The organism is Flavobacterium sangjuense (assembly GCF_004797125.1).
In the GTDB taxonomy this organism is placed as follows: Bacteria; Bacteroidota; Bacteroidia; order Flavobacteriales; family Flavobacteriaceae; genus Flavobacterium; species Flavobacterium sangjuense.
Genome location: NZ_CP038810.1, coordinates 2,941,241 through 2,998,911 on the forward strand (window position 1 = coordinate 2,941,241; position 57,671 = coordinate 2,998,911).

Sequence of the window (57,671 nt, forward strand, 5' to 3'; positions counted from 1 at the left end):
AAGCCGTCCATAAATAAGAATATGTTTGCAAGTTTCCTGGTGCAAATCTGTATACCTGACCAGAAGGAATTGCAGCAGTATTGTTTGTAGTAAATGTCGTCGTTGAATTTAAATTCGTAGTTACAACAACATTGTTATAAACAGTAGACGAAGTAGCTATACCTATTGATGCTCCAGAATTAGCAGTATTAACTACCATTCCAGGCCCATAAACATAGTCTATAACATTGGTGCCTTCATATAATTTTGCTTGGAATTTTGCTGCTGCTGTTCCTCCTGTAGCAGTAGATCTAGGAACAACAACAAACCATTCAACAGTTAAAATTCTATTTGGAGCACTTCCTGTTACTACATAATGTACTTTCCCATTAGTACCTGTGGATAAATCATCAAAATAAGGCATGATAGCAGGAGTATTAGTTCCTGCATTTGCTGCTGTATTACTAAACGAAGTAGTTACCGCAGTACTACCTAATCTCAACAATCCGTTAACGTTAGCTGAAAATTGAGTATAATTAGTCCCTGCAAAATTAAACGTAAATCCAATAGGTGTCACAGCCGATGCAGTATCATCTAATGCTGATGCTAATAATTGAGTTGAACCAGTCATTGGGTCTAAAGTTGGAAGAGGACTTGGATTATTTGTAAATGTATACAAATTAGCAGCAGTTGGTGTAGGTTGTACTCCAGCTGCAGTCAATTGAACTGCTGCGCCCGGACAAACTGTTGCAGCACTTGGTGTAGCAGTTGCCACAGTAGCAACAGAAACAGTCACATTAACAGAAGCTGATTTAGTACATCCGGCTGTTGTTCCATTTACTGTATAAAGAGTGTTTACCGTTGGCGCAACAGAAATACTAGCAGCACTTGCAAGAGCAGGCACTGAAGCAGGCACTGAACTCCACGTATACGTAGTAGCACCACTAGCATTTAAAGCCACTAATGCACCTCCACATGAAACGGTACCATCCGGTGTAGCAATAGCCACATTAGGATTATTGATAATTAATTGAGCCTGTGCAGATGGTTGACTATTATCACATGGACTTGCTGATACAGCAATAGCTCTATAATAGTAATTCACTACTGGTGATACATCGCTAGAAACAGCTAATCCAAGTTGATTAGATGTAAACCCACTATATGTTATACCTGTTGGACCTGTTGGATTACCTATGGTTGTCCAATCGGAAGGATTACTACCACCAACTGACGAAAACTGCCATTGGTAACTTACTGCATTGCTTGCAGAAACTGTAAAATTAGCTGAACCACCTATGTAACATACCGTTTGATTAGCTGGTGTACTAGGAATTGTTGCAGGTTGACTAACTGTTAAAGTTGCAGGACTTGAAGTTGCAATATCACCAGTTGATTCGATAACTGCATTAGCTCTGAATTGCCAAGTAGTATTAGTGAGGATTATATCATTAACAACTAAAGTATTTGTAAACACATCACCACCAAAAGATATATTTCCGGCAAGTTGTGATTGATCTTCAATAGTAACCCAACCAGTTCCATCATTATATTCCCAAATAAAGTAGTCAGGTGCTGGACCAGCAGTCGTTACACTAAAACTAGCAGTATTGGCAGTATTACAAATTGATTGAGAAACCGGATTTGTAATTGATAAATTTTGAACAGTTAAAAGTACTGGATCAGAAAATATTGGAGAAGCACATGGGCTACTACCGGTAATAGCACATCTATAATAAGTACCATTCATCGCTAGTGTCGCTCCTGTTATTGTAAGCACATTCGTTCCGGCACCTGAAATAATGGCACTATTTACAACTGGAGTTGTGAAAATAGTATTATTATTAGAAGAATACCATTGGTATTGAACATTTGAACCTGTTGCGGCAACAGTGAATGAAGTATTTGTAGTCGGTAAAATAGTTTGACTTACCGGTTCACTAGTTTTAACAATCGGATTATACACATTTACTACTATCGTATTAGGAGAATACGTTGTACAACCTGTTGAACTGTTGTATATATATGCACCTACTGTAGTTGTCCCTGCTGTTAATGGAGTCAATACACCATCATTATCAATAGTAGCAACTGCTACGTTAGATGAAGTCCATTGAAGTCCCGCAGTAGGAGTTCCAATTCCATCAACAGAATTAAAGTCTATACTAGCAGGAATAGTTGGTGTTCCCAAACAAATTGAAGTAGCACCGCCTGAAAGTGGATTAATTGGATTAGAATTTACTGCAACTGTAACATCTGTATAGTTAGAACAGTTTATTACAGGATCTGTTACGGTAACTCTATAAACAGTAGTTGTTGTAGGTGAAACCGAGAAAGTTTGAGCTGTACTGATTACTGCAGGATTACCAACAACTGACCAACTGTAAGATCTGCTTGTGGTTCCTGTAATAGTAATAGAATAATCTTCTGTTTCTCCATAGGTATAAGTACCGCTTGGAGATGAACTATCAGTTGCTCCTTCCTGAAGCATTACACGCATTCTTGTAGTACCTAATGAAGCTGTAGCTGGAATAAGAACACTTCCTGTTTCAACTTGAGGCGCATTTGAAACAGCAGATGAAGAATAAACTCGTTCTCCGGCATCATTAAAATCACCATCTCTATTATAATCTATAAAAACATTAAGAAATTTATCATAATTACCATCACAAGTTCCAATTGAGACTGATAAAGGAATAGTAGCTCCTTGTGCAACAACAGCCGGAGATAGTGCAGTGTAATCTGAATATAAATTTACTTCTGAAGCTCCGCCACCTGTAGTACCACAATCAGATGTATTATTAATAGAACCGAAAGTCACATTAAAAATTTCAGTATCGGCCGTATTAGTAGCTGTAGAAGCTGCATATGCAATAGCTACAGATGGATCAGCAGTTAGAGTAGCTGAAGTACCAATACAAATCGGACTGGCTGATGTATTAGCAGAAACCACAACTGTGTTTACATTTACACTAAATGGAACTGTAGTAACACATTGCTGACCTGACGATTGTGATGCTGTTAAAACATAATTATTATTAGTCGTTGGAGCTAATGTATAGCTTACACCCGGAGTAACTGTCGATACAGTCAATGGCGATGACCAAGAAAAGGTATTATATGCACCTCCACCAACTAAAGTGATAGCTTGTGAAGTACCTGAACATATTGTAGCCGGACTAGTTTGTGAAATAGTCAAACTTGGAGGTGTTGTCACATTAACTACCAAAGGTACTCTTGCACTAGAACAAGCTGGACCTGTTGTTTCAGCAGCAGCATAGTAAGTAGTAGTCGTATTTAAGGTTGGCGTATAAGGCGAACCTGTAAATAAAGCCGTTCCGCCTGAAGCGCTTGCATACCATTTAACATCACCTGCACTAGCTGTTGCATACAAATCCACAGTTCCAAGTCCACAACGACCAGTAGATGGTGTTACGGTAACAGAATTAGCAAATCCAATACTTACCTCCGATGAAGGTACTGGAATTGCGTTACATGCCGTTACTAAACATTTATATTTAGAAGCGACACTAGGAGTAACTGTAGTAGTAGCACTAGTTGCCCCATCAATATTAGTGTAGTTTGCACCACCATCGGTAGACACTTGCCATTGATAAGCTAATCCATCGGTATTCCCAATACTGTTTACATTACCTGTTAAACTTAAGTTAGAAGAATCACCAAAACAGATAGTAGTAGCACTTGCAACAGCAGTAGTTGATGGTGCCACATTATTGATGATAGTCATCGTTACTCGATTAGAATCTGCAATATTGGTACAACCTGTAGTTGTATTAGTATAGCGAAGATCATAAACAGTAGTCACACCCGGACTAACTGTTAAAGAAAAATTATTTAATGTGTTTGCAGTACCTATCGTAGTCAAAACATTACTAGGACTTACTGTACTCCAAGTTACATAGTAATTAGATGGTGGTGAGAATTTCCAAGTTTGTGGAGTAGTCACCTCAGCAGTTACACCATTCCAGTAGTTTGACGCTAATGTAGAACAGTTTGGCGCTGTAGCACCTATTGTTCTTGTACCATCTTGTAAACCTATGTATTTGGTATTGGTATTGGTAGTACCACCTGTTCCATTAACTGAAGATATCACACGGATATCCACAGTTCCAAGAGTTTCGTAGAAAATTCCTTCAACACTATTATTTCCAGTACCTGTTGTTGCAGTTACATATCCAGGAATACTATTGTATTGAATAACGAATCTACGGTTTGGTGCGTTACCTTCAGTCCAATATTTAATAGAACCGGAAACAGCATTCAAATCTCTTGCAGCAAGTGCTATCATATTTGCCGGATTACCTGTATTAGGGAAACCGCCTGAAAAGTTAAATTGAGTTGAACCTGCCGCACCAAAATTAACCGCTCCGTTTGTAGAAGCATTAACTGTAGTATAAAGAGTTCCAAAGTAATTGAATGAGAAACCTAACGGAATAGCATTCCAGAAACCATCATCTGTACTCTGGGTAGCACTATTTTGCGTAACATTGATAACACCAGCATTAATCAAAGTCACTGCTCCAGCTGGAGGTGTAGACAATGTGGTAACAGGAGTTAAACAAGTTGCCGTAAAATTACCGGCAGACAAACCAGAATTAATGGTAGCGCTAGTACCTGGACAAACCCCAGAAGCCGTAGTGGTTACGGTAGCAACAGGGAGCGGATAAACACTCACTGGGAATAGTTTAACCACTGGGGCGCAAGCGGTATCAGTTGGAATACCTGTTACTATAAAATCGGCTGATTGTGTAACAGTAACATTAAGGTCAGCTGTACCTGCACCGCTGTTGATTACGGCCGTACCCGAAGTAGTAGTCCATGAATATGTCATTCCAGGATCTCCGGAAGCAGCATGCAATACTACATTAAACGAACCTGAACCACAATTTACTTGATTTCCTGTGGTAGTAGTAATAGTAATTGTTGGTGGTGGATTTACTGTTAAAGTAATCGCAGTTCTTGGAGAACTTTCGCAAGTTCCGTTAAATTCTGTTACATAGAAAGTTTTTGTATCAGTAATTGAAGTTGTATAGCTGGTTGATGTACTTGATTGTAAAGCCGTACCTCCGGTTAAATCAGCATACCAACGGAAAATTGGTGATGGCAAACCGGTTGTAGAAGCTACAGTAGCTGAAGGAACCAAACCTGTTCCGCAACGGAATCCATTAGTCGCGTTTGGCGCTGATGGTAAAGCCTGAACTGTTATAGCATTCGTAGTAGCAGTTGCAGAACAACCACCAGCTGTAGACGCAGTAACAGTATAAGTAGTACCTGATGTTGGAGTAATCGTTAACGGGTTCGTTGTTCCAACAACTAAAGAAGTTGTGTTGTCAACCCAAGAATATGTTGTTATTGGTGCAGTAACTTGACCCGCAAATGTAAATTTAGGACGGCTTGTACCTGTAGTAGATGTCCCAAAATCAGAAGATGTTGATAGCGGACAGAAAGCTGGGGGTAAAGTTTGGTCTTTTTGTCCAGAAGCAGTACAAGTAAATGATACCGTATCTACCTTAACAGTAGTACCTGTTGTTGACGAAGCTGCTGGGTTTTTTGCCCAACAAAACTGTACAACGACGTTTGAAACACCATCCCAATTAAAAGGAGAACTGAATGTTAAAGTATTTACACCAATTGTTGTAGCATAAGCACCATTTGTACCTGTACCAGTATATACTTGGTTAAGACCAGTAGTAATCATTGGAATAGCAGCTACAGTAGCTGAGGTATGTCCAATATTCACCGCAAAACCTTCATAACCATTGAAAGCTGTAGTCGCTTCAAAAGCTAAAGAGGTAATGTTTCCAGCTCCTAAACCGATAGCTGTTAACTCAGAAGCTCTAATAATATATTGAGTCTTATGACCTCCCCAAGCTCCTGAGAACATTGAAGCACCTGAAGATGATGAAGTACTGGCTCCTGCTCCTAAAGAACGAGATCCCGGAGCACTAACTATTCCTGTTAGGGTAACTGTACTTCCATTACAAACGATAGCTGGACTTGCCGTAGCTGAAGCCGTTGCACCTAATAATGGCTCATCTTGATAAGTTGCTACTGCTGTATTTCTTATTACAACTGGGTCAATTGCAGTAACGCTCCAAGTAATGGCAGCATTTACTGGTGAAGCCACTGGAATAACAGCCGTCCAATCTGAAGTACCTGTAGTAGAACCTCCAGTCATTGCAATTCCGGTTTGAGCTACACCATTAATAGCATAGTTCAACGTTACCGAAGTGATTGGGCTTCCACCTGCAGTAGTAGTAGCAGTAATGGTTCTTGAAACAGCAGTACACAAACCTGTTGTACTTGGTGAAGCAGAAACCGAATTAATAACAACTACGGATGGCGCAATAGCATTCAAAGCATCGGCACCTATATCTGTTGGTGTCAAGCCTGAACGTGTTTCTCCGTCAAAGTCATCAGTAACTGTTCCTATAGCCAATCCTAAACCTTCAGCCAACGTTGCCGAACCATCTAAGTGAAGGTTTGGTGTAGCTGCAGTAGCTCCTAAGAAAGGAACATTGGTAGATAAAGAATTTGCATCCTGACCGGTTGCTGATCTCCAGTTAGCAATGGTAGCTTGGTCAACAGCGTTGAATAACCCTGTAAAACCACCTGTACCATTGGCAAACAAAATATTATAGTTAGAGGTTAAACCGGCAGGGTTAGCTGCGGTTCCTCCTACTCTTATTGCATAATGTTTTCCTGTTGAACCACTGTTAGAACGAGAGTTCACAAAAATATTGTTTTGAAAGGCACGAGTATTAGTAGTAACAACACTTTGAAAAGCAAATGAGTTTAAAGCACCAGTTGCAGGTGCTCCACCAATATAGACACTATTGTTATACACATTATTGGTACCACCATTTTCATTGATACCGCTGATAGCCATACCTACTGTAGCACTTGTTCCAAAAGTGCCTAAACGCACCATATTGTTTTTATATGTAGCGTTACCTGCATTTGCAAAAATTCCATTTAATAATGATGTAGCAGAAGCTGCATTCAAATCATAAATTAAGTTTTTCTCAACAACGTTAGCTCCTGTTGAACTGGCAAAATAAACACCATTTAAAGTAGCAGCACCGGTTGCAGTACTACTCAAGTTATAAATTGTATTTGAACCTACGGTATGATTCGCTGAAGAGGCATTAACAACAATACCCGCCATACCTGCACTAGTTGTAGTTCCGGTACCTCCGGCAGCATTCATATTGCGAATAGTGTTTCCTGTAATAGTCGCTGCTGAAGCAGTATTTGTAATACCGTTCACAATTGAACCTGTCGCAGTTGAAGTACTGCTCAATGAGTTGGCAACTGTACCTCCAATGGTATTTCCTGTACAAGTCCATGTAGCAGCAGAAGATGTACCACATCGCAATGCATATAAGTTTGCTGCCCCTGTGCTTGAGTTAGACACAGTAATACCACCAATGTTGTTATTATTAGTTGCCCAGTTTGAAGAACCAGAATTGAACATTCCTAAAAAATCACTGGCAGAAGTTGAGTTTGAAGTATAAGTAATAGCACCTGTGGCTGATTGGCTACCAATGGTATTACTGTTACAGGTTGTCAAACCTCCAGTAACCAATATCCCTCTAACTACTGCTGACGTACCTGTTCCACTGCCTCCTCCGGATATAGCAATATTGGTAATAGTATTAGAACTAATTGTAGTAGCATTAGTCGAACCAACTGAAGCAATAATACCAATAAATGATCCTGAGGTCGTTGTTGGAAGTACAAATCCATAAGTTCCTGTTCCGGCACTAGATGAATAACCTATAGTATTTCCTGTAACTGTATAATTATCACCACTTCCATTGTTCAAAGTGATAGCACGATGAGAAATACCTGTCGTGGTTTGAGTTCTGGTTGCAGTTTGATAAAACTTATTATTTGTGATTGTTGCAGTAGCTGTACCACTATTCAAATCGATAGCCGATGAGTTAACGGTTGCACTAAAATAGTCGAAGAAATTATTATTGGTAATAACAATTCCACTGTTAGCTGTACCTGGATGGGTATTTGAAGTACCTGTAAAATAAATACACTTACTTGGTAAATTAACTCCTGCAGGACCAATATTACAATTAGAAATTGTATTGTTATCGTTACCTGTTGTTATGGCTCCGGAAGCAAACCAGATGTTACCACCGTTTGTTCCTATAGCACTGGTTGACGAACCTAGAACACTACAATTCGTTATAGTGTTGGTGGTTGCATCCGCCTGAAATCTAATAGTAGAAGTTCCTGAAATAGCAGAAACTGTTGTATTAGAAATTGTCAGAGCATTTCCGCCGATATTTAATCCATCTATGGTCACATTGTCTGCTCCATTTAAATCTATCAATGGGCTTCCCGCAGCAATAGCTCCCGAAATAGTTCTGGCAACTCCACCCGTTGGCGAAATTCCAATAGTGGTATAATTGGCTAATCCCGCACCACTGGCATTCAATACTGCCGTTGCGGTTTCGGTTGTATTACCCGATATACCGATAGTAATAGTACCTGTGTGTGTACCAGTGTTGATGGCATCAAAAGCGCCTTTCAAAGTGACATAACTAGCAGTTGGAGTTCCTCCACTAGAAGCTACATCAACTTGAGCGTTAACGCTAATGAAACTAAACAACATAAAAAATAGCATAAAGAATAAATTCTTCTGCCCTGCTTTTTTGAACCACGTACTTGTACTTGAATTCAATTTAGTGTAGTTGTTACTCATAATATTAAAAATTGGGTTAAATAAGTTTTGTGAAAGTATGTATATTGTTAATTATTTGTGAAATTTAAAATCGGTTTTTCGATGAAGTACCTGTATCATCGTCAAACATTAATGCGTTTTTCTTTTTTCTTACATTTATTTAAAGTAAAAATGATGAAAAATTCATAATCCGCTGTAAATAAATATTGAAATACACCACATTAAGTGCGTATTTCGGAATGTTTTCTTAATAAATCACTCATTTAGAGCAACTCATAAAAAAACATGTAATAATCCTAAATTTCTCATGTGGCAAAAACAGATTTCGAGAAGTTTTTATTTCTCTTAATCCACATTGCTAAAAAGAAAATAACATGTATTAAAAAGAATTATCAAAAAAATTCATGTCCATACAGCTAACAAAAAAAACATTAAAAAACACCTAACAATTATAAATAAATGTAAGATTGTCAGGTGTTATTTTTGTTTCCTTAATAGACCACTTTTTTAGTGACTATTGAACCATTCTCTGATTGAATTCGAACCAACAGTACCTGATTTGTAGTAGGCAATGTAGTAAATACTGTGGTGGTTCTGTTTACTTGCTTTTGGGTAGCAAGCATTCTTCCTCTAATATCAAATATGCTGACAGTTGCCATATTTATGGCTCCTGAATCTATAAATAAACCTTGGTCATTTTTATAAACAATAACCGAATTTTCATTAAATACCGGATTGGTTATTCCCAAAGCAGTATCTGTATAACGCAATTCAAAGCGATCATTGAAAGTTCCAAGTAATGTTGCAAAAGAATATGGTGACACTCTTAAATCATGAATAATATTTAAAACTTTATCTTCAATATATACATGCTGCGTAGTAAATAATCCATCATAATGAGATAGACTTATTGTAAAAGTTCCATCAATTGTAGACTTATATCCTAATGGAATTGTTTCGTTGACATCAAATGGTAATGGTCTCCCTTGTATACTCAATTTTGCATCTTCAACCATTGTATAAAGTGTAATAGCGTTACCTACATCAACCATATCTCCATCAAATAATCTGTCTATACCATTAGTCGCTGTTTCCACATAACCAACCAATACTTGTTTAAAGGCTCCTTGGGAATTGGCAATATCAACCCAATAACGATGTTTTTCTAGTGAAGTATCATTATTCTGTCTCGTATTTGTTCTATAAAATTGCGTATTGTTACCTGCTCTTCTCATTGAATTGCTAAAAGTAGCTGTACCATTGGATAATCCTTTTACAAAGAACCCTTGACCGGAAGCAATATGACCTAATGGCGCAGTAAGATCCGATGTCCCTGCACCTGTTGTTGGTGCCGGCAAGGTTCCTCCTACCAAATTATATATTGCATAATCGTTTGAAGCATACTGAAGTGTAGTTGGGTTTAATGGAGTATTGTGCGTCCAGAAATAAAGTGTTCCGCTAACATTTGTATTACCATTTATAAAATCCGGAGCATTTAAAGCACTAGCATATGGATTACCTATAAGGTTCATCTGTGCTGCTCCTCCAACAATTGGTGTCGTAAATGTTCCATTATTAGGCACTCCTGAAAAACTTGCTGTGTAATCCAATGGTAGTGCAGGGCTAACCGGGTAATTAAGTGGTGCTCTAATAAGATATCCTTTACCTACTTCCATTGTTGTAGTGCTAGGAGTCACGTATTGCCACGCATTCGTTGTAGGATTATAAGTGAGGAACCATCCTTGAGGTGATGCAGGAGAAACTGCCAGTAAATTTTGAGGACTAACCGGACTTGACCAATAGGTATAATCAAATTTATACATAGGTTCTGCGGTTCTTTTTGAAATAATATTTCCAGAATTACCACCAGAGTATACTCCCGGTGCATTTGTCACAGCTTGTACTTGATATAAACTGGCATTATCTTCAAAAGTAAGGAATCCTGAAGTAACGGTAACCGCATTTTGAACTGTTAAGGTTCCAATGTCAAATAAAACATCGGCACCACTGGAAACAATGACGTTACAAGCTGATAAATTTCCATCTAGTCCGGGTGTATTAACCGAAGAAACATAGTCACCTTGAAATTCAGCAGCTATACTACTATTAGGCTCACCAGCTGACCATGAAGAACCGTCCCAAATAGTTTTGTTAATTGTAATTGCAACAATTGTTGAATTGGCTGTACAACCTCCACTAGTTGTCACCGCTCTATAATATCGATCTGCAGATAAAACTCCCATTTGAGCCGACGTTAAAGTTGCCGAGCTACTTGAAGGTATATCTACTACAGTTCCAATTGGAAGGAAAGTAGCATTAGGACAATACTGCCATTTAGTAACAGTACCTGCATAACCTGCAACGGTTAAATCAGCAGGAATTCCTGAACATATATTTTGATTACTCGAAGCCGTTCCTGCAGTTGGAGCACTATAGGTAATTACCACTGGACTTGAATCTCTAGAACATCCAAAAGAAGAAGTAGAATTGGCAGTATACGTTCTGTTAGTGGTTGGTTTTGTATAAACTGTAGAAGCTGCAGTACCTGTATAAGGTATTGTACCAGCAGCATCAGTATACAGGTCGGTTGTTGGTGACCATGTAACAATTGAGGTACCACTACCATATACTCTTACATTGTCAATGGCCCATTCCCAATCCCAATCAGCATCAACATAACGGAAACGTATTTTAAGATTAGACATACCTACATAAGGCGTCAAATTTAAAATGGCATTAGAAAAATTATTTGGTGAACCTTGATCAGAAGTATAAGTGGCTAAAGGGGTTGCTAACCAAGTAGCTCCATCATTTGTAGAGATTTCTACAACTGCCGGTGAATCTAAATAATCGTATTGTTGCCAAAAACTCAACGAAGCATCAACAAAGCCAACAAGACTGAAAGAAGGAGATATAAGCTCTGTTCTGGTTACTCCTCCATTACCTGTTTCATCACTATCAGACAAATAATATTGCGATGAATCATTACTGGTAAAACTCTGTCCCGAACTATTGACTACGCCCGAAGCATATAGTGTCCAAGCAGCACCAGCAGGATTACTTCCTCCTGTTGTATTATTAACAGTAGTAAAAGTATTGGTTGGATCATTAAAATTTTCTTCAAAAACAGTATTAAAAACTCCGGTAACCACACCACCGGTAGCAACTAGTGCTTGTGGTGCTGCACCATTACAATATGTAGCAGAGGCTGGCGTAACCGTAATTGGCGTTGGTCTTGCATTTACAGTAACAATAAAAGTAGCGGTATTTGATGAAAAATTACCACTAGTCTGAGTAGCTGTTAAAGTATACGTAGTTGTTGCAGTTGGGCTAAAAGTGTAACCAGCACCAATACTTCCGCTTACTCCTGCAGCCGGTGACCAAGTGTAAACCTGAAAGTCAGAAATGGTTGAAGTTATAGTAACAGGTGTTAGTGTAGACAGACCTTCGCAAATAGTATCAGTGGCCGCGCTTAACGTTAAAGCCGGTGGTGCCGTAATAACGTAAAGGGTATAATCTTCAAAAGCTTGATACTGTCCGGTTCTACAAGGGGTCAAAGCACCGCCTGTAAAAGTTGGAGCGTCAATACCTCCTATTCTCATTCTGTGTGGTCCCAAAGTACTGTTACCATCTGAATCTAAAACAGGAACAGGAGCAGTAAAAGTTGCATTTATAGTAGACGGATTAGGCGCAGGCATTACACCTGTATAAACTGTTTCACCTGCATCAGAAAAATCACCATCATTATTCCAGTCAACCCATACCATGGTATCATACGTAAAAGTAGTTCCATTGGTAATGCTTACAACCGGCGTCGAACCTTGTGATACATTGGTTGTTAAACTTGAATAATTTCCATAATTATTGGTCTCTATACCCGTCGTATTGTTAATAGAACCTATGGTTACATTAATAATACCTCTTGGATCCTGGGTATAACCTGCACCACTTGGCAAACAATAAGTAACCAGCGGTTTCGTAGTAAATGTAGCACCAACTGACCATTGGCTGTAATCGCCACCGCCGCAATTGGAACGAACCCAAAAATCATACATGGTCGAAGGTGTCAAACCACTTAAATTGGCTATAGTCATACCTGCAGAAACAGTACCGGTAACATCAACAGAACTTGAGGGAGTTGCCGGCGGTATAATCTGATGCTGTGCAGTTCCAGTTCCTGCTCCGACACCGGTCGCAGTAAAGTATGATCCTACCAAATTAGAAGCAGCACCAATTAACGTATAATTTGTAGTACCGATTGTTTTAATTAAATAGGTTTGCCCGGGTATAAAAGAACCTGCGGTTAGTATCGCACCTACAGCAGGTGTTACATAATATTCATAACCTGTTGAGGCTGATGCGTTTGCAGTCCATGCGATTACTGCAGTCGATGAAGCAAGTTGACCGGATGTCAGAGCTGTAGGAGCAAAACAAGTAGTGACATTCAAAGCAATATCGTCCAGCTGAACGCTTCCTTGTGCTGCATCACCATAGGCATTAAATCCTATATAGTAGGTACCTGCTGCACCAACAGTAAAATTAATAACATTGGTTAAAGGAGAATCTTTAATATCATCGTGATCTACTAACACAGTAGTCATTCCGGCAACAGAAGCTGTAGTACCATAAGCTACTTTCATTTTTTGCTTAAAGAAATCCTGCTCTCTTGTTCCTCCATACTTATAAGATAATCTATAACTTCCTGCACTAGGGATAGGAATCCCTTTTGTAAAAAACCAAACATCGGCAGCATTATTACCAGAGGTAATTAAATTCTTATTGGTGAAACCATAATTAGGCGTTACAAGTGAACCGTCACGAGTAACAAAATCAACATTACTCGAATTGATAATTCTGGTAGTACAATTAGGCAAAGTCGTTGTGTTACAAGTTGATGTTAAAGGCGTGACTGCGCTTTCAAAATTTTCAGTGTAAGGAAAAGTTCCTAACGAACAAGCCGGTGTTATTGTTAGCGATGATGGATGCGTATTTGTTGGCAGCCACGTACTGGAACAATTTGATTTGACATAAAAATAATAGGTAATATTTGGCACCAAATTTAAAACAGAAACCGATGTTGAAGCTGTTGTTCCTGAAGCACATGGAGATGCACTTCCCGGGTTTCCACTGGTTCGGACTTCCCAATCATAACCTCCGGAAGGCGGCTGTGATGGAGCGGTCCAACTTATAATAGCAGTGGTGTTATCGGGTTGCAAAGTGGCTGTTATTGCAGTAGGCGCCGCACAAGGAACCCATCTGAATCGCGTACCGGCTAAATTACCCTTAACTATACCACCTCCGGGATTAATACCCTGAGTATTTAATACATCCGTATTCACAGTACCCGCAGCTGTAGCTGGCCAAATAAGGTCCGTACCGTTCATTTTTCTATTATTAAAATCGGTATTAGCAGCTCCTCTTAAACCAACCTGCGCACCTACATCAGAAGCACTTGTTGACGTAAATTGATCTTTATACACCACCTCTATATTATTACTGGTTTCATATAAAAGAATTTGCATATTCATAAGACCAGCTTGAGTAGACAAGGGTCTTCTTTGTACATTTTTATACTGAATCGTAACAACCCGGTTGGGAGCACTACCGGTAAAACCATACCTTATCTCACAACCACTTGCTGCTACACCGGCCAAATTCATACCATAACAAGCAACAGCACCGGTGTATCCGCCTGCGTTGGAAATAGGAAGTGTTGTCGTACTGGCAGGAACGGCAGTATTCCCTAAAACAATAAAGCCATTTTCAAATATGGTAATATCAGTAATCGCAGTACTGTTATAGCTAAAAGTAAATGGTAAGGTATAACTGGTATTTGCTAAAGCTGTAAAATCTGCGGTTGAACCAGTTACGACAGCACCCCCAGTAAAATCGTTATAAGTGACACCGCTGGCTTCTGAAAAAATATAGGTTGAAGCGACCTGGGCATACGAAGCGGTTGTTAAACCAAAACTAAAGAGAGCTAATAGTAAAGCCCTTTGGCAAAAACTAGATAATTTACTCGAGGCAGCAAGTAATATTTTTTTCATAGTTATATTTTTTTGTTGTGTGTCATTAATAAAAAGCTGGTAACTCAATGTTATTCAACTCTAAAGACTATAAAATTACGTCTTATAAAATTCTAATTTTTAATCTGATCATCAAAAAAAAAATGCTTTTCGATAAACTGTTAACTATCATAGACCAATATTACCTATTTCAGTAAAAATTGGTTTATCCACATTTACATACATAAAAAAAGTAGTACATTTTGAGGTAAACAAATGATAATTTACTGCTCAAAAGTAGTTATTTGTGGCGAATTTGGATGCGCTAAATTAACAAATTGTCAACACAATGCAATAATTGTTAATAAAATATCACGTAATAGGGCAAAAAAATTAAATTTTTAATAAATTACCTATACTAATTGTATTGTTAAATTAATAAACAAAATCAAATCATTAACGAATAACCCGTTTAGTAACTACTACTCCATCGGTTGTTGTAATTTGAACTAATAACACTTCATTAACCATACCTCCGTCAAAGGTTGTTTGTGAAGCATTAATATCTTTTTTCTTAAAGAGTAATCGACCTCTTACATCATAAACTTTTATCGATTCCATCGTGGTTGTTCCGGTACTAACAACAAAATCATTAGCCCCATTTTTATAAATCACTACTTGACTTGCATTAAAAACAGGAATATTGATACCTAAAGCAGTATTTGTAAATCGGATACTAAAGCGATTCTCAAAAGTCCCAATTACAGTAGCAAACTGATAATCACTTGTTCTCAAATCATGAATAACATTTAAAAGTCTGTCTTCAATATAGATAGTTTGTGATTCAAACAAACCATCAAAATTGGATAATTTAATTAGATAGGTTCCGGCAATAGTCGATTTGTATCCTATAGGAATTATATCAGCTTCATTAAATGGTAACGCACGTCCTTGAATACTAAGTTTTTTATCTTCCTGCATCGTATAGAGTGTAATCACATTCCCGACATCTATCATCTCTCCGTCAAAACCTCTATCAATACCTGAATTTGTAGCATCTTCTATATAACCAACTAAAAGTTGTTTGAATGCGCCTTCTGGGTTATAGATATCCAGCCAAAAACGATGGCGTTCCAAATCATCCACTATTGATGTTTCACTTGGTGGATTTGACATTTTAAAAAATTGATTGTTATTACCAACCAATCTCATAGAGTTCTTAAAAGTAGCATTTCCAACAGCTAATCCTTTAACAAAGAATCCTTGTCCTGCCGCAATTTTCCCATTCGGAACACTTGTATTCACGCCCGGACTTGTCGTAGCTGTTCCGGTACCAACTCCTCCAGTGTAATTGTATACAGCGTAGTCATTAGCCGAATAGTTATTGCCGGATATTGCTGTGTTATGTGTCCATAAATAAATTGTTGCTCCAATAACTGGTACATTCAATGGATCAGATAAAAACGAATTAGCGCTCAATGCACATGGATATGGATTTCCGATTAAATTAACCTGATTGCTTCCACCCACAATTGGAATAGTTATATTCCCTGTATTTGGTACTCCAATAAACGAACCTGTAAATACATTAGCGGTAATCGTATTAAATGGAGCGACATCGGGTGTTCTTATTAGATATCCTTTGGCGGCCACCATAACATCAGTTCCAAAAGCATTATTATAATAACCCGTAGATGAATTAAAACTATAGAATAAATTTGTTCCGGGAGAAAAACCTATTAATGTTTGCGGACTTACCGGCGAAGACCAATATGTATAGTCGAATTTACGAACCGGAGTACTATTTCTTCTATAGGTAATATTTCCTGTGTTTGTAAACTGGACACCTAAATTATTCAAAGTATTTACCTGAACCAAGCTGGCTGTATTTTGAAAAATTAATGAACCTCCTGTTATTTTTACATCATTTTCTACTGTTAAAGTGTGGCCCGAAAGAAAGTTAACAGCACCCGAAAGCACCTCAACTGAACATGCTTGAAGATCGCCTCCTGAGGTATAGTTCCCATTAAAAATTGCTTTAGTTGTAGATGTTGGAGCACCATTACTCCACGTCGATCCATCCCAAGTTGTTGATAAGAATCCTACATATACCGAATTAGAATATACTACCGGACAGGTTCCGTTTTGAAGCACAACTCTGTAATAGCGTGTCCCCGCATAAGTTCCTATTTGAGCTGTTGTTAAAGTTGTTGTGGTATTGGCAATAGTGGTTAAACCGACAGTAAAAGCAGCATCAGTCGCATACTCCCACCTAACAATTGTACCAACTGAACCCACTAAATTTAAACTAGTTGGTAACCAATTTGCACACATGGATTGGTTGCTTGATAAAACGCCTAATGTTGGTGCTGGTTGAACCGTTATAACACTTGAACTAAAAGTGGAGCATCCATTAGCTCCAAGAGCTGTTCCTGTGTATGTTGTAGTCACACTAGGTTTGGCATAGACAGTTGAAGTAGGTGTTCCGGCAATATAAGGAGTTGTTGCAGCTGCATTAAAATAAAGTGCCGTTGCTGGTGACCAACTTACTTCAAGTGCCAGTGCCCCTGTAATATTTATATTGTCTACTGCCCATCCATAATCCCAAGTAGCATCATAATAAAATCGAATCTTAACGGATAAACCAACATAAGCTGTTAAATCTGCTGTTGCGTTAACAAAAGCAGAAGCGGTACCTTTAGAAGCAGTAAAGGCAGTTATAAGACCCCAAGTAGCACCACCATCAGTTGATATCTCAACTCTGGCTTTGTTTCCCGGAATGTATCTTAAATAATGATAAAAGCTAAGTGAAGCGCTACTATAACCCGCTAAATTAATTGCAGGTGATACTAAATAGGTTATCGTTCTATTGGTTCCGGGACTGCCTTGAGCATCTGAGTTAGTAAAATAAAAACGTGACGCATCATTACTGCTCATATTGACACTCCAATATGCACTAGTATATGTATAAGGGCTAGTTCTCAAAGTCCAGGAAGCATTGGCAGGGACTCCTCCGGTAGAGCTATTAACTGTTGTCCAATTAGTAGCACCATTAAAGTTTTCACTGTAAATTACCGCTGCGCTTGCAGCTGCTAAAGTAGCATTTAATGTCTGAACAGCGCCTTCACAAATTGTAGCTGATGCAGGTAGTATGCTAATAGCAGGAGGCTGTGGTTTTACGGTTACCGTTATACTTAATAATGACGAGCATAAACTTCCTGATGTTTGTGAAGCTGTTAAAGAATAGGTTGTAGTAGCAGTAGGTTGAAAAGTAAAACCAGCAGCTACAGAGCCTACAATATTTGTATTAGGTGACCATACAAAATTATTATAAGCAGCAGCACCGGTAAGGGTCACCAATGGCGTAATTTCTCCATAACAAATAGTAGCAGTTGTTTGGCTCAAAGAAATACTTGGTGCGGTAGTTACTGTAGCGTTTACGGGTGTTAGAAGTGAACGACAAATATTTGAGAATTTCCAATTATAAGCATACATATAAAATGTATTATCATAACCATTCCCTGTTATGCTGGCAACAGAAGAATTATAGGGATACGCGGCATTATCAATATTAATTAATAAACCTGCCGCTGGCAAGGTATCCATGTATAGAAAAAAATTACCCACTGGTAAATTAATTCCAAATGTAATAGTTTGCACTGTATTTCCTCCAGCTGCATTGGTAGTATAAGGATATGTCGCTAGTACTCCATTAGACGAATTTCGAATAGTAAATATCCCACTTTGCCCGGAAACTAAAGGATAAATATCTATTGATTGCAAGGTGGTCGATGTTGAAACCGAAAAACTTATAAAAGTTTGGGTAAGTCCTGTACTTAAAGACCCTCCTTCACCTATTGGCGAAATTGGACCAACAGTTACCTGACCTCCCGGTGCTCTTGATTGAGCATAATAAGTACTAGTTGCAAAAAGTGTAGGAGTAACATAATTATTTCCAGTTGCTATCAAGTTTGTTCCACCTGAGTCAGAAAACCATTCTATAGTAGAGCCAGGAGCAGAAGTGGCTTGCAGAGTTGTTGATCCACCACCGCATAGCGTCCCATTAACAACAGTTAGCAAAGTTGGTGTTGTACAATCAGTACTAAAAGATTGAATTAAACTCCACACACTTTTATCTGTAGAACTACAATTACCTCTAACCCAAACATAATATAAAGTTGCAGGTGTCAATCCTGTAATGGTTGCTGTTAAGATTCCAGCACCTACTGAACCCGATGGTGTTACAGATCCACTAGGTTGTGCATTAGAAGTGCTAACATAATATTGATATCCATTGGCTGGTGCCGGGACAGGTGCGGTCCACGAAATAGTTGCCGTGGTAACATCTGCAGAATTGACTGTGACATCTGTCGGTTCAAAACAAGTAGGTGAAACAATAACACTAATATCGTCTACAACAATTTTACTTTGATTGGCAAAACTATAGCCCTGAAATCCTAAATAATAAACATCATTAGTAACTGGTGTAAAGTCAATTGTAGCCGTTTGATATACCGTATTTACAAGATTGGGTAAATCCAATATAGTAATATTCATGCTAGATTCAGAAGGACCATTACCTAAACGAACTCTGAGATTTTCAGTATATGTTCCAACACTAGTGGTATTGTACTTAAATTTTAATCGATAAGAAACTCCGGCTGTTAAACTTAATCCGGGAGTAAAAAACCAATCGTCTGAATCAATAGGATTATTTGTAGCCAAATGAATAGCATTTGGTGTAGATGACGCTATAGAATTTTGAACTTGCCAAAGTACACTATCTGAATTATTATTAGTAATAGTAAAACAAGTTGGAACCGTCGCTACTGGTGTTGTGTCAAAATTTTGAAAATAAGGAATTGGATAAGATCCACAAGTTGTAGTAACAGTGGCAGTTGCACTATTAGTATTACAACCTAAACCGACAGCTCTAACTCGAAAATAATAAGTAGTAAAAGGAGTTAGTCCGTTAACTGCCAAACTAGTAAGTGCACTAGATGAAATGTTATTGTAGCTAGGAAGAATAGCACTAAAACTACTGTTGGTAGAAACGTCGATACGATAGTCTGTAGCCCCAGTTACTGCACTCCAGGTAGCTGTAAAAGAATTCCCTTCGATTGTTGATGTTGTCAAACCTACCGGTGCTGGTATACAAGTGGATTTTGATTCTGAAATCATACCTCCAAAATAATAGTATGGACCACCCATACAACCCGAATTATAAGGTATAACCCAATAATAATAATTTGTATTTGGAGTTAAAGACGTTTGTGTAAAAGTGGTTGCATTAGTATTACTAATCACCGTATAAGTTCCTGATATAACATCATTTATAGCCCAATAAACTCTATTTGGAATATTTAAACTAGTAGGTGGTGTAGCAACGACACTACTTAATATTAAATAATTGGTTGGTGCAGGGGTAGCTGCTGTAAAACTATTACCAACAAAACTTGTTGTGCTGACACTTGTCCCTCCTATTATAAGATTAGACGGTGCGGCTGCAGGCAAAACACAATTAGCTGATGGAGTAAATGAATATTTAAGTCCATTATTAGGATATTCTGTCACACTGGTTCTAACAGTATTTGAATTAGCAGTCCCTTCGATAGTTTTTCCAAACCATGTACTATTAACATTTGCACCTGTTTGCAAACGGTTTTTAACATCTCCTTGAAAAAAATCATTTGTCACACCACGTATACCAACTTGAGTATTTAAAACAGTGGTATCATCAGGAGCACAAACACCATAAGACAACTCAACAACATTTGTCGTTTCAACTAATCGTATCTGAAAATTAAAATTACCTGTCATGATTTTTCTTCGCGCATTAGTCCATTGTACTACAAAAACTCTATTTGGTGATGAACCTATTGTTGTGTAAACAACATCATCTGTAGTACTGGAACTTGAAGAAGTTAAATTCATTCCTAAGGCGCTAATACTTCCACCATTTGTATAGGAAGTAGCATCACTAAGAGGTATATAATTTGTAGTTGTTGGAGCAATCCCAAAAGAAATAAATCCGTTTGAACTAATATAACACTGCGTTTGATTTACCCCATTAAAGGTAAAGGTAAAACCTAAATTAACAGCAGCAGTTACATTGTCATCCCAAGGAGCAGCAATAGCGGTTGTCGGTGTTGTTAAGGCGGTGTATGCTGAATTTGATTCAGTAAACCCATAGGTATTTACTTGACAATATGCAAACTGACTGAATACTAAAAGTAACGCCATAGGCAAAAACCCACAAAAAACATTTTTTTGTCTCGAGCTTTTATTTGAGTTAAAATTATTATTCATTTGTTTTTACTTAATAAACACACAAAAGTATATGATTAGACCGATTTTATTTCTAAATTCAGACTAACCTACTGTTTTCAAACCGATTATAACATCTAGTCTACAACCAGCAAAGGTCACAAATATATATGAAATCTTTAAAAAAAAAAGCTTAATTATTGATATATGGATTAAAATCGATAAATGCCAAGTATAATCGATGTACAACCTCTTTTAAATTAATATATTTCTCATATAAAACCTATTAATTTTAAATTTGTGAAAACTAACACTTTGCATATCTTTGAAAAAAAAATGTAATGAGTCAAAATATAATTCTTAATCATCTGGAAATAGATCATAAAATCAAAAGAATTGCCTATCAAATTTACGAGACCTTTGCCGAAGAAAATGAAGTGATTATAGCTGGTATCGCAAATAATGGCTATGTTTTTGCAGAAAAAATAGGTGCCGTTTTAAAAACTATCTCCGATTTAAAAGTTACTTTATGTGAGGTTAAGATTGACAAACAAAATCCTTCATCCAAAATCACCACTTCAATTCCAAAGGAAATATACATAAACAAAAGCATCGTCTTGGTTGATGACGTACTAAACTCAGGCACCACACTGATATATGGTGTCAAACATTTTTTAGAAATCCCGGTAAAAAAAATCAAAACAGCTGTTTTGGTTGACCGAAATCACAAAAAATTTCCGGTTAAAGCTGACTTCAAAGGAATCTCACTATCCACTTCCTTAAAAGAACATGTACATGTTGTATTTGAAGGCAAAAACAATCACGCCTATTTAGTCTAAAAACTGAAGTATTTCTTGAACTATTGAATCCGGTGTTTTATTGTCTATGTTTACTTTAAAAGTGGCTTGATTATAAAAATAACTTCTCTCAAATAAGTGCTTGGAGACAAATTCTTTTAATTCTTCTTCAGATTGACTGGCAACCAGCGGCCTTGTTTTCTTTTCTGAGATAAGTCTTTCCAAGATAACTGGTAATGAAGCATTTAAATAAATCGAAATATTATTTTTACCATTAAGAAGTAAATGATTATCAGCATAACAAGGTGTTCCTCCTCCGGTACTGATAATTAAATTTTCTCCATTCTCAGTAATTTCTTTGAAAATTTCATGTTCAATTCTTCTAAAGTAAATTTCACCCTTTTGCTTAAAGAGTTCACTAATGGTTAAATTAGTTTTTTCTTCGATTAAATTATCTAAATCAACATATTTAACTCCTGTTTTTTCTGAAAGTAACTGAGCGATTGTGGTCTTACCAACAGCCATATAACCTACCAAAATAACTTTCTTCATTACAATAAAACCTTATAAATTAAGCCGTTAACACCCTTTGTTAAAAAAAGGCAAATTTATAATAAAATTGCTTTGAAATATAAATAATAAGGCCTTATATTTGCACCCGCATTCAAGAAAAGAAAAAGACTCGATAGCTCAGTCGGTAGAGCACATCACTTTTAATGATGGGGTCCTGGGTTCGAGCCCCAGTCGGGTCACATTTTTTTTCTTCGATACGCTAAAGACTCGATAGCTCAGTCGGTAGAGCACATCACTTTTAATGATGGGGTCCTGGGTTCGAGCCCCAGTCGGGTCACAAAAAGTCGAACAAGTTTTGTTTGGCTTTTTTTGTTATAGGCCACGTGGAGAAACGGTAGACTTGCCATCTTGAGGGGGTGGTGCTCGTAAGGGCGTGTGGGTTCAAATCCCACCGTGGTCACAATTTAAAGAGTAAATTCAAATTGAGTTTGCTCTTTTTTTTATGCTTTTTACTCACCGTAAAGATATTATATTACTTTTGTTTATTATTTTTACAGAAAAGATGAACAATGTTAAGAGTGTCTTTAGTATAAAAGACTTAGAAAATCTCACCGGTATTAAAGCCCATACGATACGAATTTGGGAGAAACGATACAATGTTTTGGAACCTATGCGTACCGAAACCAATATTCGTTTGTATGACTTGACCAGTCTTCAGAAACTATTAAATATAACCTTACTTCATAAACATGGTTATAAAATTTCGAACATTTCAAAACTCCCTAAAGAAAGAATTCCACAACTCGTCAATGAAATCATCTCCGATAAAAGTGCCAAGCACCATGCTATAAATGCATTTAAAATGGCAATGATGAATTTTGATCAGACATTGTTTTTTAATACTTATAACGACTTACTTTCGGAGAAATCATTCAGGGATGTTTTTTACGAAGTTCTAATACCGTTAATCAATGATATCGGATTGTTATGGCAAACCGATACCATAACCCCGGCTCACGAGCATTTTATCTCCTATTTGATCAAGCAAAAGGTACTGTCCAATACGGAAAAAGTTCAGCTTCAATCACCAACAAGACACGATAAAATATTTGTGCTTTATTTACCTATGAATGAAGTACACGAGTTAGGTCTGATGTTTTTAAACTATGAGATATTGAGTCAAGGATACAAAACCATTTTTCTTGGCGAAAGTATTCCCACAGAAAGCTTAAAAGATTTAAAAAAATACTTTGATAACATCACTTACATCTGTTATATGACAGTTGAACCTAATAAATCAGAAGTAAATGACTACATTAAAAAGTTGAGAAAAGAAATTTTGGATGAATCATCCAACCTATGGGTAATTGGTAGAGCCACTGAACATATAACATCCAACCAATCTGACAAAAAAATCACTATCTTTAATTCGATTGAAAGGTTAGTCAATTTTTTATAATTGCATAAAAGATTTTTTATTGTTTAACTTTTTTATACTTTTGTTAAACAAAATGAAAAAAGAAATCAAAATAATCGGCTCCGGATTTTCGTCTCTTGCTGCTTCCTGTTATTTGGCGCAACAAGGGCATAGCGTTACCATTTACGAAAAAAACACAACCATTGGTGGCAGAGCTCGTCAGTTAAAAAAAGACGGATTTACTTTTGATATTGGCCCAACTTGGTATTGGATGCCCGATGTTTTTGAACGTTTCTTTGCTGATTTTAGCAAAAAACCTTCCGATTATTATGAACTGATAAAGCTCTCACCTGCTTATCAGGTTTATTTTGGAGTAAAAGAATTTGTAACAATCGCAGACAACCTTCCTGAAATCATTTCCACTTTTGATTCTATAGAAAAAGGAAGCGGTGAAAAGCTGGCGGCTTTCATGAAGGAAGCCCAAAGCAATTATGATATTGCCATTAAAGATTTGGTTTATCGTCCGGGAATTTCTCCTTTAGAGCTGGTTACTTTGGAAACAGCCAAAAAAGTAAATCAGTTTTTCGGAAACATTTCAAAAGACATCCGAAGAAAATTTAATAATCCGAAACTAATCCAAATCCTTGAATTTCCCGTACTTTTTCTTGGAGCAAAACCATCTGACACTCCGTCATTTTATAGCTTTATGAATTTTGCAGATTTTGGTTTGGGAACCTGGCATCCAAAAAATGGCATGTACAGCGTGATTTTGGCAATGGAAAAGTTGGCCAAAGAACTCGGCGTGACTATACATACCAACTCCAATATCGAAAAAATAAATGTTGATAACGGTAAAGCCAATGCTATAATAGTAAATGGTGAAATTGTGAATGGAGACATAATTTTAAGCGGTGCCGATTATCATCACAGCGAAAGTTTGTTGGATAAAAAATATCGTGCTTATTCCGAAAATTATTGGGAAAACAGAACATTTGCGCCATCTTCGCTCCTATTCTATGTTGGTTTTGACAAAAAAATAGAAAATGTAGAACATCATACCTTGTTTTTTGATGTAGATTTTGATGTTCACGCACGTGATATTTACGACACTCCAAAATGGCCGGAGGAGCCATTATTTTACGCTAGTTTTCCATCAAAAACAGATACCAACGCAGCGCCTTCAGGAAAAGAAGCCGGTATATTTTTAATTCCTTTAGCGCCCGGATTACAAGATGTTCCTGAGCTGAGAGAAGAATATTTTGAAAAAATTATTAGCCGATTTGAAAAACTGACACAACAAACCGTAAAAGACAGTATTATTTTCAAAGAATCGTTTTGTGTAAACGATTTTATAAAAGAGTACAATTCGTATAAAGGGAATGCATACGGCTTAGCCAATACCTTAATGCAAACCGCTTTTTTAAGACCCAAATTGAAAAGTAAGAAAGTAAAGAATCTATTTTTTACCGGACAATTAACGGTTCCCGGACCAGGCGTTCCTCCAGCTTTGATCTCCGGAAAACTAGTAGCAGAACTGATTCAAAAAAATCTTTAATTACCAAACATTATGAAATCTCTTTTTGATAAAATATCATTCGATTGCAGTAAGAACGTAACCAATTCCTATAGCACATCGTTTTCTGCCGCAGTAAAAATGTTGGCGCCAAGCATTCGTCAGGACATTTATAATGTATACGGATTTGTGCGCTTTGCTGATGAAATTGTGGACACATTTCATGATTATAACAAAGAACTCCTTTTCGAAATGTTTGAAAAAGATTTGGAAAGTGCGCTGCAAAACAAAATAAGTTTGAATCCGGTGCTGAATTCATTTCAGCATACTGTCCATAAATATGCAATTCCACGAAGTATGATTACCGCTTTTATGAACAGTATGAAATTGGATTTATATAAAAAAGAATACACAACAATCAATGAATTTAATGATTATATTTATGGTTCGGCTGATGTTGTTGGATTAATGTGCCTGAAGGTTTTTGTAAATGGTGATGAAAAGAAGTTTGGCGAACTGGAATACGCTGCAATGCGTTTGGGTTCGGCTTTTCAGAAGGTTAATTTCTTAAGAGATTTGAAAACCGATTATGAAGATTTAAACCGGACTTATTTTCCAAATACCGATTTATCCCGCTTGGACGAATGCTCAAAAGATGCCATCATCAAAGAAATTGAAGCCGATTTTGAAGCAGGATTTCAAGGGATTTTAAAACTGCCTTTGGAAGCAAAATTCGGAGTTTACACTGCTTATATCTATTACAAAAAGTTATTGTCGAAGTTAAAAAAAACGCCATCTTTGGAAATCAAAAACACCCGAATCCGCGTTCCAGATTATCAAAAATTTGGGCTTTTGGCAAAGTGTTATGTTAATTATCGTTTGAATTTATTATAGAAATCATGTTAGTAGATATTCTGGTTTTCGTCCTTACGTTCTGCATCATGGAATTCATGGCATGGTTTAGTCATAAGTATGTCATGCATGGTTTTCTTTGGGAATTGCACGCTGATCATCACAAAAAAGACCATGATTCCTGGTTTGAAAGAAATGATGCGTTTTTTATTTTTTATGCTGTAGTGAGCATTGGTTTCTTTTTGCTTTGGCATTATGATATACTCGAAATTGGTTTAGCAATTGGACTTGGAATCTTTGCCTATGGTTTGGCATATTTTACCGTTCATGATATTTTTATCCATCAGCGATTTAAATTGTTTAGAAATGCTGACAATCGTTATGCTAGAGCGGTCAGAAGAGCGCACAAAATGCATCACAAACACCTTGGCAAAGAAGATGGCGAATGTTTCGGAATGTTGATTGTTCCGTTTAAATATTTTAAAAAATAGAAAGTCCCGAAATATTCGGGACTTTCTGTTTAAATAACTAACCTCATATAAATTATTTAATCAAACCTTGTAGTGGTTTCAATTGCTCTATATCAATATTGGAACTTTTTATTAAGGATATCATGTTTAAGATATTATTTGGATTCATATCGTTACCCAAAATCCTAACCACGGCAAAACCGTTTTCTTTCTTTTTGGCAAAAAGGATAAACTCATTAATATGATTCTCATCGCCAACAAAACTTACTGAAGCAGCATCTTTACCTGAACCCACTTTCATCAACTCCTGATACTTTTCGTTCTTAAGGATTTGAGTCACTTTTTGACTTTCAGCATCATATTGCGTTTTGTTTTTTTCATCCAATTTAAAAGCTAAAATATTCATTTTATCAAATGATCCTAAAGCTGTTTTTTGTTCAGCTGTTAGTTTCGTTTTATCAATATTTATAATACTTGGAGAAACATCCAGCGCAATAAAATCTTTCTTTTCAGAGCTTTCTACAAAATATTTTTGAAGCGTTGGTTCACTATTACAACTTGAAAATAATATTGAAGCTAATAATAGTGCGAGATAAAATACAGTTCTCATGGCTGATTATTTTTTCCCTTTTGGACCTTTTGATGCTTTTTTCAAATCATCGCCACCAGGCAAATTCATTTTGTCTGTCAAAACCGAAAGTTCATTCAAATCGAAATCACCAATCAACGACATCAAAACGGTTTCTTCTTTTCCTGAACCTTCAACAAACATCATTAACTCTTTAATTTGTGATTCAGAAGCTCCTGATTTTACATATATTTTGACACTTTTACCTTTGTCAGTTATTTTCATTAACTCTTCAAGAGTTGATGATTTTATATATTTATCTGAAACCGATTTCATCTCGTCAGCTTTCTTGTCGCTTTGTGTTACGAAAACTCTCAGGTTGTCTAACTTTTTTATCAAATTCACATACTGTTGTGACTCTTTGTCTTTTACTTCCATTTTACTCAAAAGCGCAAACATTTTTTTGTTAACCACTACTGAAGTTATTCCTTCCTGATCTTCAAACTTATCAAAGACGCTTTGTGCAAAAAATGTACTTGTGCTTAAAACTAATACTAAACTTAAAATTAATTTTCTCATGATTTCTGATTGTTTATTTTTTAAAAATTCTGTTTTTTGATTGTTCATATTCATTTAAATATTGCATACTCCCAATGCCTTTATTTACACTTTCCGAAATCATAGCCAACGCTTTCTGCGTTTCTCTGAAAGCTACTTCCGGATCATCATAAGTTCCAAATTCTCCCGATTTTGGTTGATTATAATTGTTGAATGTAAATAAACCTACGCCAAGTAAAACTGCCACAGATGCAGCAACTGATAACCAAACTACGCGTTTGCGTTTAATAGTGTTTAACGGAATCGTTGCGGTAAATTGTTCCTGTTTTGCCTGAACAGCATAACCAAATATTGGCTTGTATTGTTCCAAATGCTGCGCAACATCTGAAGAAGCAAAGTAATCTTTCAATTCTTTTTCTTCTGCAATACTGGTTTCTGCCTCGAAGTATTTTTCTAGTAAATTTTCTATTCTATCCAATGCCATAATGATGTGTTTTTATCATTTTTTCTCTTATAACTTTTCGTGCTCTTGATAATGCGGTGCGAATGGCCTGCTCATTCATTTCTAAAACCTTGCCTATTTCTTCAAATTCCATTTCTTCAATGTCCCGCATTTGAACAATTAGTTTTTGCTGTTCGGGCAGGTTGTTCATTATTTTTTCAACCCATTTCCAAGTGTCAGTGTCTTCAACTTTTTGTTGTAAAGTCGCTTCTCTGTCGGTGAAATTATTGTGAACAATTCTCATATTGCCCGCACGCTTGGATTTTAATTGATCCAAACAATAATTTTTTGTCATCGTCATTGCCAGAGCTTCAACACTTTTATATTCGTCCAGACTCTCATTCTTATTCCACAATTTTACCAAAACTTCCTGAGTGGCATCTTCCGCTTCTTCGGTACTAACGAGTAATCGTTTCGCCACTCGAAAGAGTTTGTCCTTAAAAGGATTAACAAGTTGCATAAACTCATTTTGGTTCATCAAAACTGATTTTGGTTATTGGTTGTTAGGTCAAGACGACGCATATTTTCATTTGTTACAAACAAAATAAATTTATTAATCTAAACTTCGTAAATTTACGTTTATTAAAACCAAAAGCTGCTATGAAAAAATATGTAATATCACTATTAATGGTGTTTGCATTTGTCATTCCGTTCGGTTGTTCCGATATGGATGACAATGCAGTTCCGACCAGTCTTGAAATAAAAGACTTTGTTTGGAAAGGCATGAATTTATACTATCTGTGGCAAGCCGATGTTCCTGATTTGGCCGATAACCGATTTGCTAATCAATCACAATTGAATTCTTTTTTGGAACCTTATTCCAGTCCGGAAGAATTATTCAATCATCTTCGTGTACCTTCACCAACAGATAGATTTAGTGTGATTTATAGTGACTATAGAGTTTTGGAAGGCTTACTTTCAGGAACTACTTTAAACAACGGAATGGATTTTGGGTTAAAACATATAAACGCAACTACCGATGTATTTGGTTGGGTAAGATATGTCATTCCAAATTCCGATGCTGCTACCAAAGACATCCATCGCGGCGATATTTTTTATGCTATTGATGGAATTCCGTTAAACGATGACAATTATCGCTCACTTTTATTTAGCAATAATGAAACCTACACTGTTAACTTAGCCGACTATAGTAGTGACAGCAGCGGTTTTGTTACTATTACGCCTAACGGGCAATCAATTACATTAACCAAAACGGCTTTGGCAGAAAATCCAATTTTTTTTAATACTGTAATCAATCAAGGTACACACAACATTGGCTATTTAATGTACAACGGATTTTATCCGAATTATGACAGCCAATTAAACACCGTTTTTGGTTCTTTTGTTTCGCAAAATGTAACTCATTTAGTTTTGGATTTGCGTTATAATTCTGGTGGTGCAGTAAATTCAGCTACTAAACTGGCAAGTATGATTACAGGACAATTCTCCGGACAATTATTTGCCAAAGAACAATGGAACGCCAAAGCGCAAGCCTATTTTTTATCCAGTAGTCCATCTTCGTTAGAAAATAAATTTGTTTCCGGGTTAAACAGTTTGCATCTCAACAAAGTATATATACTAACCTCGAAAGCAAGTGCTTCAGCAAGTGAATTGGTTATAAACTGCTTAAAACCCTATATCAATGTTGTTCAAATTGGTGATGTAACTACGGGAAAAAATGTTGGTTCAATAACGCTGTACGACTCGCCTACTTTTGCGAAATCCAATGTGAATAAAAACCATAAATATGCGATGCAGCCTATAGTGTTGAAAATAGTAAATAAAGATAATTTTGGTGATTATACTGCCGGAATTACCCCAACAACTCCTTTACCCGAAAACTTAAGTGACCTTGGTATTTTGGGCGATGTTGACGAACCTTTATTGAATGTCGCAATCAACCAAATAATTGCCAGCGGAAAAATGTTACCACAAGTTCCAAACGTAATTCAACGTGATTTTGCAGATTCCAAATCACTAGAGCCATTGCGAAGCGAGATGTATCTGGATAATAAATAAGCCTAACAAAATACCTCAATCTGTATTTTGTTATTACCCTCTTGGTACCTTTCCGTTTCCGTTTGTAGCACCGTTGGTTCCTGTTCTGTCAGAGGCTGTTCCATGATTTGCATAGTGACATGCGCATGAAAGCAATACTGAAGCCATGAGTATCAATAAGCCTGTTCTGATGTTGAGTAAACTTTTCATAATCAATTATTTAAACTCCTATAAAGATACTTCCATCTAAACTCATATTCCTTATAAACTTATAGTGCAAATGTTATACAATTTCAACTAATGGCTATAAAAAAAGCACCCTTTCGGGTGCTTTCTGCTTACTAATTACAACAAAATGTTTAACCCAATTTTGAAATTCCTTCCTCGAGTAGAATAACCCACATTCTCAACATACTCTTCGTTTAAAATATTAGTCGCTGCTCCAAAAATGGTCAAACGACTTTTAATCAATTCGTATTTCACTAAAGCATTTACCAATTGATACGAACCTAATTTAGCAGGCTGCACACTAAAAATATTGGCATCATAAAACGCATCATTACGTGCATCAAAATACTGGTAGTTCACATTAAACAGTGTTCTGGTTGTTGGTTGAAAATCCAAACCGGCATTTACTTTATGTCTCGGAATTAATCTATCTAATGCTTCATCAACTTGTGTGAAAGTATAATTTCCGTTTAATTGTAGTTTAGAAGTTAACGCAATATTCAAAGACGTTTCCACACCTTTTGCTTTTGTTTCTCCATTTACATTAACATAGTATGCCTCAAAAGTCGAAGAATCGAAATAGAAATCAATTGCATTAGTTTGGCTACGGAAGAACCCAACAGCATTCAGCTTTACTTTTTTATTAAACAATTCCGTTTCAAAACCAGCTTCAACGGTTGCATTTTTTTCCGGAGTTAAATCTTCATTTCCATATTCTGAATACAATTGGTATAAACTTGGCGTAATGTAAGCTGTGCTATACGAAGCCAACACTTTCAAAGGAAACGAAGTTTTGAAATTGTATGACGGATTAAAATTGCACACATTATTTTCGCCATAAGCGCTATGTCTGTTGAGTCTTCCTCCGGCATTAATGTTCAGACCAAAATCAGAATTATATACCAAAACGGTGTAACCATCAAGTATGTTGAACTTGGTGCTTTCGTTTTCAATACTGCTGAAAGGTGTTTGGCTTTTCATATCATTGAACTGATACGTAACGCCCAAAATCACAAACAATTGCTTGTTGAAATTGTATTTGTTAAATCCATCCACAACAACACTTCTTGAATCGTAAACCGAATAATCCGTTGTACTTGTGAAGGCATTAAACTCGTTATAATCACGGGTAATTTTGGTAAAACCGGAGTTCAGTACAAATTCACCTTTGTTGTATTTGTATTTTGGCGAAACTCCAAAACGAATTTGTTCCGAAGTCGTCACATTGGCATCAGTATCGTTGAAGCCTGTGTTGTCAAAGGTAAAATCGAAATCATTTTTGATTCTATCATAATTCCCAAAGAAATCCAAACTCAGTTTTTGTGTAGCTTTAAAACCAAGTTTTGCCAAAAGATTTTGTCTCGAAAAACTATCCGGTTCATAATTCTCTCCGGCTATTTGCGACATTCCTTTGGTTTCAGTACTGTTGAATCCGGCAAAATAATTTACCTTCTTGAAATCACCATTTACCGAAAGTCCTTGGTTAAAATCATGCCCTTTGTATTTGTAATTATCAGATGTATTATTTGATCCAATCGATACATATGCATTCCCTTGAATTTCTTTTTTAGCCGATTTTTTCAACGTAATATTAATTACTCCCGTTGCTGCTCCGGTTCCGTATAACGTACTTGCCGCGCCTTTCATGATTTCAATTCGTTCTACTTGCTCAACAGGCAACAAACGCAAATCATACTCAAAACTAATTCCCGATGCATCCGTTACCGGAATCCCATCAATCAAAATCAAAACCTGACGATTTTTACCACCACGAATGTAATAACCAAGGTTTTTTCCATTAGCCGATTGGTTTCCGTTAATTTCAACTCCGGCAACCTGACTTAAAACCGTAGCAAGACTTTGCCCTGATTTTTTGTTTAAATCTTCAGCCGTAATTACTTCAATGACTTTTCCTGATTTTTCTTTGCTTTGCGCAAATTTGGTGTCTGAAAGCACCACTTCCTTCAATGGATTCACTTTGACAGAATCCTGTTGTGCATAGGCACAAGTGTTTAGCAAAGCTAAAATAGCTACTGCTTTTACTGTTTTTTTCATTTTTTAATTCAACAATAATTTAATAATCTTGGGAGAAAAGCATAGAATTTACCCATACCCAAACCTCTTTTCCCGAAAGTTTGTTACTCAGTCGAATTAGGCAGGTCTCCTGGCTTGCGTCTTGTTGTTGACCTTCTCATTCTGATATTTCAGAACAATGGTATGTAGATAACAACAAGCTTAATAGCTTACAGTTGCGGGAACAGCTTTGGATTTAAACCAAATTCCCTTTTAATGCGATTTTGAAAAACAGAAATCGCAACCTTAATTCGGGTGCAAATATAACACAGAAAATTGATTTAAATTGAAAATATTTTCCTAGCTTTACGAACAGTTTAAACGACAGATTATGAAAAAGTTATTACTTATTTTATTCGTTTCAAATTTTGCATTTTCACAACCAAGTGTAGAGATTAGATTGGTTGATTATAATATTGGAAGCCCAATTTATGTATGGGATGAATTTTATATTCATAGCCTTAACACATCAAACGATGCTGGTTTGAATGCCATTTTCACTACCTATGGCATTACTAATTATGAAAATAACGAGGTTCATCCTTATGGACCCTACGCTGGCAGAATTAAAAATATCCGAGGCAATGTTTCGCAACAATTTATAGATGCATTAACTGCGTATTCATCGGTAATAGAATCAGTACACATTACTAATGGTATGGAATTTACCGACGCATTAAGATTACAATTAGCTGATTTAACTATTGGTTCTCCTGTTGGCACTTCAGGTGGTGTGATTGTCACCAATGATCCTGGTTTGAATGCTATTTTTCAAACTTACAATGTTTTCTTTTATACACAGAGTTATCCTTCATCAACAGTCAACAATATTTTAAGATATTATACGGTAGTTTGTAATTGTGATAAAAACCTTTTAAATGCCGCTTTGTCAAGTTATTCAACTGTTGTTTCAACTACGGAACTGTACAATGGAGGTGTTATGCTTTCAAATCCACAATTTGAAAAATCAAAAGCTATCATTTCTCCCAATCCGTTTTCAGATATTTTCGATATCGAAACAAAGCAAACAATTATCAACTATTCAATAACTGACATCACTGGGAAAACAATAGCTTCAACTTCATCAAAATCAGATTTAGATAATCAATCTTCACAATTAAGCGCCGGAATGTATATCCTGAATCTTAGTTTTGATAACGGGCAGACAGCCAATTATAAATTGATTAAAAAATAAAAAAGATTTTTTAAGGGTTTCCTTTTACCTTTGCATCACTTGCAAAATATCCTTATGAAATCAATGATATCAAGAATTTTATTTTCGTTTGCTCTATTATTTCTTTTCAGTTGCAAAAACGAATCAAAATCAGAAACTACTATTTCTTCAAAAAATGAAGTACGATACGCAACGGGCTTTTCAATTCAAAACTATTTTGGTTATTCGGTAGTGACAGTTAAAAATCCATGGCCAAAAGCGACCAAAACCTATACTTACATACTAAAAGAAAAAAACGGTCTTGTTCCCGATAGTTTGAAACAAAACACCATCATTTCTGTTCCGATAAAAACAATAGTCGTAACCTCAACAACGCATATCCCGTCATTGGAAATGCTTGATGAAGTGAATACTTTAGTGGGTTTTCCGCATTGCGATTATATCTCATCCGAAAAAGTAAGAGCTCGAATTGATGCCGGAAAAATAAAAGAACTCGGCAATAATCAGGATTTAAACACCGAAGTTATACTCGATTTACAACCCAATGTCATCATTGGCTATGGCATTGACAACAAAAATCCAACGCTGGATAATCTGCAAAAAAGCGGCTTAAAAGTGATGCTCAACGGCGATTGGAACGAGGAAACCGCTTTAGGAAAAGCCGAATGGATAAAGTTTTTCGGAGCTTTATATGGCAAACAAAAACAAGCAGATGAAATCTTTACCAAGATTGAAAAAGATTATTTAAAAACCATAACCATTGCAAAAATGGCTAAGACGACGCCAACCATTTTGGCCGGCGATATGTTTGAAGACCGATGGTATTTACCAAAAGGAACCAGCTGGGGAAGTTTGCTTTTGAAACAAGCCAACAGCAATTACCTTTGGCAGGAAACAAGTGGGACCGGTAGTTTATCCTTATCCTTTGAAACCGTTTTTGAAAAGGCTAAAAATGCTGATATTTGGATTACTTCCGGACAATTTTCTTCGCTTAAGGAGATGACCGATTTGAATCCGCATTATGCTAAATTTGATGCTTTCAGGAATAAAAATGTATATTCGTTCAGTGGAAAAAAAGGAAAAACTGGTGGCATTCTTTATTATGAATTGGCACCAAACCGACCAGATTTGGTATTGAAAGATTTAGTAAAAATCCTGCATCCGGAATTGTTGCCTGGCTACCAACCTTTTTTCTTTGAGAAATTACAATAGATTGAAAAACAGAAACACCATATTATTTTCAGGATTATCGCTGCTATTGCTATTGACATTGTTATTGAACATTTCAATGGGGCAAGTTGCCATTCCGATTAAAGAAGTTTTCAGGAGTTTGTTTGGATGTCATGCATCCAAAGAAACATGGGAATATATTATTGTTAATTTTCGTTTACCAAAAGCCATAACCGCTATTCTTGTTGGTATCGGGCTTTCAATTTCGGGTTTGTTGATGCAGACCTTATTCAGAAATCCGCTAGCCGGACCTTATGTGCTCGGATTGAGTTCGGGTTCGAGTTTAGGCGTTGCTTTTGTGATTCTTGGATCTGGTTTTTTACCTGCTGTTTTTTCGCAATTCCTGCTTTCTTCCTATGGAATTATTTTGGCTTCCTGTATTGGAAGTTCTTTAGTCTTAGTGATGATTTTAATAGTTTCCCAACGCTTGCGCGACACGATGTCGATATTGATTGTGGGTTTGATGTTTAGCAGTTTTACGAGTGCGATAGTGAGTGTATTTACCTATTTCAGTTCGGCGGAACAATTGCAGAAATATACGTTTTGGTCAATGGGAAGCATTGGCAATTTATCGTGGCAGAACATTTCGATTTTAGCGGTTTGTACAGTTGTTGGATTATTGTTCAGTCTGCTTTCTTTAAAACCTTTGGACGCATTGCTGCTTGGAGAAAACTATGCCAAAAGCATGGGGTTGAATATCAGAAAAGCGCGTTATATCATCATATTTGCAACGAGTATTTTGGCTGGAAGCATTACTGCTTTTGCCGGACCAATTGCTTTTATCGGATTGGCGGTTCCACATTTGGGGAAACTATTATTTCAAACGAGTAATCATAAAGTGTTGTTTTTTGCAACATTGCTTATCGGTTCTATTATAATGTTGTTTTGTGATACGATTTCACAAATGCCGGGTTTTGATTTTACCTTACCAATAAATGCGATTACGTCTATTATTGGAGCGCCTATAGTGATTTGGTTAATTGTCAGAAAGAAAAGTATACAGTAATGAGTTCGAATAAAATCATACTTTCCACTTCAAATTTATCCATTGGATACCAATCCAAAAAGGGGAAAAACACTATAGCTGAAAACCTCAATCTGACTTTTAAAGAAGGCAGATTAATTTCATTGGTTGGTGGAAATGGTATTGGAAAATCGACTTTATTACGAACGGTAACCGGAATTCAAAAACCGTTGACCGGAACGGTTACGCTAAACGAAAAAGATATTCATCACTACGAAGCGTTGGCGTTGGCACAAAATCTTAGTTTGGTATTAACCGAAAAACTACCGCCAAGTAATTTGACTGTTTTTGAATTGATTGCGTTAGGAAGACAGCCTTATACGAATTGGCTTGGCAAACTCTCCGCAGAAGATTTAGAGAAAATAAATCAGGCGATTGCACTCACACATATTGAACATTTGCTTGACAAAAAGCATCATGAGATTAGCGATGGACAATTGCAGATTGTTTTAATTGCAAGAGCATTGGCACAAGATACGCCTTTGATAATTTTGGATGAACCAACCACACATTTGGATTTGTTTCACAAAGTTTCGGTTTTTAAACTCTTGAAAAAGTTATCACAGGAGACCAATAAATGCATATTATTTTCGACTCACGATATTGATTTGGCTATACAACTTTCGGACGAAATGATTGTAATGACTGAAAGTTCAGTAGAGCAAGATCAACCTTGCAATTTGATTACGAAAGGAATTTTTAATTCGCTTTTTAAAGATTCGTCCATCACTTTTGATGGCGAAAGAGGGAAGTTTGTTATTTCAAACTAATCTGCCTTTTAGCTTCACCAACTACAAACGCCACCGAATTGGCAATATTATAACTCCGGATTAAACTCGACATTGGAATTGTCAAATGATTTTCGAATAATGCCAAAAACTCTTTAGATAAACCAACACTTTCTTTACCAAAAACCAACCAATCTCCATCCTGAAATTCAGCTTCATAAATCGATTTTGCAGCGTGTGAACTCATCAGAAAAACTCTGGATTTATCTTTAATCTGTTCCATCCATTCAGCTACGTTTTGATATTCTGTAACATCTAAATGCACCCAATAATCCAAACCGGAACGCTTTAGGTTTTTGTCATTGATTACAAATCCAAACGGATGAATTAAGTGCAACCGACTTTCAGTTCCAACAGACAATCGTCCAATGTTTCCAGTGTTGTTTGGGATTTCGGGTTCTACTAAAACGATGTTGAGCATTTGGTTATTCGGTTATTGGGTTATTCGGGAAAAAACTTTCTACTTCAAGAACTTCTCCTGCTTTTAGGTTTTGCAAATGTAGGTGACCTACGCGGATTCTGACCAATCGAAGTGTTGGAAATCCAACTGCCGCAGTCATTTTTCGCACCTGGCGGAATTTACCTTCGGTCAACGTTATCGAAACCCAACTCGTTGGGCCATGACGTTCATCCCGAATTCTTCTTCCTTCGCCAATGCTATCCGGAAGTTGTGTTATGATTTTAGCATCACATTCTTTGGTGGTGTATCGAATGCCTTTGAAACCAATTTCGACACCTCTTTTAATTTGGGCAACAGCTTCTTTATTTATAATTCCGTCAACTTGTGCGTAATATTCTTTTTCGACGGTTTTGCTTCGCACGATTTCGCTCATCATTCCGTCAGTGGTTAGCAAAAGTAATCCTTCGGAATCCTCATCCAATCGGCCAATTGCCATGGTTCCTTCGGGGAAATTATACAATTCGCCAAGCAACCTTTTAGGGCGTTTTTTTTCATAAATGAATTGACTTAAATAGCCGTGAGGTTTATGAATTAGGAAATGACGATGCATGGTTTTTATTTGCAACAAAAATACATTTTTGAAATAGTCAATTTCAATTTAATGCTTATTTTTACAAAAAACATAATCTTATAATGTCAGCTTCTTTATATATCATCTTCGCCTTTGTCATTGCCTTATTCATCGGAATTTATATCGGAAAAACACTTTTAGCAGCCAATTCAAAATTGGACAAAGCGTCTTTGGAAGAAAAATTAAACGGTTTGCTGCAGCAAATTGAACAATTCAAATTACAATTAAATCAAACGGTTCAGGAACGGGAAACTATTCGGGCAGAAAAAGAATCATTGGCGATTCAGTTATCCAAAAAAGAAACTGATTTTGAAAATCTTTGGGAACGCAACAAAGAACAAAAGGAAGAAGTAGAAAAACTTCAGGAGAAATTTACCAAAGAATTCGAAAATCTAGCCAATAAAATCCTTGAAGAAAAAACCAATAAATTCACCGAACAAAACAAAGAAAACCTCAAAAACATCCTGACACCGTTGCAGGATAAAATTCAGCTTTTTGAAAAGAAAGTCGAAGACACACACAAAGAAAGCATTGATTATCATGCTGCATTACGTCAACAAATATTAGGCTTGCGCGAAATGAACGAGCAGATGAGCAAAGAGACTTTAAACCTAACCAAAGCATTGAAAGGTGATAGCAAAATGCAGGGCAATTGGGGCGAATTGATTTTGGAACGTGTATTAGAAAAATCAGGTTTGGAAAAAGGGCGCGAATATGAAGTACAGCAAAGTTTTGTAACCGATGACGGCAATCGTGTTTTTCCTGATGTGGTGATTAATTTACCAGACGGCAAGAAAATGGTAGTCGATTCGAAAGTTACATTGACAGCTTATGAACGTTATATCAACGAAGAAGACGATGCTGAAAAAGCGCAGCATTTAAAAGAGCATGTGATAGCAATCAAACGTCATGTTGACCAATTGAGCGAGAAGAATTATCAGGATTTATATCAAATGGAAAGCCCTGATTTTGTGTTGCTTTTTATTCCAATCGAATCCGCTTTTGCTTTGGCACTGAATGAAGACACTTCGCTTTACAACAAAGCTTTTGAAAAAAATATTGTGATTGTTACGCCATCAACTTTATTGGCAACATTGCGAACTATTGACAGCATGTGGACGAATCAAAAGCAACAGGAAAACGCGTTGGAAATTGCGCGACAAGCCGGAGCTTTGTACGACAAATTTGAAGGTTTTGTAGCTGACCTGGTTAAGGTTGGGAATAAAATAAAAGACTCCAAAACAGAATATGACAATGCCATGAGTAAGCTTGTTGATGGTAGCGGAAATCTAATCAATCGAGTTGAAAACCTAAAGAAAATGGGGGCAAAAGCCAAAAAAGCGTTACCCGAAAATATTTTACAAAGAGCCAATAAGGAAGAAGAATTGTAGAAAATTGAGATGCGCAATTTTTATCAAATTGTGAATAAACCGATTTCATTTTTTAGAATTTTTGTTAATTTTCAGAAGGTTGTTAAATAATTATTATATTTGGTCTGCATTTTAAAAATCTATGAAAAAATATTACTTTCTATCCATTGCGGTACTTTTAACGTTTATCATTTTTATTTCTTGTTCTGACAATGATGACGAGTACATTCCGGTTTCCCCAGTTACAGTTGACTTAACTTTAGTTCCTTATCCAAAACTGTCCGATTATAAGTTTTTTGAAGGTGAAATGAAGGATCAAATCCCTTCGTTGAATGTGGTTGCGTATGAACCAGCCAGTGCACTTTTTACGGATTACGCTTCAAAAAAGAGATTTATATGGATGCCGAAAGGTGTTACCGCGACTTATGTTGCTGACAATAAAATTCTGAATTTTCCGGTTGGAACTGTTTTGATAAAGACTTTTTATTACACTACAATTCAACCAGGAAACCTTACAAAAATAATCGAAACCCGATTAATGATCAGAAAAGCCGATGGCTGGAAATTTTATGAATATTTATGGAATGATGAGCAGACCGATGCCGATTTAGTAGCAGGTATAGATTTTACTAATGGAAGCACCAAGAATATAACTTTTGCAAAACCTAGCGGTGAAATAGTTACAACAGACTACAGAATACCATCGGATTCTGAGTGTTTTGCCTGTCATAAAATTAACGAAATCGAAACACCAATTGGCGTTAAACCACAAAATTTAAATCACAATCACATCTACGGTAATAGAAGTAAGAAGATTTTACAAAAATTAGTTGAAGAAGGTTATTTAGACAGCTATCCTTCTTCTATTGTTTCTGCTGTAGATTATCATGATACAACGCAACCATTAGATTTAAGACTGCGCTCTTATTTAGATGCAAACTGCGCACATTGCCATCAGGATGAAGCTCGTTGCTATTATAGACCTATTCGATTGCCTTTTGGTCAAACAAATGTTGATTCTAATATTGGTATTTGTTTAGTAGCTGATGAAGAGATAAGTCCGACTTTACAAAAAGTAATTACTCCCGGAAACTTTAGCAAATCGATTATGCATTATCGATTAAGTTCAAATGATGAAAGTGAAAGAATGCCTTTGTTAGGAAGAACTATTGTTCATGATGAAGGTGTTGCCCTTTTAGAACAATATATTTCATCACTAACCCAAAGATGTAACTAATATTTAGAATAAAAATTATTTAACAAAAAGCATATTATGAAAAAAATTACCTCTGTTATTGTTTTGTTTTTTAGCTTATCATTCGCTGTAGCTCAGACAAGTTGTGCAACTGCGCTAAACGTTGATTTAAACTCTACTACAACAGCACCAGCATTTACAAGTGAAAACGGTGTTGCGCCTACTATGTTGTGCGGTTTAGGAAATGGAACCGCGGCTAAAGGTAAATGGTACAAGTTTACTGCTACACAAAACATGTATGTAGTTGTTTCTACTTTTTTACCTCAAAACAACAACAAGGATACCCGTTTAATAATATATTCAGGAGATTGTAGCGCATTAGTTTGTGTTGGCTCAAATGATGACTATAATGGGACTAACTCTTCGCAAATAACTTTTCAGGCAACAACAGGAACAACCTATACCATTGCTTTTGACAATAAATACAGTTCGTCTACTTTTGATTTTTCAGTTATGGAAGGATCAGCTCCCGGTCCTGATAGATTATCATTTACAACTCAGGCTGTTTCAGGTATAGCCGGCAACTCTTACAATTGCATTGCGGATATGAATGGAGATTATCTGGATGATATTGTTTCTCCTGTTTCTACAACGCAATTAGTAATTAGCTATCAGCAAACTGGTGGTACTTTTACTTCAACGACTTATACTGTTCCTAATACAACTGTTTTACCGACATGGAGTATTGCCGCTGGCGATTATGATAATAATGGATTCAACGATTTAGTTTATGGTTCCGGAAGTGGTGTTGCATTTTTAAAAGCTAATAGCGATGGGACAGCATATACCACAGACAGAAAAACACAAAATTATTTGGTACAAAGAACAAACTTTGTAGATATAAATAATGACGGAAAACTAGATGCTTTTGCCTGTGATGATAATGCTCCAAACCGATATTATATTAACGACGGAACTAATTTGAATCATATTCAGGGTGGAATTGGTGACTTTGCCACTGGTGGAAATTATGCTTCCAATTGGTTTGATTATGATAATGATGGTGATATCGATATGTATTTAGCAAAATGTGGTCAAGGTGGTTCCGGCGTTGGAGGGAATATTGATCAATTGCATAGAAACAATGGTGATGGAACCTATACCAATGTAGCTACAGCAGCAAACATGGCAAACCCTGAACAAACATGGTCTGGAGCTTGTGGCGATTTTAATAATGATGGCTGGGTCGATGTTCTTGTTGGTGTAAACTCATCATCAAATGGATATTCCAACGTAAAAAGAAATAATGGAGACGGAACATTTACAAGCGTAACTGCCGGTTCCGGTTATGATACATTCTATTTTTTAGGAAGAGAACATGTAGCTCAGGATTTTGATAATGATGGGAATTTAGATGTATTGGGATCTGGTAATAACATTATGTTTGGCGATGGTAATTTTCACTTTACACCAAATCCAAATGCATACAATTTATCTTCCTACGACAGACCAATTGGTGATTTAAATAATGATGGATTTTTAGACATTCAAAACGGTACTAATGTATTATTTAACAATGGTAATACTAATAAATGGCTAAATGTTAATTTACAGGGAATTCAAAGTAACAGAAACGGAATTGGAGCCAGAGTTGAAATTTATGGTTCATGGGGACAACAAATCAGATATGTACAAAGTGGTACTGGTTTCCAAAACATGAGTACCATAGTTGCTCATTTTGGAATTGGACAAGCTACAACTATTGATCAGGTAGTTATAAAATGGCCTTCCGGAATTATTGATACTATCAACAGTGTAAATCCAAATCAAAGTCTTTTGGTAGTTGAAGGTTCGACATTGGCAGTTAATTCTTTCAACAATGGTGTATTCTCAATTTATCCAAATCCTGCAAAAAATGTGGTGAATATTCACTTGCAGGACAATTCAAATGTGACACTTAAATCAGCTTTAGTTTATGATTTAACCGGAAAAGTAGTGCTTTCAACTAATGATGTAAATCAACCAATTAATGTTGAGAAATTAGCAACCGGAACTTATATTTTATCTATTTCAGATACAGCCGGCAGAAGTTATCCTCAAAAATTCATTAAGGAATAACACGCTTCAATTATAGTTTTAAAAAAATGCGTTCCAATTTTAGGACGCATTTTTTTATGATTACTTTTCATATTTAATCAAAAAAATAGCGATTTAGCCAGCATATAATCTATTAATTTTTAGCAAATTATGAAATAATTATTATATTTGGCTTGCATTTAAAAATCTATGAGAAAATATTACATTTTATCAATTACACTATTTTTATTGATTATTGTTCTTAGTGCATGTTCTGATAAAGAAGACGTTTATACGCCGGTTTCTCCTGTTGTAGTTGATTTGACATTAGTCCCTTATCCAAAATTATCGGACTATAAGTTTTTTGAAGGCGAAATGAAAAATCAAATCCCTTCATTGAATGTTATACCATATGAACCTGCAAGTTCTCTTTTCTCAGATTATGCTCATAAAAAAAGATTTGTTTGGATGCCTCAAGGAACAAAAGCAACTTTTGTATCCGACAACAAAGTTTTAGAGTTACCGGTTGGTGCCGCTTTAATAAAAACATTTTATTACGATAATGTGCAACCCGATAACACAACACGAATTATTGAAACACGTGTCATGATTAGAAAAGCAACAGGATGGATTTTTGCGGATTACGTTTGGAATGCCGACCAGACTGAAGCCTATTTTGATTTAGCCGGTAGTTACACCGACATCTCCTGGAAAGATGAAAATAATATAATCAGAAACACTAATTACAGAATCCCAACTCAGGTACAATGCATGATTTGTCACAAAAACAAAGAAGTTATAGGAACTACTGTGATAGACACTTATATCCCTATTGGCATCAAACCTCAAAACCTTAATTTTAATTATACTTACAATACCGAAACAAAAAATCAACTTACCAAATGGATTGAGAGTGGGTTTCTTGAAAATAACTTTACATTCCCAAACTCAGCTAATACGGTAATCAACTACAATGACAGTTCAAAACCCCTGGAATCAAGAGTCCGCTCTTATTTTGACAGTAATTGTTCTCATTGTCATGCTATTGACAGACACTGTGATTATAGACCAATGCGTTTCCCTTACAGCGAAACTGGTGGCGCAAATGGTTTAACAAATATGGGAGTTTGTGTTGACACAGAAGATTATAGTTTTGCGCCTGCTTTAACCAAAATTGTAGCGCCAGGAAATATAAACAGATCTATGCTCTATTATAGAATAAACACCACTGATGAATCTTTTAGAATGCCTTTACATGGAAGAACGATTATACACGAAGAAGCAGTGTCATTTATAGAACAGTGGATTAATTCACTATCACCTTGTCCATAAACTAAAAAAAATAATAAAACTAAAAATCAAAAAAATGAAGAAAATTACCTTAATCATTGCATTCCTCTTTCTTGCGCAATTATCAAACGCACAAGATACTTGTGCCACTGCAGTTACGATTACTGCAGGTACTTATGTTGTGAGCGCTGTAAATGGAACTCAGGTTCCAAGCCCAATTTGTGCTGATAATGGCACCGGAGCTACAGCCGGAGAATGGTATGTGTACACACCAACCCAAGATCGCACAACTACAATTACTACAGATATAGCTATTAATTCCGGTGGTGATACCAGGTTTCATGTTTACACCGGAACATGTGCTGCTTTAGTTTGTTTCTCAGGAGATGATGACGGTGGTATAATTGGAAATGGATTTTTATCTACAGCAACATTTAACGTAACTGCAGGCACAACTTATTACATTGCCTTTGATAACAAATGGAATTCAGGTGGTTTTACTTTTCAGCTGACAGAAACTCCTGTTATTGTGCTACCTACACCACCAATAACTTATACATCACAAAATATTGCTACAATAAATAGCGGATTCAATTTGTGTGTAGTTGATATGAATGGCGATTATCTGGATGATATCGTTGGTGTGAGTAATAATAATTTAAGAGTACACACTCAAGGTGCTGGGGGTACATTTACAGTTACTGATTATCCAATCACCGGAACAAGCTTTATGCCCGGATGGAGTATGGCTGCCGGCGACTTTAATAAAGACGGTAAAAATGATGTGATTTTAGGTAGCGGGAATGGACTTTCGCTATGGAAATCAAATGGATCGGGTTATACAAATGTAACTCCTGGTGATTATATTTTCTGTCAAAGAACAAATTTTGCCGATTTAAATAACGATGGTAATCTTGATATTTTTTCATGCCATGATATTGCACCAAATTGTTATTATTTAAATGGCGGTGGATTAACAAATAGTTTGACTTTTTATCAATCTAACACGACACCTGGTGCTATGAACTTTGGTACTATCGGTGGTAATTATGCAACTTTATTTACTGATTTTGACAACGACGGAGATACAGATGTTTTTGTTTCAAAATGTTCAGGACCACCTTGCGAATTACACAGAAATGATGGTGGCGGAGTTTATACTGATGTTTCTGCATTTGCACAAATAAATGTTACTCCTATTCAAACCTGGTCGTCAGCTATTGGTGACTTTGATAACGATGGTGATATGGATGTAATTATAACTGCAAGTTCAGGTTCACATAAATATTTCAGAAATAATGTTGACGCAACAAATACTCTTCAACCATTTACTAATATAACTGCCGGTTCAGGTTGGGACACCAATGCATCGACGAATATTGATAATATCGCTTATGATTTTGACAATGATGGTTTTCTTGATGTTTTAGGTGGCGGAAATAAAATTATGTTTAATCAGCATAACAGCACTTTTGTAGGTTTTACTTATTCAGGAATTGGTGTTGGTGCCATTGGCGATCTAAACAATGATGGTTTTCTTGATATTCAAAACGGAAACACTATTCGTTATGCAGTTCCAAATACAAATAAATGGATAAAAGTGTCTCTGCAAGGAATTCAAACTAATAAAAACGGAATTGGAGCCCGAGTTGAAATATATGGCGCGTGGGGCAAACAAGTCAGAGACATTAGAAGTGGAGAAGGATTTAAATATATGAGTTCATTAAATGCTCATTTTGGTATTGGCCAGGCTACAACTATTAGTCAGGTAATCGTAAGATGGCCTAACGGACTTGTTGATACTTACAACAACGTATCTCCAAACCAAACTTTACATGTAGTAGAAGGAGCAACCTTAGGTGTTAATTCATTTAACAATACTGTTTTCTCTGTTTTCCCAAATCCTGCAAAAAATGTGGTTAACATCCAATTAAAAGCCAATCAAAGCGTTACTCTTAAATCTGCATCAGTGTTTGATTTAAGCGGTAAAGAAGTGCTGAAAATTGATGATTTAGGTCAACCTGTAAATGTTGAGAAATTAGCAACAGGTACTTACATCTTATCCATTTCTGACACAGATAACAGAAGCTATGCTCAAAAATTTATTAAAGAGTAATAATATGATTAAATAAAAAAGTCCCGAATTCGGGACTTTTTTTATGGCTAAAATGTACTTTTTTAAAAAACTCTCAAGAGATTAAACCCAAAGAAAATATCTCCTTTTCCCCAATCTCCTGTTGTATTACCCAAAAATCCTGCTTCATGCATTCCTTGTGAACTACTGAAATGCATTTGAAAAACGTGACCGCCTGTATCTAAATCAACTCCAATAGAAAGCGGATCTTTAAATGGTGAAGTACTTGATCGGTTTAAATGAGCCGCATAATCAACATTAACAGACCAGCGTTTTGCAAATTTATATCTTCCTCCTACTCCAATGGCATATTGGCTATTATCCTGGTTATCATCAATCACAAAATTTTCATGAAAGAAAGTTGGAGCCAATTCTAACGATAAATTTTTATTGATTTTTCTGGAAACCAATAGTTGTGCCACGTAAATCAGTCTGTTTTCAAATTTCATTTCCGGATAATTGTTTTCTTTCAATGTATTGTTAAATCCCAAACTGGTAAAACCTACAATAGCAACCGGGAAACCATTTGTCTCCTGAGATTGCAACAAAAATTTACCTGAAAAATCATAAGCCAATTCACTTCTTGCACCACTAACCGTAAACCAATCGGTAACTCCATAAAGAAATTTCAATTGAGTCACCGCACTATCGAGTCCGTATGCACCTTCAAATCCATCTTTTAAAGAGCCAAATCTATGTGCCACAATAAAATAAAAATCGCCTTTGGCGGCTAGTTTTGTTGACTCAATATTTACAATTTTTAATGCTTTAAAGGCTGCTTCAACTTTTACTTTTTGAGTTCTCGTCGAGTCTACACCACTAAGTAAATCTTCCTGTGCAACCATGGTAATTGGCAATAATAGCAATAAAATAATCTTTTTCATAGAATGTTTTTTTTTGTATTTTGTTATAAATAATTTATTCAATAGTGCATTGATCCATTTGTATTTCTTCTAATAAATCGTCAAAACCTATTAATCTTCCTTTTAAAGTTATCGAATCCTGCAGCTTTATATTATCCGGAATCTTATCTGAAAATCGGGCTGAAAGCTTTTCGTCAACCGTAATAATTTTATTGGTTAAATCAATATTAGTTATTTTACCTTTTACAGAAATTGTCTTATCTAAATAAGTTTTGTTTGCCAAACTATCATTAGCAGTAAATGCCTGAAAGACTTCGGACACGGTTTTAGTAAAGATCGCATCTTCTGACGCTATGTCTCTGTGACTCTTATAAACGTATTTATAGACTCCAAAAATCACTACAATTAATAAGAGTGAAATATAAAATAACTTTTTTCTCATAATCGAAAATTAATTTAAACTGCTTAACAGATAATTACGTAAATTTACTTAAAAATACTACTTAAAAAAAACTAGAATGAAAAAGATATTATATTTTCCACTGCTACTTTGCTTTGGTATTGTTTTTGTCGTAGGCTGCACGAACGATTCAAGTTCCGATTTAATTGACATAAACCAATTTGACGAAGTGACCTATACCAATACCGTAAAATCAATTATTGACAACAACTGTATTCCATGTCACGCCACTGTTCCCGTAAATGGTGCGCCTATGTCTTTAACTACATACGAATTTGTTAAGAATGCGGTTCAAACAAGAGGTTTATTAGATAGAATATCAAGACCGCAAGGTTCGACGGGAATGATGCCAAATGGCGGTACAAGATTACCACAGGCAAAAATTGATCAAATTTTCGAATGGGCAGAAAACGGATTGCCAGAATAAAATATAAAATATGAAAAAGAAATTAGCATGCCTTCTTATGGCAATCAGTTTGAGCAGTTTTGCACAAACCAAGATGATTACAAAAACAGCTAAAGTAACCTTTGAAGCTTCTGTTCCGGCTTTTGAAGAAGTAAAAGCAAAAAATGAATCTGCAACTTTGGTGTTAAATCCAAGTAGCGGAGAAATTGCCAGCCTTGTATTAATAAAAGGGTTTCGCTTCAAAGTAGCATTGATGGAAGAACACTTCAACGAAAATTATATGGAAAGCGATTCGTATCCAAAAGCGACTTTCAAAGGTAAAATTGACAACTTTGATGTTTCAAAACTTACCGAAACTGCGAAAGCCTATTCCATAAAAGGAAAAATGGAAATGCACGGAAAATCAAAAGACATTACCATTACGGCAAACATAAAAAAATCAAGCAATGGTATTGAGATTGATTCTGATTTTAGCCTGAATACTGATGACTACGGTATTGAAATCCCAAGTGTTGTCAGCAAGAAAGTCTCCAAGAAAGTAGCAGTAAAATTAGATGCTACTCTAAAATAAAAAAAGAAGCTGTAAATTATTTTACAGCTTTATTTTTTCATACAAGTTGAGCTTATCTATATGAAGAACCGTTTTGTTCTGATTATCGCTTCGTGAAAACATCGGTAAAAATTTGGCACCAAAAACAATCTCATCAAACGAATAAGACGCTCGTTTTACTACTGTCGTACTAAACATATCATCAAAAACCTTAAGGAACACGAGAAATTCACCGGCAATGTTTTCGTAATCTTCTTTGGTCAAATTATATAACGGACTGTTTTCTGTTATTGGGTGCACCAATGTCCAACTCAAATTCAGGGCATTTATTTTTGATAATTCTAAATCCAAAGTATAGAACTTATTTACCAAAACACCTTTTTCATCCAGTTTCATTCCAAGTGTTACTTTGGCTTCAGCATCAGTCAAATTAGTGTTTTTAAATGGTGATAACCTAAGCATCAAAGCCGTTCCGTCTTTATAAGGTGCAATCAAAGCGTTTTCTGAAAATTTAATATGTGCTTTAGGTTTGCTAAATCTCCCGTAAAACAAACCTGTAGCGATAGCAAAACTCAACAATCCAAATAAAGCTTCAACGGCTGCTACAAAACTGGTTGTAAAACCAATTGGACTAACATGTCCATAACCAACTGTTGTAAAAGTTTGGATACTAAAGAAAAAAGCCTGGCCAAATTTATCCAAAGCGGTGGTGGCTGTAACTCCGTTTAAATGTTCAACACCAACCGCATAATACAAACTGGCAAAAATAAAATTGACAAAAAAATAAAATATAACAATAATGAACAAGAACTTCCATCTTGGAAGATTAAGCATTGTGTGATACCAACTGATACTTTCAAAAAGACCAATCCCCGATTTTTTCACATTGGCATTACCATTTTTAGTGATAAATCGGCCACCATAACTGGAAGCATTTGTTCCAAAACCTGTATTGGCATCGGATTTTGCTTTGCTGTTTATTTTTTTTAGAAACTTCATTGATTGCTTTTAAATTGATTTTTCCATCACATAATCGTCCATTACATAACCACTGCCAATGTCTATGACTTCTTCTTTGGTAATGGAAAAACCAATCCTTTCGTAAAACCGAATGGCAACATTATTCTTATTCACATTCAAAATCAGTGCTTTTTGATGACGTTCTTTGGCTTTATTCACAATAAAATCTATGAGTTCTTTTCCAATGCCTTTCCCTTGCTGATTGGACAAAACATAGATTTTATGAATTTTTGTTTCAGGTTTTTTATTGTAATTGAATTCATAGCCAGCAAAACCAACAGGAATGTTATTCTCTGTTGCCAATATAAAACGATTTCCATTTTCGTTGACTTGCTTTTGTAATGATGAAATGCTGTACATCATTTCCATCATATAATCCAACTGTTCCTGACTTAAAATTGCGCCATAAGCTATTGGCCAAACTTCAGCTGCAATAGCTCTAATATCGGCAAAATTTTCGTCGGTATTATTTTTAATTTCAATCATTTATCTTTTCAATGCTTTTTCATAAGTTGCAATCCAGTCTTCTACTGACATCTTCGTGGCCAACTCACCAATAAATTCAAAAGGAATATCATCAACTTTTTTAAATCGGAGACAACTCTTTCCCATATCGAGTTTTGTTTTAGCATGTTTTGGATATTCGGCAACAAACCAATCCAACAAATTTTTGTCGCTATAAATTCCCATGTGATATACTGCAATAAAGTTCTTCTGTGAAGCCACGCTAATAAAAGGTAGCGGTAAATTTGGTGAACAATGATAACCGTTGGGATAAATACTGTGTGGCACCGAATAGCAAAGCATACCATAACCCATACCTTCTTTAAAGCCCTCAGGCAAATTGTCCTTAATAGCAGAGCGAAGTTTTAGCATCGCTTCTTTTCTGTCTTCCGGTAATTCAGCTAAATATTGTTCAGGAGTTGTAGCTTTTGATTGCATGGTTTTATGTTTTGTGTCTCAAAAATAGAAATAATTTTAATAGATTTACATTTTGATTTATAACTATTTCCTATGTCCAAAAGTCCATTAAGAAAAGACAAAACCTGCCTCAATTGTAATTATGTTGTAGAAAATAGATTTTGTCCCAATTGCGGACAGGAGAACACCGATACACGAAAAACTTTTCATCATTTATTTGTCCATTTTTTTGAAGATTTAACGCATTATGAAAATGCTTTTTGGAAAACCATAAAAAACTTATTGCTTAAACCTGCTTCGCTTACCAAAGAATATCTTTCGGGCAAACGTCTTTCCTATTTGGCACCAGTTAGATTGTATATTTTCATCAGTTTTGTGACCTTCTTTCTGATTGCAATATTTCCAACTAATCCTGATAATTTGGTCAACTCAGATCAAACGACAACTGTACCCATAAAAGACAAAAACGGTGTTGTTAGAGACAGTGTTATTACAGCCAAAAAAGTAAAACTTTCCGATATTTTAAAAGCCGACGAAGAAGCTCAAAAAAATAATCATCTTACGAATGAGCAACAAAACCAAGGGATTCTGAATTTTGGTTACAAAAACGTCAGAGAGTTGGATTCATTACAAAAGTATGGTCCGGCCGAAGATAAACTAACGGATTTCGAATATTCTATTGTCAAGAAATCATTGATGGTATTAGCCAAAAACACCAAACAAGAAATGATAGAGAAATTTTTGGAAGAATCACAACGCAACATTCCAAAAGTGTTATTTATCTATATGCCACTATTTGCATTGTTACTTTGGCTTTTTCATGGTAAAAAACGTTGGTATTATTTTGATCATGGCATTTTCACGCTGCATTATTTTTCGTTTCTGTTGCTTACTATATTGCTGATATTCTTCTTCAATAAAATAATGAACTGCTTTGTCGAAAATGCGTTGACCAGTTTCATTTCCGGTTTTGGACAAGCTGTTGCTTTTATCTGGTTATTCTATTATTTCTTCCCGGCACATCATCGTTTTTATGGCGAAACCAGAGTGATTTCATTCCTTAAAAGCATTGCTTTGTTGTTCATCAATGTTATTTTAATCATCATCTTACTTTTAGTATTTATCGTATATACTTTTATCAATATCCATTAAAAACCAACATGAAAAAACCAATCCTATTATTACTTTTTATATTTCTATTTATAAATTGTTCAAGCCAGAAAGATGTTGCTGCGGTAAAGCCCGTTAACCATTCCAAAAATAATTATCTTGATGTTATTTCCAGAGAAAGCTTAAAGCAAAATCTCGAAATCATAGCTTCCGATGAAATGGAAGGCCGCGATACGGGTAGCGAAGGCCAGAAAAAAGCGGGTCGTTATATCATTGATTTCTACAAAAAAAATGGCGTTGGTTTCCCAAAAGGAACCACCGATTATTACCAACATATTCCGGCAGCTTTTTTAAATGCAAGACGCAACAAAAATCTTCCTGATTCAGAAAATATTTGGGCTTATATTGAAGGTTCAGAAAAGCCCGAAGAAATTGTGGTTGTTTCTGCGCATTATGACCATATTGGAATAAAAGATGGTCAAATTAATAACGGAGCAGATGATGATGGTTCGGGAACGGTTGCCATTATGGAAATTGCGGCTGCTTTTCAAAAAGCTAAAAATGAAGGCCACGGACCAAAACGCTCCATCTTAATTTTACACGTTACGGGTGAAGAACACGGTTTGCACGGTTCGCGTTATTATACCCAAAATCCAATATTCCCTTTAGTCAATACTGTTGCCGATGTTAATATTGATATGATTGGACGACGCGATCCGTTTCATGAAAACAGTAGCAATTATGTCTATTTGATTGGTTCTGATTATCTGTCAACAGATTTATACAATGTATGTGAAGAGATGAATAAGAAAAACAACTTCTTAACCATTGATTATAAATACAATGATAAAAGCGACCCAAACCGCTATTATTACCGTTCGGACCATTATAATTTTGCCAAAAACGGAATTCCGGTAGTTTTTCTTTATAGCGGAGAACATGCTGATTACCACAAACCTACTGACGACGTAAGCAAAATAGAATTTGATGCCTTAACTACAAGAACCAAATATGCTTTTGCGATTGCTTGGGAAATTGCTAATCGAAAAGATAAATTAATAGTAGATAAAGCGGAAAGCAAATAATACAAAACAAAAAAAAGTCCTGAATCATCAGGACTTTTTACTTAAGGGTGGCTGACCGGGTTCGAACCGGCGACCCTCGGCACCACAAACCAATACTCTAACCAGCTGAGCTACAACCACCATTTTTAACGAGTGCAAATATATATAATTCTTTTCTTTTGTCAAGAAAAAAAATTAAAAAGTTACTTTAAATCGCTTAAGCTATTGACAGCCAAATATCTTTCAACCGTGAAACCTTCAGCGTGTTCTACGCCCACTAATCGTCCAAAATCCTGCGAGCGATAATGGATGCTTTCCAGGAAGTTTTTAGTGGCAATTGGCGTTACAGGTTCATTCGAATTTTCAGAATAAAACTGTGAGGCATACGCCAAAATCGAAGCTTCCTTTTTATCTGTAAATCCAGTAATATCAACCACAAAATCAGGTTTTAAGTTTTCCCATTGAATATAGTGATAGATCACTTTTGGCCGCCAGGCTTCCTGTTTTTTTCCATCAAGAGTTGTTTCAATTCGTCGCAAACCCGAAAGAAAACAGGCATCCGAAACAAGTTTACTTCCTTTACCATGATCTATATGTCGGTCGTGAATAGCGTTGCAAAGCACAATTTCCGGCTGATATTTCCGAATCATTTTTATGATTTGAAGTTGATGCGCTTCATCGTTTACAAAAAAACCATCACGCATATTCAGGTTTTCGCGAACAGCAATTCCTAAAATATCAGCAGCAAGCGCCGATTCGGAATCCCTAATTTCAACCGAACCGCGTGTGCCCAATTCGCCACGGGTTAAATCGATAATGCCGACCTTTTTTCCCAACGAAATTTCTTTGGCTATTGTTCCGCTGCAACCCAATTCCACATCATCCGGATGCGCGCCAAATGCCAATATATCTAGTTTCATTTTAGTATAATTTAGTTTTAAAAATACGATTTATTGAATAATCTTTTTCATCGTCATTGACTTATTGACTGTCTCAATATATTCATCCACAGGAATACTATGTTTGGTAATCCCACAGCCAATGAATAGCTGCGCTTTGTTTTTTATTATTTTCATACATCTCAAATTGACAAACAAATCGGTTTGCAGCGTTCTGAACGTAACGAAATCAATATTCAACTCACCCAAAAATCCCGAATAATATTCCCGATTATAACCTTCATTTTCAAGTATGAATTCCTTTGCCGCTTGTTTTGGCAATCCGCAAACCGCCGAAGTTGGATGCAATGCCAATATGATTTTTTTTAATGATTTCTTCGATTTTAATCTGGCTAAAATATCCGTTTTGATATGCCACAAATTTCCGGCTTTAACTGAATAAGGGCTTGAAATTGTAACTTCTTTCGCCAAATCTTCCAAACTGTCTACGATGAAATCTGTTACCAACTGCTGCTCTTTTTTTTCTTTGTCCTTCCAAATGATATTTTTAGAACTTGTTGCCAACTGAGTTCCGGCAAGTGCCACTGTTTTTAAAGCATTGCCATTGGTATTCAGAAACTGTTCCGGAGTTGCGCCAAGCCACGTACCAATTTTTGGATGTGAAAAACAGTATTTAAATGCACCAGGATACTGATAAATCATTTTACGCAAGGTTGCCTGGATGTCAAAATCAGGAACAGCTACTTCTTCTTTTCTCGATAGGACGACTTTAACAAATTGTTTGTTATTTATGGCTTCTACACCTTTTGCAACCAACTCCTCAAAGAAATCCTTTCCGACATTACTGCCTGCATTCTGTATTTTAGGCTCAAAATAATAATTCTTGCTATGCACTGTTTCAACATACACATCTGAATGTTCCAATGGAATAAATGGCACATCTTCAGCATCAAACGAAGCAAAAGCAAAGCCTTTTTCCTCGAAAGTGTCCAAAAAGTAAATATGGTCGTTCTTCTGAAACACACCGACAACCTTATCAGAATCCGGTTTGCAGAACAATACAAACGGTAGATTCTGCCCTTGGTGAGTTTTGACTTTTATGAATAAATCCGTCATTATCTTCGTGATAAAATCATGTTAGACAGTTTGCAAAGCGAAATCAATTTCCCTTCTTCATCGGTTATTTTTATTTCCCAGAGATGAATGCTTCTTCCCTGATGAATAATTTTTGCCGTACAAAAAACAGTTCCTTCCCGTTTACTTTTTAAATGATTTGCTGAAATTTCAATGCCGCGGGCTTCTTGTTTTTCAGGATTGATAAACAGCATCGAAGCAGCGCTTCCAACACTTTCTGCTAAAGCCACTGTTGCGCCACCATGAAGCAATCCCATTGGTTGGTGCACTCTGGAATTGACAGGCATTTTTGCGGTTAAGAAATCTTCTCCGGCATCGATATACTCTATTTCTAAAGTTTCCATCAAAGTGTTTTTGGACCAATCGTTACAAAGCTGGAGGATTTTATCTTTATCGAATGACATAGCTTTTTTTTGTAAAAATAATACTTATTTACAAGAATCTAAAAACCAAACGATGCTGAATTGCTTACAATGACAATAAAACTGAATTTTTGACGTTATAAATGATATGATTTTTAAATTTTCAAATTAATACTTACATTTACCAAAATTCATATTGCAGATGCGTAAACTCATTATACTTTTCTTTGTTGGTTTAGCTGTTACCGTTAGTTCATGTCGTCAGGACTTTGTTTTTGAACCAAGTACAGGCGATTTGGTTTTTTCAAGAGACACTATTTATTTAGACACTGTTTTTACCAATATTGGTTCAAGTACTTACACTTTGAAAGTCTATAACAAAAGTAGCAAAGACATCAAAATCCCAACAATCAGGTTAGCCAAAGGCGTTGGAACAAAATACAGAATTACGGTTGACGGAATGACCGGCGATGAAAACAGGGTTTTCCATGATGTCGAATTGTTGGCAAAAGACAGCATGTATATTTTCATAGAAACTACAGCGGGAATTGGCGATGCCAACCCTTCTGATTTCCTTTATACAGACCAGATAGAATTTGACAGCGGTGCTAATTTGCAGAAAGTAGAATTGGTTACACTAATTCAGGACGCTTATTTTATTTTTCCGAATAAACAAAACGGGATAACTGAATCCATTCCGATTGGTTTTAATGAAGACGGAACTGTATTGGAAACCAATGGAAGAAATCTAAACCACAATCATCCGGATAATGGTGACGAATATACTTTTCGTACTGATAAACCCTATGTCGTCTACGGTTATGCCAGTGTGCCCAGCGGGGAAACATTAACGATACCTGGTGGCGCCAGAGTCCATTTCCATGCTGATTCCGGTTTGGTTGTTCAGGATGGCGGAACTTTACACATTACGGGTTCAACATCAACAACTGAGGCTTTGGAAAACGAAGTTATTTTTGAAGGCGATCGTTTAGAGCCTATTTTTTCAGATGTTCCCGGACAATGGGGAACTGTTTATCTCAGAGAAGGAAGCACCAATCACAGCATCAAAAATTTAACAATCAAAAATGCTATCATAGGTTTATTGGTGGAAAACAATTTTGGCACACCAATGACCATTGAAAACACGCAAATATATGATTGTTCTAATATAGGCTTGCTGGGAAGAGCGGCAACCATCGAAGGAAAAAATATAGTTATCAATACAGCTGGAGTAGCTTCATTAGCTTGTACCTTGGGTGGAAGCTATGAATTCAAACACTGTACGTTTAACAACAATTGGTCAAGTTCAAAACAAGTTGCCGTAACGGTTGATAATTATTACACTGACCCAACAACTGACCAACAAGTGGCGTTTGATTTGACAAAAGCAGATTTCAAAAACTGTATTATTTTTGGCTCCAATCAAGTGGAATTGCTCGTTAATAAAAGTACAGACACCAGTAAACAATTCAACAAATTGTTCAGTAAATGTCAAATCAGATTTAACAACAGTAACAATCAATTCACTAATAATCCGGATTATGCCTTTATCAATGATACTTCCGAAATTATTAAAAACGGAATTGTAGATTTTCAGGATATTAGTAAAAACAAACTGTTTATTGGAGAAGATTCAGATGCCAAAGGATTTGGAGTAGATGTTGGAGTTCCTTTAGATATTTTAGGAAATCCAAGAAATGCTGTTTTTGATTTGGGTGCATATAATTCGATTATTTTTCCATCAAATTAATTCAAAAAGCAATTTTAGGTTTCATTTATTTAGCCTAAATTTGCACCAACAACAACTTACAACTACAACACAATGATTCATTTCTTCGGAAACGAAAGTAACACTGTTTTTGCCGTACAATCGCAAAACGAACTTTCGGCAGAAACTATCTCAAAACTTAATTGGTTATTCGCTAACGCACATAAAATAGAAAAATCCGTCCTGACGGATTTTTTTATTGGTCCACGTGCCGCTATGATTACACCTTGGAGCACCAATGCAGTAGAAATTACGCAAAACATGGGAATCGAAGGTATCATCAGAATTGAAGAATTCCAAAAAGTTTCGGATGATTTTACCGATTTTGATCCAATGCTTTCGCAAAAGTATAGCGAGTTGAATCAGGATATTTTTACTATCAATGTCAAACCCGAACCAATTCTTGAAATTGATGATATTGGAGCTTACAACAAACAGGAAGGTTTGGCTTTAAGTGATGAAGAAGTGCAATACTTGGAAAATCTTTCCGGAAAATTAAAAAGAAAATTAACTGATTCGGAAGTGTTTGGTTTCTCTCAAGCCAACTCAGAGCACTGCCGCCACAAAATTTTCAATGGAACTTTTGTGATTGACGGACAGGAAAAGGAAACTTCTCTTTTCAAATTAATTAAAAAAACATCAGCCGAAAATCCAAATGATATTGTTTCGGCTTATAAAGATAATGTGGCTTTTGTCAAAGGTCCAAGGGTTACCCAATTTGCACCAAAAAGTGCCGACAAACCTGATTTTTACGAAACCAAAGAATTTGATTCGGTTATTTCGCTAAAAGCGGAAACACATAACTTCCCAACAACCGTAGAGCCTTTTAACGGTGCCGCAACCGGTTCAGGTGGAGAAATCCGTGACCGTTTGGCTGGCGGACAAGGTTCGTTACCGTTAGCCGGAACTGCCGTTTATATGACTGCTTATTCTCGCTTGAAGGCTGACCGTTCGTATGAAACCAACGGAATGCCGGAACGAAAATGGTTGTACCAAACTCCGATGGATATTTTAATCAAAGCATCTAATGGTGCTTCTGATTTCGGAAATAAATTTGGACAACCACTAATTACCGGTTCAGTTTTAACCTTTGAACACCAGGAAGAATCCGAATTTGAGGATGAGCCAAATACAAACAGAAAGCTAGGCTACGATAAAGTGATTATGCAGGCTGGTGGCATTGGCTACGGAAAATTAGACCAATCCATCAAAAAGAAACCAACAGCCGGAGATAAAATCGTTATCCTTGGCGGAGAAAATTATAGAATCGGAATGGGCGGTGCTGCAGTTTCTTCAGCAGATACCGGTGCTTTTGGTTCCGGAATTGAGTTAAATGCCAT

41 protein-coding genes, 4 tRNA genes and 1 riboswitch (2 of these 46 running past the window's edge) are annotated in these 57,671 nt (G+C 36.2%); of the genes, 24 read left to right on the forward strand and 21 right to left on the reverse strand.

The annotated features are described in order from the left end of the window. The 3 genes from GS03_RS12510 to GS03_RS12520 form a co-directional block, all read right to left on the reverse strand. Positions 1 to 8,722 carry the 5' portion of an Ig-like domain-containing protein gene (locus GS03_RS12510; RefSeq protein ID WP_136152878.1) on the reverse strand. It extends 3,473 nt beyond the left edge of the window, so only the first 8,722 of its 12,195 coding nucleotides appear in the window; it begins with the start codon at positions 8,720 to 8,722; its stop codon lies beyond the left edge, outside the window. Between the two features lie 470 nt (positions 8,723 to 9,192). Beyond that, a complete protein-coding gene (locus GS03_RS12515; RefSeq protein ID WP_136152879.1) occupies positions 9,193 to 14,748 on the reverse strand; it encodes a T9SS sorting signal type C domain-containing protein in 5,556 nt (1,851 codons plus the stop codon). Positions 14,749 to 15,162: 414 nt separating this feature from the next. Continuing rightward, positions 15,163 to 21,015 (reverse strand): fibronectin type III domain-containing protein, encoded by a 5,853-nt coding sequence (locus GS03_RS12520; protein WP_136152880.1) that lies wholly within the window; start codon positions 21,013 to 21,015, stop codon positions 15,163 to 15,165. A 299-nt stretch (positions 21,016 to 21,314) separates the two neighbouring features. On the opposite strand from GS03_RS12520, the gene GS03_RS12525 reads away from it, so the two are divergent. Continuing rightward, positions 21,315 to 21,812, forward strand: coding sequence for a phosphoribosyltransferase family protein (locus GS03_RS12525; RefSeq protein WP_136152881.1), 498 nt, complete (start codon positions 21,315 to 21,317; stop codon positions 21,810 to 21,812). On the opposite strand, the gene GS03_RS12530 is transcribed toward GS03_RS12525, so the two are convergent. Beyond that, the gene (locus tag GS03_RS12530; protein ID WP_136152882.1) at positions 21,804 to 22,322 is read right to left on the reverse strand and encodes a shikimate kinase; all 519 of its coding nucleotides are present in this window, start codon (positions 22,320 to 22,322) and stop codon (positions 21,804 to 21,806) included. The genes GS03_RS12525 and GS03_RS12530 overlap by 9 nt on opposite strands. Positions 22,323 to 22,449: 127 nt before the next feature. On the opposite strand from GS03_RS12530, the gene GS03_RS12535 reads away from it, so the two are divergent. From GS03_RS12535 to GS03_RS12565, 7 genes are all read left to right on the forward strand, one after another. Continuing rightward, a tRNA-Lys gene (locus GS03_RS12535) sits at positions 22,450 to 22,522 on the forward strand. 25 nt (positions 22,523 to 22,547) lie between these two features. Then, positions 22,548 to 22,620, forward strand: a tRNA-Lys gene (locus GS03_RS12540). A 40-nt stretch (positions 22,621 to 22,660) separates the two neighbouring features. Further along, positions 22,661 to 22,743 (forward strand) — tRNA-Leu (locus tag GS03_RS12545). Positions 22,744 to 22,845: 102 nt separating this feature from the next. Then, positions 22,846 to 23,742, forward strand: a complete 897-nt coding sequence (locus tag GS03_RS12550) for a MerR family transcriptional regulator (RefSeq protein ID WP_136152883.1) — start codon at positions 22,846 to 22,848, stop codon at positions 23,740 to 23,742. Positions 23,743 to 23,794: 52 nt separating this feature from the next. Then, entirely contained in the window at positions 23,795 to 25,255 is a 1,461-nt protein-coding gene (locus tag GS03_RS12555) for a phytoene desaturase family protein (RefSeq protein WP_136152884.1), read from the forward strand. A 12-nt stretch (positions 25,256 to 25,267) separates the two neighbouring features. Next, on the forward strand, positions 25,268 to 26,107 hold the full coding sequence (locus tag GS03_RS12560) for a phytoene/squalene synthase family protein (RefSeq protein WP_136152885.1): 840 nt from the start codon (positions 25,268 to 25,270) through the stop codon (positions 26,105 to 26,107). A gap of 5 nt (positions 26,108 to 26,112) precedes the next feature. Next, on the forward strand, positions 26,113 to 26,556 hold the full coding sequence (locus tag GS03_RS12565; protein WP_136152886.1) for a sterol desaturase family protein: 444 nt from the start codon (positions 26,113 to 26,115) through the stop codon (positions 26,554 to 26,556). 52 nt (positions 26,557 to 26,608) lie between these two features. Here the strand turns inward: GS03_RS12565 and GS03_RS12570 are convergent, their stop codons facing one another. Genes GS03_RS12570 through GS03_RS12585 form a run of 4 tightly spaced genes read right to left on the reverse strand, consistent with a single transcriptional unit; the run spans position 26,609 to position 28,641 of the window. After that, positions 26,609 to 27,145 carry a DUF4252 domain-containing protein gene (locus GS03_RS12570; protein ID WP_136152887.1) on the reverse strand — a complete coding sequence of 179 codons (537 nt, stop codon included), beginning with the start codon at positions 27,143 to 27,145 and terminating at the stop codon, positions 26,609 to 26,611. A 6-nt stretch (positions 27,146 to 27,151) separates the two neighbouring features. Then, positions 27,152 to 27,682 (reverse strand): DUF4252 domain-containing protein, encoded by a 531-nt coding sequence (locus GS03_RS12575; protein ID WP_136152888.1) that lies wholly within the window; start codon positions 27,680 to 27,682, stop codon positions 27,152 to 27,154. 13 nt (positions 27,683 to 27,695) lie between these two features. Continuing rightward, complete coding sequence (locus tag GS03_RS12580; RefSeq protein WP_136152889.1) at positions 27,696 to 28,145, reverse strand: hypothetical protein; 450 nt, start codon at positions 28,143 to 28,145, stop codon at positions 27,696 to 27,698. After that, positions 28,132 to 28,641, reverse strand: coding sequence for an RNA polymerase sigma factor (locus GS03_RS12585; protein WP_136152890.1), 510 nt, complete (start codon positions 28,639 to 28,641; stop codon positions 28,132 to 28,134). Before GS03_RS12585 ends, GS03_RS12580 begins: the two co-directional genes overlap by 14 nt. A 122-nt stretch (positions 28,642 to 28,763) precedes the next feature. Between GS03_RS12585 and GS03_RS12590 the strand changes: the two genes are divergently transcribed. Beyond that, a complete protein-coding gene (locus GS03_RS12590; protein ID WP_136152891.1) occupies positions 28,764 to 30,182 on the forward strand; it encodes a S41 family peptidase in 1,419 nt (472 codons plus the stop codon). A gap of 33 nt (positions 30,183 to 30,215) precedes the next feature. Here the strand turns inward: GS03_RS12590 and GS03_RS13370 are convergent, their stop codons facing one another. Both GS03_RS13370 and GS03_RS12595 read right to left on the reverse strand, forming a co-directional pair. Next, positions 30,216 to 30,371 (reverse strand): hypothetical protein, encoded by a 156-nt coding sequence (locus GS03_RS13370; RefSeq protein WP_168710309.1) that lies wholly within the window; start codon positions 30,369 to 30,371, stop codon positions 30,216 to 30,218. 135 nt (positions 30,372 to 30,506) lie between these two features. Next, positions 30,507 to 32,444, reverse strand: coding sequence for a TonB-dependent receptor plug domain-containing protein (locus tag GS03_RS12595; RefSeq protein ID WP_136152892.1), 1,938 nt, complete (start codon positions 32,442 to 32,444; stop codon positions 30,507 to 30,509). An 82-nt stretch (positions 32,445 to 32,526) separates the two neighbouring features. After that, a riboswitch (cobalamin riboswitch) is annotated at positions 32,527 to 32,727 on the reverse strand. Positions 32,728 to 32,793: 66 nt separating this feature from the next. Here GS03_RS12595 and GS03_RS12600 point away from each other — a divergent pair. From GS03_RS12600 to GS03_RS12615, 4 genes are read left to right on the forward strand one after another with little or no spacing between them, the layout of a single operon-like run. Further along, positions 32,794 to 33,657, forward strand: coding sequence for a T9SS type A sorting domain-containing protein (locus GS03_RS12600; RefSeq protein ID WP_136152893.1), 864 nt, complete (start codon positions 32,794 to 32,796; stop codon positions 33,655 to 33,657). Positions 33,658 to 33,711: 54 nt separating this feature from the next. After that, positions 33,712 to 34,848: an ABC transporter substrate-binding protein gene (locus tag GS03_RS12605; protein ID WP_246034093.1), complete on the forward strand. Its 1,137-nt coding sequence runs from the start codon at positions 33,712 to 33,714 to the stop codon at positions 34,846 to 34,848. A 1-nt stretch (position 34,849) separates the two neighbouring features. Next, entirely contained in the window at positions 34,850 to 35,872 is a 1,023-nt protein-coding gene (locus GS03_RS12610; RefSeq protein ID WP_210726616.1) for an iron chelate uptake ABC transporter family permease subunit, read from the forward strand. Next, positions 35,872 to 36,660 (forward strand): ABC transporter ATP-binding protein, encoded by a 789-nt coding sequence (locus GS03_RS12615; protein WP_136152895.1) that lies wholly within the window; start codon positions 35,872 to 35,874, stop codon positions 36,658 to 36,660. Before GS03_RS12610 ends, GS03_RS12615 begins: the two co-directional genes overlap by 1 nt. On the opposite strand, the gene GS03_RS12620 is transcribed toward GS03_RS12615, so the two are convergent. Together GS03_RS12620 and GS03_RS12625 are read right to left on the reverse strand one after the other, a co-directional pair. Next, positions 36,647 to 37,099: a tRNA (cytidine(34)-2'-O)-methyltransferase gene (locus GS03_RS12620; protein ID WP_136152896.1), complete on the reverse strand. Its 453-nt coding sequence runs from the start codon at positions 37,097 to 37,099 to the stop codon at positions 36,647 to 36,649. The genes GS03_RS12615 and GS03_RS12620 overlap by 14 nt on opposite strands. Before the next feature lie 4 nt (positions 37,100 to 37,103). Next, entirely contained in the window at positions 37,104 to 37,688 is a 585-nt protein-coding gene (locus GS03_RS12625) for a pseudouridine synthase (protein ID WP_136153117.1), read from the reverse strand. Positions 37,689 to 37,771: 83 nt separating this feature from the next. Between GS03_RS12625 and rmuC the strand changes: the two genes are divergently transcribed. The 5 genes from rmuC (at position 37,772) to GS03_RS12650 (ending at position 45,756) form a co-directional block, all read left to right on the forward strand. Continuing rightward, the gene (gene rmuC, locus GS03_RS12630) at positions 37,772 to 39,100 is read left to right on the forward strand and encodes a DNA recombination protein RmuC (RefSeq protein ID WP_136152897.1); all 1,329 of its coding nucleotides are present in this window, start codon (positions 37,772 to 37,774) and stop codon (positions 39,098 to 39,100) included. Positions 39,101 to 39,221: 121 nt separating this feature from the next. After that, positions 39,222 to 40,316 (forward strand): hypothetical protein, encoded by a 1,095-nt coding sequence (locus GS03_RS12635; RefSeq protein ID WP_136152898.1) that lies wholly within the window; start codon positions 39,222 to 39,224, stop codon positions 40,314 to 40,316. 36 nt (positions 40,317 to 40,352) lie between these two features. After that, on the forward strand, positions 40,353 to 42,392 hold the full coding sequence (locus GS03_RS12640) for a CRTAC1 family protein (protein ID WP_136152899.1): 2,040 nt from the start codon (positions 40,353 to 40,355) through the stop codon (positions 42,390 to 42,392). 168 nt (positions 42,393 to 42,560) lie between these two features. After that, positions 42,561 to 43,682 carry a hypothetical protein gene (locus tag GS03_RS12645; protein WP_136152900.1) on the forward strand — a complete coding sequence of 374 codons (1,122 nt, stop codon included), beginning with the start codon at positions 42,561 to 42,563 and terminating at the stop codon, positions 43,680 to 43,682. 34 nt (positions 43,683 to 43,716) lie between these two features. Further along, the gene (locus GS03_RS12650) at positions 43,717 to 45,756 is read left to right on the forward strand and encodes a CRTAC1 family protein (protein ID WP_136152901.1); all 2,040 of its coding nucleotides are present in this window, start codon (positions 43,717 to 43,719) and stop codon (positions 45,754 to 45,756) included. A 62-nt stretch (positions 45,757 to 45,818) separates the two neighbouring features. Here the strand turns inward: GS03_RS12650 and GS03_RS12655 are convergent, their stop codons facing one another. Both GS03_RS12655 and GS03_RS12660 read right to left on the reverse strand, forming a co-directional pair. After that, complete coding sequence (locus GS03_RS12655) at positions 45,819 to 46,658, reverse strand: DUF5777 family beta-barrel protein (RefSeq protein WP_136152902.1); 840 nt, start codon at positions 46,656 to 46,658, stop codon at positions 45,819 to 45,821. 34 nt (positions 46,659 to 46,692) lie between these two features. Continuing rightward, positions 46,693 to 47,079: an OB-fold protein gene (locus GS03_RS12660; RefSeq protein ID WP_136152903.1), complete on the reverse strand. Its 387-nt coding sequence runs from the start codon at positions 47,077 to 47,079 to the stop codon at positions 46,693 to 46,695. A gap of 76 nt (positions 47,080 to 47,155) precedes the next feature. On the opposite strand from GS03_RS12660, the gene GS03_RS12665 reads away from it, so the two are divergent. Both GS03_RS12665 and GS03_RS12670 read left to right on the forward strand, forming a co-directional pair. Then, positions 47,156 to 47,524, forward strand: coding sequence for a hypothetical protein (locus GS03_RS12665; RefSeq protein ID WP_136152904.1), 369 nt, complete (start codon positions 47,156 to 47,158; stop codon positions 47,522 to 47,524). A 10-nt stretch (positions 47,525 to 47,534) separates the two neighbouring features. Next, positions 47,535 to 48,074: a YceI family protein gene (locus GS03_RS12670; RefSeq protein WP_136152905.1), complete on the forward strand. Its 540-nt coding sequence runs from the start codon at positions 47,535 to 47,537 to the stop codon at positions 48,072 to 48,074. Positions 48,075 to 48,095: 21 nt separating this feature from the next. Here the strand turns inward: GS03_RS12670 and GS03_RS12675 are convergent, their stop codons facing one another. The 3 genes from GS03_RS12675 to GS03_RS12685 are packed head-to-tail and all read right to left on the reverse strand — an operon-like array spanning position 48,096 to position 50,015. Next, the gene (locus GS03_RS12675) at positions 48,096 to 49,052 is read right to left on the reverse strand and encodes an ion channel (protein ID WP_136152906.1); all 957 of its coding nucleotides are present in this window, start codon (positions 49,050 to 49,052) and stop codon (positions 48,096 to 48,098) included. Positions 49,053 to 49,061: 9 nt separating this feature from the next. Next, on the reverse strand, positions 49,062 to 49,559 hold the full coding sequence (locus tag GS03_RS12680; RefSeq protein WP_136152907.1) for a GNAT family N-acetyltransferase: 498 nt from the start codon (positions 49,557 to 49,559) through the stop codon (positions 49,062 to 49,064). Continuing rightward, complete coding sequence (locus GS03_RS12685) at positions 49,560 to 50,015, reverse strand: DUF1801 domain-containing protein (protein WP_136152908.1); 456 nt, start codon at positions 50,013 to 50,015, stop codon at positions 49,560 to 49,562. It abuts the gene before it with no gap. Between the two features lie 72 nt (positions 50,016 to 50,087). Here GS03_RS12685 and GS03_RS12690 point away from each other — a divergent pair, with 72 nt between their 5' ends. Beyond that, positions 50,088 to 51,146 (forward strand): DUF3667 domain-containing protein, encoded by a 1,059-nt coding sequence (locus GS03_RS12690; protein ID WP_136152909.1) that lies wholly within the window; start codon positions 50,088 to 50,090, stop codon positions 51,144 to 51,146. 8 nt (positions 51,147 to 51,154) lie between these two features. Beyond that, positions 51,155 to 52,189: a M28 family metallopeptidase gene (locus GS03_RS12695; protein ID WP_136152910.1), complete on the forward strand. Its 1,035-nt coding sequence runs from the start codon at positions 51,155 to 51,157 to the stop codon at positions 52,187 to 52,189. Positions 52,190 to 52,235: 46 nt separating this feature from the next. Here GS03_RS12695 and GS03_RS12700 read toward each other — a convergent pair. The 4 genes from GS03_RS12700 to GS03_RS12715 form a co-directional block, all read right to left on the reverse strand. After that, positions 52,236 to 52,309: transfer RNA gene (locus tag GS03_RS12700), tRNA-His, on the reverse strand. 62 nt (positions 52,310 to 52,371) lie between these two features. Then, positions 52,372 to 53,088, reverse strand: coding sequence for a bacillithiol biosynthesis deacetylase BshB1 (gene bshB1, locus GS03_RS12705; RefSeq protein WP_136152911.1), 717 nt, complete (start codon positions 53,086 to 53,088; stop codon positions 52,372 to 52,374). Between the two features lie 30 nt (positions 53,089 to 53,118). After that, entirely contained in the window at positions 53,119 to 54,183 is a 1,065-nt protein-coding gene (locus GS03_RS12710; protein ID WP_136152912.1) for a chorismate-binding protein, read from the reverse strand. Further along, complete coding sequence (locus GS03_RS12715) at positions 54,183 to 54,605, reverse strand: PaaI family thioesterase (protein WP_136152913.1); 423 nt, start codon at positions 54,603 to 54,605, stop codon at positions 54,183 to 54,185. Before GS03_RS12715 ends, GS03_RS12710 begins: the two co-directional genes overlap by 1 nt. A gap of 160 nt (positions 54,606 to 54,765) precedes the next feature. Here GS03_RS12715 and GS03_RS12720 point away from each other — a divergent pair, with 160 nt between their 5' ends. Both GS03_RS12720 and purL read left to right on the forward strand, forming a co-directional pair. Continuing rightward, positions 54,766 to 56,313: a hypothetical protein gene (locus tag GS03_RS12720; RefSeq protein ID WP_136152914.1), complete on the forward strand. Its 1,548-nt coding sequence runs from the start codon at positions 54,766 to 54,768 to the stop codon at positions 56,311 to 56,313. Positions 56,314 to 56,385: 72 nt separating this feature from the next. Then, positions 56,386 to 57,671, forward strand: the 5' portion of a protein-coding gene (gene purL / locus GS03_RS12725; protein ID WP_136152915.1) for a phosphoribosylformylglycinamidine synthase. It continues 2,407 nt past the right edge of the window; only the first 1,286 of its 3,693 coding nucleotides appear in the window; its start codon is at positions 56,386 to 56,388; its stop codon lies off the right edge, out of view.

What these genes read in the sequence shown, in the direction of transcription:
- GS03_RS12615 (WP_136152895.1), top strand. Translation starts at nt 35,872, where the DNA reads ATGAGTTCGAATAAAATCATACTTTCCACTTCAAATTTATCCATTGGA.
- bshB1 (WP_136152911.1), bottom strand. Translation starts at nt 53,088, where the DNA reads ATGAAACTAGATATATTGGCATTTGGCGCGCATCCGGATGATGTGGAA.
- GS03_RS12595 (WP_136152892.1), bottom strand. Translation starts at nt 32,444, where the DNA reads ATGAAAAAAACAGTAAAAGCAGTAGCTATTTTAGCTTTGCTAAACACT.
- GS03_RS12560 (WP_136152885.1), top strand. Translation starts at nt 25,268, where the DNA reads ATGAAATCTCTTTTTGATAAAATATCATTCGATTGCAGTAAGAACGTA.
- GS03_RS12685 (WP_136152908.1), bottom strand. Translation starts at nt 50,015, where the DNA reads ATGCAATCAAAAGCTACAACTCCTGAACAATATTTAGCTGAATTACCG.
- GS03_RS12650 (WP_136152901.1), top strand. Translation starts at nt 43,717, where the DNA reads ATGAAGAAAATTACCTTAATCATTGCATTCCTCTTTCTTGCGCAATTA.
- GS03_RS12680 (WP_136152907.1), bottom strand. Translation starts at nt 49,559, where the DNA reads ATGATTGAAATTAAAAATAATACCGACGAAAATTTTGCCGATATTAGA.
- GS03_RS12695 (WP_136152910.1), top strand. Translation starts at nt 51,155, where the DNA reads ATGAAAAAACCAATCCTATTATTACTTTTTATATTTCTATTTATAAAT.
- GS03_RS12715 (WP_136152913.1), bottom strand. Translation starts at nt 54,605, where the DNA reads ATGTCATTCGATAAAGATAAAATCCTCCAGCTTTGTAACGATTGGTCC.
- GS03_RS12550 (WP_136152883.1), top strand. Translation starts at nt 22,846, where the DNA reads ATGAACAATGTTAAGAGTGTCTTTAGTATAAAAGACTTAGAAAATCTC.
- GS03_RS12625 (WP_136153117.1), bottom strand. Translation starts at nt 37,688, where the DNA reads ATGCATCGTCATTTCCTAATTCATAAACCTCACGGCTATTTAAGTCAA.
- GS03_RS12515 (WP_136152879.1), bottom strand. Translation starts at nt 14,748, where the DNA reads ATGAAAAAAATATTACTTGCTGCCTCGAGTAAATTATCTAGTTTTTGC.
- GS03_RS12720 (WP_136152914.1), top strand. Translation starts at nt 54,766, where the DNA reads ATGCGTAAACTCATTATACTTTTCTTTGTTGGTTTAGCTGTTACCGTT.
- GS03_RS12520 (WP_136152880.1), bottom strand. Translation starts at nt 21,015, where the DNA reads ATGAATAATAATTTTAACTCAAATAAAAGCTCGAGACAAAAAAATGTT.
- GS03_RS13370 (WP_168710309.1), bottom strand. Translation starts at nt 30,371, where the DNA reads ATGAAAAGTTTACTCAACATCAGAACAGGCTTATTGATACTCATGGCT.
- GS03_RS12605 (WP_246034093.1), top strand. Translation starts at nt 33,712, where the DNA reads ATGAAATCAATGATATCAAGAATTTTATTTTCGTTTGCTCTATTATTT.
- GS03_RS12555 (WP_136152884.1), top strand. Translation starts at nt 23,795, where the DNA reads ATGAAAAAAGAAATCAAAATAATCGGCTCCGGATTTTCGTCTCTTGCT.
- GS03_RS12530 (WP_136152882.1), bottom strand. Translation starts at nt 22,322, where the DNA reads ATGAAGAAAGTTATTTTGGTAGGTTATATGGCTGTTGGTAAGACCACA.
- GS03_RS12665 (WP_136152904.1), top strand. Translation starts at nt 47,156, where the DNA reads ATGAAAAAGATATTATATTTTCCACTGCTACTTTGCTTTGGTATTGTT.
- GS03_RS12575 (WP_136152888.1), bottom strand. Translation starts at nt 27,682, where the DNA reads ATGAGAAAATTAATTTTAAGTTTAGTATTAGTTTTAAGCACAAGTACA.
- GS03_RS12645 (WP_136152900.1), top strand. Translation starts at nt 42,561, where the DNA reads ATGAGAAAATATTACATTTTATCAATTACACTATTTTTATTGATTATT.
- GS03_RS12565 (WP_136152886.1), top strand. Translation starts at nt 26,113, where the DNA reads ATGTTAGTAGATATTCTGGTTTTCGTCCTTACGTTCTGCATCATGGAA.
- GS03_RS12620 (WP_136152896.1), bottom strand. Translation starts at nt 37,099, where the DNA reads ATGCTCAACATCGTTTTAGTAGAACCCGAAATCCCAAACAACACTGGA.
- GS03_RS12690 (WP_136152909.1), top strand. Translation starts at nt 50,088, where the DNA reads ATGTCCAAAAGTCCATTAAGAAAAGACAAAACCTGCCTCAATTGTAAT.
- GS03_RS12710 (WP_136152912.1), bottom strand. Translation starts at nt 54,183, where the DNA reads ATGACGGATTTATTCATAAAAGTCAAAACTCACCAAGGGCAGAATCTA.
- GS03_RS12525 (WP_136152881.1), top strand. Translation starts at nt 21,315, where the DNA reads ATGAGTCAAAATATAATTCTTAATCATCTGGAAATAGATCATAAAATC.
- rmuC (WP_136152897.1), top strand. Translation starts at nt 37,772, where the DNA reads ATGTCAGCTTCTTTATATATCATCTTCGCCTTTGTCATTGCCTTATTC.
- GS03_RS12635 (WP_136152898.1), top strand. Translation starts at nt 39,222, where the DNA reads ATGAAAAAATATTACTTTCTATCCATTGCGGTACTTTTAACGTTTATC.
- GS03_RS12585 (WP_136152890.1), bottom strand. Translation starts at nt 28,641, where the DNA reads ATGAACCAAAATGAGTTTATGCAACTTGTTAATCCTTTTAAGGACAAA.
- GS03_RS12570 (WP_136152887.1), bottom strand. Translation starts at nt 27,145, where the DNA reads ATGAGAACTGTATTTTATCTCGCACTATTATTAGCTTCAATATTATTT.
- GS03_RS12655 (WP_136152902.1), bottom strand. Translation starts at nt 46,658, where the DNA reads ATGAAAAAGATTATTTTATTGCTATTATTGCCAATTACCATGGTTGCA.
- GS03_RS12670 (WP_136152905.1), top strand. Translation starts at nt 47,535, where the DNA reads ATGAAAAAGAAATTAGCATGCCTTCTTATGGCAATCAGTTTGAGCAGT.
- GS03_RS12590 (WP_136152891.1), top strand. Translation starts at nt 28,764, where the DNA reads ATGAAAAAATATGTAATATCACTATTAATGGTGTTTGCATTTGTCATT.
- GS03_RS12660 (WP_136152903.1), bottom strand. Translation starts at nt 47,079, where the DNA reads ATGAGAAAAAAGTTATTTTATATTTCACTCTTATTAATTGTAGTGATT.
- GS03_RS12675 (WP_136152906.1), bottom strand. Translation starts at nt 49,052, where the DNA reads ATGAAGTTTCTAAAAAAAATAAACAGCAAAGCAAAATCCGATGCCAAT.
- GS03_RS12580 (WP_136152889.1), bottom strand. Translation starts at nt 28,145, where the DNA reads ATGGCATTGGATAGAATAGAAAATTTACTAGAAAAATACTTCGAGGCA.
- GS03_RS12600 (WP_136152893.1), top strand. Translation starts at nt 32,794, where the DNA reads ATGAAAAAGTTATTACTTATTTTATTCGTTTCAAATTTTGCATTTTCA.
- GS03_RS12640 (WP_136152899.1), top strand. Translation starts at nt 40,353, where the DNA reads ATGAAAAAAATTACCTCTGTTATTGTTTTGTTTTTTAGCTTATCATTC.